The sequence below is a fragment of the Acinetobacter sp. Ac8 genome (genome assembly GCF_055392545.1).
In genome coordinates this window covers 1,899,012-1,956,682 of sequence record NZ_AP043689.1, presented here as the reverse complement: position 1 = coordinate 1,956,682, position 57,671 = coordinate 1,899,012, and the positions used below count along the sequence as shown (strand labels likewise).

Here is a 57,671-nt window from a genome sequence, read left to right as displayed (position 1 = left end):
CCATAAATCAGGAATCCAACTGACCTGAACACCCGTTGTAAATTGGTTGTTTGGCGTACTGTCCTTTGTTCCACTACGTTGTGCAGAACCATTTAACTTTAAACTTGGCAAACGGTTAGCGCGTTGCTGCTCAAGTAAGGCATTGGCTTGTTGATAGCGTGCTTCAGCTTGTTTCAGACTCAAATTTTCTTGATTCAATTGTTGCATCAATTGACTGAGAATAGGGTCTTGATAGATTTCCCACCAAGTGTTGGCATTGACGTCTAAGCTTGAGGTTTTTTTCCAATTTAAAACAGCATATTTATAATGTTCATCCGTTTGAAGGACTGGCACTTTATATTCAGTCGGATGCAACACAACAGTAGAATTGCATGCAGTCAATATCAATAACACACTAAGGCACATGACATTTTTAACGATTAAACTCTGCATTATATTTTCCTATTTACCTCAATGAAGTGCGTATTTATTTTTTAATTTCAAACAAGATTCAGCACATTTTTCCAACACCAAATACAAGACAGGCGTTGTACACAATGTCAATAATTGACCCAAGGCTAAACCACCTACAATGACCACCCCCAAAGGCTGACGTAGCTCAGCCCCTTCTCCCCAGCTAAGTGCCAGTGGAATTGCACCCAGTAACGCGGCAGTATTGGTCATCAGAATTGGACGGAAACGAAGTGCTGCGGCAGATAAAATAGCCTGATATGCAGTCTTGCCTGCTCTTCTTTCTAATAAAGTAAAATCAATTAAAAGAATGGCATTTTTTACAACAATTCCGATCAATAAAAACATGCCCAAGAGTGCAATTAAGGTGAATTGGAAATTAAATAACCATAAGGTCAACAAAGCCCCCAAAGCCACTGCGGGTACTGTCGATAAAATTGTCAATGGATGAAGTAGACTTTCATAGGTAACCCCGAGAACGATATAAATAAGTAAGATCACCACACAGACAAGTAACGGCGTCGATAAACCAGCCTGTAAACTTTCTGCCTCGACATCTTTATCTGTCATGATAAAAATTCCATTGGGTAACATCACTTCGGGCAAGACACTACGAATAGCTGCATCCGCTTGTTCATAGCTATAGCCTTGTTTAACCACATAACCAATCCCCATTGCGGCATATTGGTTGCGTCGATAAACCCGATCATTGGTAATACCATAAGACCATGTGGCAAAATTACTAAGTGGTACAGCAATGCCTTGTTGGTTTGGAATGCGTACATTTGCCAGCGCTTCAGGGTGTTCAGTAAAGTGTTTATCGACTTCCATCACCACATAAAACTGTTGGGTTTGATCATAAATAGTCGAAATTTGGCGCTGCGAAAATGAGTTATTGAGTACACTTGAAATATTGTCTATATCCACACCCAAACGACGTGCTGCTTCACGGTCAATGTCTAAAGTCACATGCTGAGCACCTTCATCGCCCATGGTTTCAACTTCTTCTAACTCTGGAAGCTTCTGCATTGCCTGAGCAACTTTAGGTACCCACTGACGTAGCAACGCAACATCATCAGATTGCAGTAACAACAAATAATCTTGCCCACTTCCACTTGAAAATGGATCATCCAATTCTAGTTCCTGTTTGACTTGTGCAGAAAAAATCGCACCTGCCAGCCATGGGGCATTTTTTTTAATTCTATCTACAATTTCATGTGAAGATTTGCCATCTCGCTCTGCTTTGGGTTTTAAACTCACCATTAAAAAAGAATTGGTGATTCCGCCAGCACCACCAGACGTACCAATCACATCTTTGACTGCAGGATCCTTTAATACACTTTCGCTAAAGGTGGCGATTTTAGGTTGCATAATTTGAAAGGAGAAGCCGTCATCCCCCCGAATAAAAGCTTCAACCCGTCCAGTATCTTGCTCAGGTAATACCCGTTTGGGTAATGTTTGATAGACATATACAGAAGCAGCGATTGCACCGCCCCATAGCAAAATGACCAAATAACCATGTTTAATCATCCATTTCAGTGAATGCAAATAGAGTTGACTCAAACCCTGCATCAAGCGATGGCTATAGCGATATAAAGCCTGGTGTTGATAACGCTCCAATGGTTTTAAACAGCGTGCAGATAAGCTTGGCGTAAGGACTAGGGAGACAAATACAGATAAAATAATGATAAAAATCAGTGTTAAAGAAAACTCCCTAAATAATCGTTCGATCACACCACCCATAAATAGCACTGAAATAAAGATCACCACCAAAGCCAAATTCATTGCCAGCAAGGTCAGACCAACTTCTCGAATACCATTTAAGGCAGCTTGTATAGGCTGTTCACCTTGTTCTATATGACGTTCTATGTTTTCCAAAACCACAATTGCATCATCAACCACAAGTCCAATCGCAACAATCACCGCCATAATCGACAAGTTATTCAATGAAAATCCAGCGAGATAAACCAGACTGCATGCGCCAATCAAAGTCACCAGCAAAGCAATACTTGGAACAAGAGCACTTTGCAGACGACCTAACATCAGTGCGACCACAATAATCACCAAAAGCATGGAAAATAATAAAGTATCTCTTGCTTCATTTAAGCCTGCTCGAATAATTTCCGATCCATCCATCACTGTGGTCAGTTGTGAATCTGCTGGAATTAATCTGCTTAACTCTGGTAGTTTTTCTTTGATCTTTTCAATTGTGGCAACGGTATTTGCATTGGGCTGTCGGCTGATTTTGATAATGACCGCGGGTTTACCATTGTGAAAACCACTTACATAACGGTTTTCGACCGAATCCTGTACCTCAGCCACATCTTTTAAACGAACAACGGTCTGGCCATTTTGATGTACGATCAAATTGGCAAAATCACCCGCTTTTTTTAAATGACTTGGAAGCTCAACTTGCCAACGCAACTGTTCAGTTTCAATTACCCCTAATGCTTGTACTGTATTACTTTTTACAATCGCTTCACGAACTTGCTCCAAAGATACCCCTTGTGAAATCAAGGCATTTGGATTGAGTTGAATTCGCACAGCAGGCATAGATGCCCCGTCAATGACAACTTCCCCAACCCCATTAATTTGCGCAAGATTTGGCTGCAGCTGATTGCTGGCAATTTCATAGAGTTTGCCCGCAGAAAGATGTTCTGAACTCAAAGCCAAATAAAAAATTGGACTCTGGCTTGGATTGATCTTGAAATATTCAGGAGGGCTTGGCATTCCAGAAGGCAGCTGTGACATCGCAGCATTGATTGCAGCTTGGACCTCTCTGGCGGCTTCATTGATGTCAGTGTTTAAATCAAAATGCAAAACCACTTGGGTTGCGCTTTGATTACTTGAAGAATTAATCGCTTTTACCCCTGAAACGCCCATCATGGCACGCTCTAACGGCGTCGCCACGGTGGCAGACATACTTTCAGGACTTGCACCCGGTAAACTTGCTCGCACCACAATCGTTGGAATATCTGCCTGTGGTAAAGCGGCTACAGGTAAGCGAAAATAGGCCAATATACCCAATAATACAATTGCGATTCCGAGTAAAATACTGGCAACAGGTCGGTGAATAAAGGTCGAGAGAAAGGTCAAAACTCTCTCCTTGTCGTATCATGCTCTGCGGGTAAATCATCTACAGATAAATCTGAATTGGTGTGTTGCAATGAATATTGCAGTTGATCAAAAAATAAATAAACCACTGGTGTCGTAAATAACGTCAGGACTTGGCTTAAAATCAAACCACCGACCATAACGATCCCGAGAGGCTGACGTAATTCAGCCCCTGAACCCGATGCAAGCATCAATGGAATTGCCCCAACCAGTGCCGCAAGTGTGGTCATTAAAATTGGGCGAAAACGCATTAGTGCAGCTTGATAAATCGCTTGCTGTGCTGATAATCCGTCATGACGTTGTGCAGCCAAAGCAAAATCCACCATCATGATGCCATTTTTCTTGACCAGACCAATCAATAAAATGATTCCAATCAAGGCAATCATATCCAATGGTCGATTGACCATAAACAATGCCAACAAAGCACCAATTGCAGCAGAGGGCAAGGTAGAAAGAATGGTTATCGGGTGAATAAAACTTTCGTACAGAATGCCTAACACAATGTACATGGTCACTATTGCTGCAATCACCAACCAGAACGTATGTTGTTGCGAGTTATCATAGGCAGCGGCTGCACCTTGCAGTTTTACTTTGACTTCTGGTGGTAAATTTAGACGCTGTTGTACGCGATCAATCGCTTTGATCGCATCCCCGAGCGCGATCCCTGATGCAAGATTAAAAGATACCCCATTGGCTGGAAATTGTGATTGCTGTTGCAGAATAATAGGCACGCGTTTTTGCACAATATTGGCAACGGAACTGAGTAATATCGGTTCTCCTTGCTTATTGTGAATATAGGTTTGTCCTAAAGCATCTATACCTTGAGTGAATGTTGGGTCAAGTTCTAAAACAATACGATATTGATTAGATTGCGTGTATAAAGTTGCAATCTGGCGCTGCGCAAATAAATTTTGTAAAGCTAAACTGATATCTTCAATGTTTAAACCCAAACGTGCTGCGGCATCTCGATTGACATCAATAAATGCTTGTAAGCCTTGTCCGCCCTCTTCACTGGTGACTTGGGCAAATTCAGGTTGTTGTCGTAAAGCATCAACAAATATAGGGGTCCATTCGGCTAAATCTGTCGTTTTAGCAGCGCTTATACTCAGTTGATATTGAGTACGACTAATTTTATCTTCAATACTCAGCTCTTGTACTGGTTGCATCCAGCCTTGAATCCCATCAACTTGAGCAAACTGTCCTCTAAGTCGTGCCATAATTTGATCTACAGGATCTCTTTCAGCATGCGGCTTTAGATTAATTAAAATACGTCCATTACTCAGTTTTGGATTATTGGCATCTATACCAATAAATGAAGACAAACTTTCCACAGCAGGATCTTTTAAGATCTGCCCCGCGAGTGCTTGTTGACGCTCACTCATGGCTTGGAATGAAATATCATCAGGCGCTTCTGTCACCACCTGTATGACCCCACTGTCCTGTACAGGGAAAAAGCCTTTGGGAATCATCCAATACAGCAGACCCGCTAAAATGACGCTACTCAACATCACCGCAAGAGTCAGTACTTGATGCCGAAAAACCCACTGTAAAGCTTTACCGTATTGCTGAATAATTCGGTCTAGACTCCAGCGACTGTTTGAACTGGAATGCTTGGCATTTTTTAATAAATATGCGCACATCATTGGCGTCAATGTAAGTGACACCACCAATGAAATTGCAATTGCTGTTGCTAAAGTGACAGCAAATTCATGGAACAGTCGCCCAACCACATCCCCCATAAACAGTAATGGGATTAATACTGCGATTAGGGAAATCGTCAGGGAAATTAAGGTAAAGCCGATTTCTTTAGACCCTTTAAGTGCGGCTTGTAATAAGCTTTCCCCTGCCTCTCGATGTCGTGCAATATTTTCCAACATCACAATTGCATCATCGACTACAAAACCTGTCGCAATGGTGAGTGCCATTAAAGTCAGGTTATTGACAGAGAATCCTAAAAAATACATGACGACAAAAGTACCAATAATCGACAGTGGTACGGCAATGCTGGGAATAATCGTAGCGGATAAATTTCTTAAAAATAAAAAAGTCACCATCACCACCAAGCACACGGCAAAAACCAATTCTTTTTGCACATCATCAATGGAGCTGCGAATACTCTCAGTTCGATCGGTTAACACTCGAATTTTGACATTTTCAGGCAGATTCTTTTCTAGCTCAGGCAATATTTGCTTAATCTGATCTGCAACTTGAATCACATTGGCATTCGGTTGGCGCTGTACATTGACCAAGATTGCAGCTTGACTGCCTGCCCAAGCCGCCATATAGCGATCTTCGCTCCCTTCTATGACTTTTGCCACATCTCTAAGACGTATCAGTGCGCCATTGTTCCAGCGTAAAATTAGATTTTCATAATCTGCAATCGAACGAATCTGATCATTGGCATCCAACATGGTGGTGCGATATGGTCCATCAAAGCTGCCTTTGGGTTGATTTGCATTGGCAGAATTAATTGCGGATCGCACATCTTCAGCACTCATTTTATAGGCAGCAAGTGCCGCAGCATTCATTTGCACGCGTATTGCTGGACGTTGCCCACCCGCAAGGCTAACCATTCCGACACCTGAAAGCTGAGAAAGCTTTTGTGCAACTCGGGTGTCCACCATGTCGTAGACTGTTGTTAAAGGTAAAGTTTCTGAGCTGATGGCAAGGGTAATCACAGGAACATCAGCAGGATTTACTTTACGGTAAATCGGTGGTGCTGGTAGATCATTGGGTAATTTACTGCTGGCGGTACTGAGTGCTGACTGTACTTCCTGTTCAACGACACCAAGCTCTGCGCTCAGTTCAAACTGCAAGGTAATAACAGATGCGCCCACTGAACTACTGGAAGACATTTGCTTTAAACCAGCAATTTTGCCCATTTCTCGTTCGAGTGGTGCGGTGATTGTGCGTTGTACCGTATCGGGATTGGCACCAGGTTGAAAAGTATAGACTTGAATAATTGGATAATCGACCTGTGGCAAGGCAGAAACAGGTAGCAATCGCCAAACCAAGAAACCACTCAACAGCAGTGCTAACATCAATAATGTGGTTGCGACTGGACGTAAAATAAAGAACCGTGAAATATTCATGATTTATCCAGCAGTTGGCTTGGCCGTAGAAATTGGCTGTTGATTTTCTGCAACAATTTGAACTTCTTTGCCTTCCGAAAGACGATCAATTCCTTCAAGTACTACTTTTTCGCTCCCCTTTAATCCGTCTAAAACTTCAATTTGACCATTTGAGGTCATCCCCAGTTTTAACATGCGAATTTCGGCTTTGTTTTGCGGATTGATAATATAAACATAGCTGCCTTTTGCACCATGTTGTACGGCATCACTTGGGATACTGATTGCATTTTGAATGGTTTGAGTCTTTAAACGCACATTGACAAACTGATTTGGAAATAAAGCATCATCCTGATTTGTAAAAATTGCTTTTATTTTTAAAGTTCCAGTACTGATATCAATCTGATTATCTATTGCTTGAACATGCCCTAGCGCAAGTTGTTTTTGTTCTGTTTTATCCCAAGCACTTGCCAACACTTTATCGCCATTTTTTAAGGATTGACGCAGATTTACTAAATGGTTTTCTGCCACTGCAAATTGCACAAAAATTGGATGCACTTGAGTGATACTGACTAAACCAGCACTTTCATTGGCTTGAATAAGGTTGCCAGCATCTTTCTGTCTAAATCCAACCCGCCCCTCAATAGGTGCATAAATTTTAGTATAAGACAGCTGTAGTTTTGCAGCATCTACTTGCGCCTTGTTCGCCTGTATCTGACCTTTAAGCTGGTTGACCAGCGCCAATTGCTGTTCTACTTGTTGTTTCGCAATCGAATCTTGTTTAAACAGCAATTGATAGCGCTGCAACTCTGTTTCAGCATTGTGCAACTGTGCTAAATTCTGCTGCCGTGTTCCTTCAGCCTGTGCAAGTGCAACCTGAAATGGCGCTGGATCAATTTGTGCAAGGAGCTGTCCTTTTTTTACGGTTTGCCCTTCTTTAAAATAAATCTGCTGTAAAACCCCAGCAACCTGACTTTGTACATTCACAGTATGCGTAGGAATGACTGTACCAATTGCTTTGATTTCAACCTGTAAATCTTGTCGTTGTACTGGCACAGTTCGCACGGGTACAGGTTTACTCCATTGGCTATATTCCTCTGCGGGTTTGGATGAGGTTTTTTTCCAATAGAAGCCTGCTAGTCCGAAAATCATCAGCAGCATAAATCCAATTAAATATTTAAACTTACGGCCAATAAAACTTTTTTTTGGGTTTACATTTACAGATGGCTTACTCATAAAAACTCTTATTCATACAGTCGCAGAACGATCAAAATTTACAATTGCGAAATAAATAAAGTGAAATTTTAAAGTTATTCATCATTTATCAATTAGATAATTAAAGTGAAATTTCACAAGTACTAACCACCCATCCCATTAATAATCAAGAATAAATAGTCTTTTAGCTCGCTAATTATCATGTTGCATTTTGTAATTCTTATTATTGCATTTAATAATCATTATCACTATCATTATTTTCAACACCTCCCTTTAACCAATAAAACTCCATGTTGTTGGCTTTTCAAACAGGCAACGCTTATGAATTTGAACGTACAAAAGCAGCAATGGTTTGATCATATTTATCAAGACCATCAAAATACTTTACTTTTGTGGTTCAAACATAAACTTCACAACCATCACCACTCTGAAGATCTTAGTCAGGAAGTTTTTTATCGTGCATTAAAAAGTAACTACTGTTTTGAAAATATTAAAGAACCCAAAGCATGGTTATTGGGAATTGCGAAACACGTGATTATTGATCATTGGCGCCACCAACAAGTTGAACACTTATATCTAGATGCACTAATACATACACCACAGGATGGCTATCCATCTGTAGAACATGAAATATGTATTCGAGAAAGTGTCTATCAAGTTCAACAAACGCTAGAAAAGCTACCCGAACGCGTCGCACAGGTTTTTTTATTATCACAAATGGAAGATATGACTTACCGCGCAATCGGTGAAAAACTTAATATTTCTGAAGCCACAGTAAAACGAGATATGAAACAAGCTTTTTTAGCCTGTTCTAGTATTTATACTACGACATTTAACTCATAATTTTTTTACTTATAAAACAAACGATTCAATAAAAATAAATAGATAAAGCCAATTAGACATATTTAAAAATCCATCTCGAACTTTCATGACATCGATCTATTGATCATACAAATAGTTAAAACCCTCTCCCCTATTCGCGCCTGCTCACTATTGTTGTTACATCCAACGATATCCCTCATTTAAATCATAAAAAAATGAGCTTTTTTTAAAATAAAAACGACTAAGTAGATGAATATGACTCATACGAGAATCTAATGAAGGAACATCAAAGCAAACATGCATTAGCAATTGCAATTCGAACTGCAATTTGGGGCGGATCTATTTGTTTAATACATGGATCTGTAGTTGCAGCACCGAACCCATCTGATGGCCAAGAACAAAACTCTACTCAGCTTCCTACCATCACTGTATCTGCCAATAATACCAATAGCCTTACAACCGAAGGCTCTGGTTTATATACCGCTAAAGCTACCACAGCATCAACAGGCTTGGCACTCAGCCTAAAAGAAACACCGCAATCAGTTAGTGTCATGACCCAGCAAAGAATGCAAGATCAAAACCTTACACAACTGACTGATGTTGCAAACCAAGCTGCTGGATTAACCGTTAGCCAGTCTGGAAATGTAGGTTCCGATACTTCACCAATTTATTCACGCGGTAAAAGTGTAGATAGCTATTTACTTGATGGTGTAAAACTTCTAAGTACCTACTCTTCTATTTTTCAAAGCCAAGACACTGCACTTTTCGATAGAATTGAAGTGGTACGAGGAGCGACAGGTTTAATGACTGGTGCAGGTTCCGCCAGCGCTAGTATTAATATGCTTCGGAAAAAACCATTACAAGATTTTAAAGCATCAATCAGTACAGATCTTAGCTCATGGGATTCATACCGTTTCGATGGCGATATCTCAACACCTCTTAATCAATCGGGTACGCTTCGTGGACGTGCTGTCGTTGCTTATCAGAACTCGGACTCATACATAGATCGCTTCAATGAAGAACGCAAAGTGGCCTATGCGGTTGTTGACACTGATTTGTCAGATAAGACTCAAGCAAGTCTAGGCTTAAGCTATCAACAAATTTATATTACTGGACAAGCTCGTGGTGGTTTGCCTGCTTTTTATAGTGATGGGACACGAACAAACTGGTCGCGATCAGATTCAGCAGCACCCAGCTGGTCTTACTCAGATCGAACAACCACTTCACTCTTTGCTGATATCAATCATCAATTTAATGATAACTGGAAATTAAAGGCTTCATTAGCACGTATCATTACGGACTCAGATGAATTAGTTGGCTATGCAAGTGGTGGAACACCCAACAAAGAAACTGGTAGTGGGGTTTCGATTTATTCTACTCACTGGGCTTATAAACCAATTCAAGACTTGTTTAATGTCAGCTTAAACGGCTCATTTGATTTATTTAACCAAACCCATGATGTGATCTTTGGTTCAACATTAACCAGAAGTGAAAATAGCCAGCCGTACTTTACCAATTGGTGGATTGAGGGTTGGAGTGGAAATATTGATAATATATATAAATGGGATGGGAATACACCGGCACGTCCAAATAACCCTGCCGTAGGATGGACCAAAGAAAATAATACAAGTTCATCATTTTATACCGCAGCTCGGTTTAAATTAAGTGATGATTTAGCACTGTTGTTGGGATCACGCTTAGAAAATTGGAAGTTAAAAAAAGAAGACAATAGCTATGAGAAAAACACAATTACAATAACCAATCGAAAAGAAGAAAATAAACTGATCCCTTATCTTGGCTTAGTTTATGATCTCACTCCCAATTGGTCTGCTTATGCAAGTTATACAAATATATTTTCTCCACAAGATCTAAAAACAAGAGCTGGGGATTATATAGACCCATTAGAGGGAAATAGTACAGAACTTGGAATCAAGGGTGCTTTTTTTGACAATCAACTTAATCTAAGTGCAGCACTCTATGAAAATAAAGAAGATAATTTTGCGGTCGCGATTCCTGAACAGCCAGATGGCTCGCATTTAGCACCTGACGGATCTCAAGCATATATAGCAGAATCTGGAACCAAGAGTCGCGGTATTGAATTAGAAGCCACAGGAAAACTCTCAGATACTTGGCAAATCTCCTCAAGCTTTGCCCGAAATTTAAGCCGAGACCGTAATGGCAAGCTATTAAACTCTAATATTCCAAGTAATACTGCCAAACTTTATACAACCTATAAACTTCCTTATCTTAATGAAGCACTAACCGTTGGCGGAGGTATTCGTTGGCAAAGTGAAATTCAATCAGCAGATCATAAATTTACCCAGAGTGAATACAGTGTTGTTGATTTAATGGCACGTTATAAAATAAACAATAAATTAACAGCCAATCTCAATATAAATAATCTTTTTGATAAAAAGTATTATTTAACAACAGGCAATAGCTACTACGGTGCACCAACTAATTTTAGAGTGGGGTTAAAATACGATTGGTAATTCTGAAGTCTATTTATAATTAGCTAAACATTAGACTTCTTTCATAAGCCCATTTTAAAACATAGATTGAGATAAAATCCCCCCTCATCCTAGCCTTCTCCCAGTGGGAGAAGGGACTTTCAATAGCAATATGATTTACGCCATATAATCATTTTTTGATTTATGAAAAATTTTTATTGATTTAGCTTTAAATAAACCAATGAGTTAGATGTAGAGAAAGTTAGCTTAAAGGTGATTTTCTCTACAAATTCAAATGTTATCAATATAACTAAAATTAACTCCTCTGCTGGTATACCTCATCTATTGTTCTTCTGTTGATTGTTAAACTACCTATATGGCAGTGAACCAGCAAAGATTCTGCAAGGTCACAATGTTTATTTTCTAAGCTGCCTATATGGTAGTGAACTTTGCACCAATCCCTGAGGACACAGTTGTAGATTTCTAAGCTGCCTATATGGCAGTGAACTAGATGGTGTTATTTCTGTATCTTCTAGTGTTTTTCTAAGCTGCCTATATGGCAGTGAACAGGTACCAGATTCAATGATAAACGCTTTGATTTTTCTAAGCTGCCTATATGGCAGTGAACTTCCAGCAGGAGCAAGTTATCTTGTAGACACTTTTCTAAGCTGCCTATATGGCAGTGAACATTCCATATCCGAGTGGATTAAGTCGCATTTGTTTCTAAGCTGCCTATATGGCAGTGAACGGGCAACAGCTTCTACTTTGCTCTATGAGAAATTTCTAAGCTGCCTATATGGCAGTGAACATTATAAAATATCAGATTTAGGCGATATAACATTTCTAAGCTGCCTATATGGCAGTGAACCATACCCAAATCTTTCATATATGGTTTTTAGGTTTCTAAGCTGCCTATATGGCAGTGAACAGTGCCAAGCAATTGCTTCACCCTCTCTATCATTTCTAAGCTGCCTATATGGCAGTGAACTTATACAAAAAGAAAATGCCATTTTCTGGTCGTTTCTAAGCTGCCTATATGGCAGTGAACGATGCCTTGGCAATCAAGAAAATATTGTCTATTTTCTAAGCTGCCTATATGGCAGTGAACCACAGGTAAATCAACACTGATTCAATTTTTATTTTCTAAGCTGCCTATATGGCAGTGAACGTCCTATTCGGACTGTATCGACTTCCGTTATTTTTCTAAGCTGCCTATATGGCAGTGAACTTTAAAAACACGGTTTATTTCGGCTCTGAACGTTTTCTAAGCTGCCTATATGGCAGTGAACTTATAAACCCAATCAGGGAAATTTTGATAAATCTTTCTAAGCTGCCTATATGGCAGTGAACTATAATTTTAAATCAAAAAACATTCTGATAACAGCAAGTTAAATATAAAAACCATAAAATACCCAAAGTTTTTTAAAACATATATAACCTACTGATTTTATTAAACTATAAAATTATCAAAAAAATATTGGGGGAAGTTTTTGATGCGAACAAAAAATTCCTAAATTCTGAAGATCACTGCTTTACTATTTTATATACAGCACTTGATTCATCGAAATAAAATCACTTCCTAATAAAAATACATAACATAAAAACCATCCGAAGATGGTTTTTCTAACGCATGACTTATTAATTGAAGTGAAGTCAATCTTCATTTCAATATAATTGATTAAAATTTAAAGGTTGCACCTACAAATACTTTTTGACGCTCAACGAAGTATGCATCTGCACCATTTGACAATTTTTTATCAAGTAAATTAGTAAAACCACCACGTACAGTGAGCTTATCATTGACTTGATAATTGCTTGCTAGATTTACAATCGTATGCGGTTTTTGCATCGTAGGAGTAGCGCTTTTATCAGTTAAATATTGCTTACCTAAATATTGCGCAGACAATTCTACATTGAGTGGATCTATCGGTTGCCAATTTAGGGCTGAATTTACCGTTAATTTTGAAGTGGTCAGTAAGGTTGCACCAGTATCTTCATTTTTTGCTTTTAAGAAATACGTTGCATTATTATTCCATTTTAGATTGTCTAAAACTGGGAAATTTACAACCATTTCTAGACCACGCGTTACTGCATTTTGAATATTTTCATTTCGAGTAAACCAAATACCACCTTCGTGACCTAACGGCGAATAAGTGATTTTATTTTTAAAATCTGTATGGAAGAATGTCAAACCTAAATCTGTACCAAAACCAGTATAATTTACACCAATTTCATAGTTTGTGCTTTCCTCAGGCTTAAGGTTTGGATTACCTGTCATAAAGCAGCTACCACCCGTATAGGTATCTGGCTTTTGCTTACTGTCATACCAAATTTTACCTCTTAACCCATTGCAACCATTCCCACCAGATTCAGTTGCCCCACCAGGAGATGATTCTTTCACAGTTGGTGCACGGAAACCTTTTGCAATCCCCCCTTTAATCACAAGATCATCCATTGGACTATAAACTAAATAACCGCGTGGACTATGGTGATCACCATATTTATCATCATGATCTAAACGATTCCCTACTGTTAATGTCAAATTATCGAGCAGTGAAATATTGTCTTCAAGAAATAATGCCCAATTTTTATTATCCACCTTAGGGTCGGTATAGCTTTTCCCATCCCAACTGCCACCAGGTAGAGTACCAATTGTGTCAGTATTGGTTAATTCTTGTTTTTTCCATTGACCGCCAACAGTTAAGACTTGCTTAAACATTAGCTCAAATGGCATGGTTAAGCTACCTTCAACAATCAATTCATTTGATTTAGTCTTAGAACCAAGCACACTTGAATCATAGTCATTGTAGTATGCACTTAACTTAGATTTACCAATTGCCCACTCACCATCATGCGATACGCTATATGAATTATGTTCTAATTTTTTAGCTCCCCAACTGGTCTCCTGTTCTGCACCTGTTTTGGGGTTAATTTGAGAACCTTTTTCATTCTTTTGAATACTGTGCCCTGCTTCAAAACTGAATGACTGTTTATCTGTTGGCTGATAGTGCAACATCGCATTGTAGTTTTGATCTTGAGAACCTGTGGTTCCGTTACCTGCTGAATATTTCTTATCTGCCTCTCGTTCAGTCATCCCTGCAGTCAAGCGCAAACCTAAGCTATCAGTTAATGGACCTGCAGCCATGACACCTGTTTGTAAAGAAGTGCCTAAATCAGACGAAGTTGTTGGCTGAGTATAATTTAAAGTGACATTACCGCCCCAAGTATTGGGAATCTTCTTAGTAATAATATTAATTACACCTCCCATGGCATCTGAACCATATAAGGAAGACATTGGACCACGAACGACTTCAATTCTTTCAATCATATCGGGTGTAATCCAGTTTAAATCCTGACGACCTAAATCTGGACGATAACTTACATCTCTTGAAGACCCGATGCGTTTACCATCAACCAAAATCAGTGTGTAATTGTCTGGTAAACCACGCAATTTAATCTTAGAACCTTCCTTCGAAGGACTAATTCCACCTGTTACCCCAGGAACTTTACTTAATAACTCTCCAAGACTACCCACAGGTTGTTTTTCGATATCTTCGCTTGTAATAACACTAATACTTGCTGGTGCTTCTTTAACATCTACTGCCTGACTACTCGCAGTCACTACAATTGTTTTTAACTTTGTCGCATCTTCAGAAGTATCTTTTGCATATACTGAAATTGACATTGCGGTGAGTATAGAAATTGACAGTGTTTGAAATCTTAATTGTTTATTCATGTTAATACGCAACTTAAATTAAGGAGGAATTGTGAAAGAATTGTTGCGCATTGTATTTGAGCAAAACCTCAAATGCAATTGCTAATAATAATAATTATCATTTATTAAATTTTAATTTATGGTCAATTAACAGAAAAATACTTAATCATAATCATATGAAAAACAACGCTATAAAGGTCAAAACTAAGCTAAAGTTTTGTCAAAAAAGAATTCAAAAAATCTATTTATCGTATTGTTTCTAGTCTTTATTTTCAAAAAAGAGCTTACAAGCCATAAAACGGCCTGTAAGCTCTCTTTTGCTTATTTACTCAATATCATCAAGCTCAAATTGGTCAGCTTTACAGAATCAAATATATTAAAAATTTATAAATATCAAAATCATCAATAATTAGTACAACATTTTTGATCAATCTTACTCAGTTTTCTCTGATTCAATATAAATAAGACCCGCATTTCCCCCTAAAAAGCACAGTCCTATTTTTTGATAAAATTGATAATTTAAATATTACTTTTTCGGTAAAGTCGGTTTAGTCGCGTAATCGACACCATGCTTTTCTAAATACTCACGAATCAGTTGGCGAACCACTTGTGAAGGCTTTAGATCCTGACGGTTGCACAATTCTTCAAAAGCTTCCTTTTTATTCGGGTCTATCAAAATAGTTAATCTTGCTGTTTTATTTTCCATATCCCCAATCTCTTAATTTATTTAGAAATAGAATTCTAATAACATTTATGAGATTTTCAATGATATTTTTTTATTTTATGGTATTCATATTTATAACTTTACATTCATAGACTTAAGTCGACTATTTCACTCAAGATTTAACATCTTTATATGACCTATATTCGGGCTGTATTTATATGCTAAATATGCATTCTATTTTCTTAGTATTGATGATTTAAAATGGCTATTACATCGTATCCAATATAATAGCCAATTGCTGCTTTTAAGAAAAATCTAACTCTTTTTCAAAAATTCGAAGTTCATGTCTTGCCATCGCTAAGTTCGATTTTTGGCGATCCAATACTAGATATAAAAATAAATCGCTATTCTTTTCAAGTGGACGTAATAAATGGTACTGCTTCCCGAGTGTGATCAAAACATCATCAATCGTATCTTTCAAATCTAGTGCTTTTGCTGTTTTAATTTTTGCTCTTAAAACTTCCGTATTTCCAGCAGCAGCAAGCTCTAAATCGATCCCCGTTCCTTGAGCGGCAAGTGATAATCCGCTTGTATAGTCGACAAGTGCTGCTGCTGTGAAACCATCAATTTCAGCCAATGGATTTAAGTCAATTTTAGCCATTATTTTTTACCCCTTTTATTCAATATAAGATGATTTATATAGATTTATAACGCTATATAACAACATAAAAATATCATAAAATGATAATAAAATATTATATTATTATAATAATATGTGATTTTTTTAATATTTTTCAGCACCTTGACACAAAAAAGCCCTCCAATGAGGGCTCTATCAAACTTTTGTACTTTTTAACTCAGTGCTTACATCCTTATAGTAGAATTAGATCTTGCTCTTTTAGCGACTTTGATAATTTTTGTTTGTTTTATTTTTCTTAGGCAAATAGTAAATAAGAAATCAGAGAAAATAATTACAGACCCAAAATATCCAATTAATTTTTAAATCCAACACCATGATTGCATAGCATTTTTTGACAATAAAAAACAGCCAAAAGTACTCTTACTCAAAACCACAAAATTAGTCGTCATTCTGCTTGAATGATATTTTCATTTGTTTAAAAACCAAGCCCGATGCGATAAAACCAAGGCATCCAATAACGATAAACTCAACAATAGCTTCCGTTAAACCGAGAACAAAAAAAACTATGGATAAGACTACCGATACAGTAAAAACGATCTTCCCAAACATTAGAATTAAGCCACTTTAAAGATCAATGTTAATTTAACTATAAAATCATAGTATATAAGTTTTATGAAATTAAATAAGTAACTATAAATTTCTGTGTAATCGTTACTGAACTGAGCTCAATGATTGTCTATGTTTTGGATTTGTAGTCTTGCTTTAATCCGCTTTATTTTTATAGCGTTAGATGAAAATCCTATTTTTAGAAAAAATCTGAATAAATTATCAATCTATTAAATTTAACTGCCCATCCGTTATTTTTAAATTAAATGAAGTTAAGAATTTAGTAGTTCTGTTCTTTTGAAGATGAATCCTTGGGTTTATATCTATCAACTTCAATACAAACATTATGCACAATCTGAAAATACGCCAAAGTTAAAATACGATATCGGCAATAGCTGCAGAATCATGATAAAAACACTTTTTTATCTCAAATTTTAGATGCACTTTTCATGTAAATCCGTATTGATGATCAGGAAATTATTGACCTTGTCATGATAAAATCATTTTTTAAAAGCAATTCAAAAATCGTTTGGAAGAATTTTTCATGAAACTTATAGTAATTTTATCTACTTTTACGGTTTTACTTTCCGGTTGTGCTGCAATGAGTGTTGAACAATGTAAAACTGCAAATTGGTTTAACGTTGGTGAAAAAGATGGCGCTGTTGGAAATAAATCCCACATAGATAAATACTATTCCTCTTGTAAAAAAGCCAATATTATTCCTAGTCAAAATCTTTATGAAATGGGTTACCTAAAAGGTTTAGGGGCTTACTGTCAACCTGAAAATATCTTTTATGAAGCTTTAGAAGGTCGCGGTAATTTTAGAGTTTGCCCTGCAGAGAAACGTGAATCCTTACGTCATTATTATCAAGTGGCCAGTAACTTTTATCATGCGAATTCAGAATTTAATACTTCACAAAACAATCTAGATTACTATCTTGGAAAATTAGACAGCAAAGATCTATCTGCCAAAGATCGCGACGACTATAAAAAGAAATTATCTGATCTTCGTAGCAATAGCAGTCAAGTACGCTCACGTTATCAAGACGCACTTCGGAATCTGGAACGCTTTAAAGCTGAGCATGATCTCTATTAGTTTTAAACAAAGTCACAAACAACTACTCACGAGCGATTTCGAACACTGCTTTGGAATAAGTTATTCGAATAAAAAAGCCTCACATCACTGTGAGGCTTCCCCTTAATTTTGCGCTGATTAAGGATTATTGTATGTTTATTCACTATAATGAATTAACAATCACAGTTTTACTAAATAACGTGAAATGTGTCAATTTTAAATCATAGAATAAACATACTTTTTCAACTATTCACCATCATTCAATGATACAGACTTGTTTTCTTAAGGGACTATCTCCTGCAAGATCGTCATTAGATGAACCAATACCATGTGTAATGCCATTTTCATCATAAAATGACAAAAATGTATAAGTTCTATTTTTATCACAGTCTACATAATTGATCATTTTCATATATTTAAAAGAATTATCCTGCCTATCCTTAGCAACTCTCAGCATAACTGCTTTATATCTAGGCTGGTCCAATTTCGGCTCTCTTTTTACAAGAAAAAGCGACTTTTTTATTTTAGACGTATGTTTATCATCTAGCTCTTTTTTAAACTTTTCAATATCTAATTTTTCTTCAAGAAAAGTTGGTTTTATTGGATCAGCAAAGCTAAATTTCGAATTCAATATAAGAAATGCCAAGAGGATTTTTTTCATCATTGATTTAAATGTCATCTACAGTAAAGATCAGTCACATAAATTAAAGTCCCAACTTTCGATGGGTACATTTGCGAATTAATCTTAAAGACTTATATCAATATCGATGTTGTTGGCAATGTCAGAAACAATAACTTTACTTGTATTCACAATCAACCGACCTGTTTCCACGATCAGATCAACGGCATCCAAAGGATTGATCGAATTCACGATATCATTCATCACGCTAGAATCTTTTTGCTCTGGTTGAGATTGCTGTTCTAAATCTTGATTTTCTAAATTATTCACTTTGTTCTTCCATAAGCCTCGCATAAGAATTCCACAATGAATTCAGGGGCTATTCAGTTGACTACATCACGATAGCAGAACTATGCCATATTGCCTCTACGCGGCCAATAGCTGACATCTATTCACTGATTTGATCCTGCAAATGAAGAGTCTTAGATTGATCTTGTTGATATGTATCTTATTTTCAACATATAGTTCGACCCCATAATAAAACGAGACAGGCTATGGAAATGATTTTCATCGTTGGGACTGTCTTGATTGAAAAATTAAACCCTATTAAAAAGTAAAATTTGGTTCGTTTAGGTGATGGAATAAAGTTGTGGTTATTTCCTTCAGGAGACATTAAAACTTACAGTGTTTTAATTCCAAAAAACAGAAAATATTTTTTCTTTACCAGCATTTTTGATCCTCACCTTGTAGCCTGCTTTCTTAAATTCTTCACCCAGATTAACGATGTCATGTTGTGCGAAATCTGTAGTGATATATTCACTTACAAACAACTCTCCTTCATCGGCTTTTAATCTAATTTGTGTTTTCAAAAATCTTTTAAGCTGCTCAATTGAAAAATATGGCGCTTGATTGGAATCTGTTTTAGTCTCATTCATTTTAGGTATTGGCATTTAAAAACTCACACTCGCAAAGTAAAAAAATATTATGAACAGCTTAACTTTGAATTGAGTATAAAAATTGAAATATCATGTATTCCATGTCATTTCATTTACATGATTATTTTTTAACAACTTTTAGACAATGATGACACACCGCCAACTCTCCGTCTTTACAATAATGCGTATCAATCACCCGATGAAAGCCAAACATACATTTTAATAACTGGATCAAAATCAATCCCTCCATAAAGTAAAAAGCCCATCTCAAGATGAGCTTTTCCATTGAGCAGTTTTATTTTGGAAACCATACGCCAGTTGGCACATTTCCCAACAGGTGTACCAGTAAAGTTAAGGCAATAAATACGGAAAAGAAAAAAACGATGTTTATTGATTTGTCTATCATGATTTCACCCTCATTTTATTGTTGTTTCTTTTTTATACAATAAATTATGTAAAATATCAAACAATTTAAGCAACTTAAAATATATTTTTTACCATTTGTTAAAATAATTTATCAAATAATCAAAATGAAAAATTCATGGATAATCCAAAATGATCACCATTTCACTGTAACCCAAATGCAGCAAGGCAAAATGAAAAAATATAAAAAAAGACGCCTTAGCATCTTTTATTTATATGAAGTTTATTTAAACAATAATATTTAATTTTTTAAGTAAAAAATTTTTAATAATTTCATTCTCATCTAATAACATCAGTTCATCAGATACCCAAAAAATATAAAATACGTTTTTAAACTGAATCTTTCTTTTAAAATAGTTTGTTGTTGAATTGGGTAATTTGCCTTTTACTTTAAAAGACTTTTTATTATCATTTCCTAGCAACTTACTTCCATGCCAGGGACCGCCTATACAAATATTCATAAGAATTAATTTTAAAGATGTTGTTCTGAATTTACATCAAATCTATAAATAAACAACCCATACCTTCGTATAAATTTTAAGCAAAACAATAATAGGCCACATCATTGGATCAAATAGCGCATTATTTGAACTCCAATGATGTCAAGTTAGAAAGCAGAACATCCGTTTACAGTAGCTATTCCCAATATGAATTCATTCATATTTATTAAAAGTGTGCTTAAAATCACATTAAATCCTCAATATTCTTTCAATAAAGCTTAACTATTCAGCTTTCCATCGATACTAATATTCATTTTTCAAATCGTTTTATGCTTTTAGATAGAAGCCAGATACTTATCATTTATTGATTAGGCTAAAATTAATAAACCCACCTAAAAAATAGCTGGGTTTATTAAAGACTTAAATACCAAGTCAAAGTGAAAAGCACAACCTTCTTCACTGATTAAATTTTACACAATTCATATTAAGATTCAAGAAAATATTTTACCTTTTGGTAAAGCTTGATATATGTATCGTAAATTTTATGTAACAGACTGCTTAAATCCTCAGCAAATCGCCTAAGGATTGTCGGTCTAAGCGATCTAAAGCTTAAATTTTCATGGATTACAATAACCACGCGCTTGATTCAAATATGTCATATCACACATATAAAAACTGGATTCAACATATTGATTAAATATAATAATTTATAATTCAAAAACGTAGCCCGATAAATTTTCCAATCACCCCGTAAGTGAAAGTAAATATGAAATATTTAGAGTAATAAGCCTATTACTATAATACTCATACATAAAGTCATTCGCTTTTTAAAAATTTTTTAAGCTTTGGTTATTTATACTTATACGATCATTAATTGGGTTTTGACAAATGATTGACAATCTCACCTATTTTGCAAAAGTTATAAGAGCATATTTTGTCTCAGATAAGCAATATTTAACCAAACGTTTTATTAATAAACTTGGTTATATTCCCAATTTTGATCAGCCCAAAAGTTTTAATGAAAAAGTTACAGCAAGAATGATTTTTGAAAGAGATCCATTACATACCTTATTGGCTGATAAATTGGCTGTAAGAGAAGTGATCAGCAATAAAATTTGTTCTTCTCATCTGGTCCCATTGATCGGTGTATACCAATCTTTCAATGAAATTGACTTTAATCGACTGCCCGATAGATTTGTTTTGAAATGCAATCATGATAGCGGCAGCGCAATAGTCTGCAATGATAAGTGTCAATTTGATCAAAGAAATGCGGAAAACAAATTAACGCATCATTTAAAGCAAAATATGTATTTCAGGAAAAGAGAATGGCATTACAAAAATATTAAGCCATCAATTTTAGCTGAACAATATGTTGAATTATTGATTGACCAAGAAACTAAATTAACCATTACCACATGTAGAGTCCATTGCTTTGAAGGTCAACCCAAATTTATCGAAGTCGATGTACAAGATAGTCTCAAAAATGAATATTCAAATATTTACGATACATCGTGGACACTCCAACCATTTACAGTTGATTTAAAAAGCAATAGCCCTGCATATTTAAAAAAACCAGCTCGGCTAAGCATCTTAATTGAGTTATCACAAACGCTCTGCCTGAAATATGGTTATAGTCGAATAGATTTTTTGATATCAAAAAATAATATCTATTTCAGTGAAATAACCCTAACACCTAATGCTGGAAGAATGGTCATTGAACCCAAAGAGTGGGATATGAAACTTGGTAGTTATTGGCATTTATTTTAAAATAATGTAAAAAATACCCACAAAGAGCTGGACTTGTGGGTATATAAATCATAAAAAATGAGTAAAACACACACGAAGTTTAATTCAATGAAAATATAACTTATTGCATGTAGTCTATATATCGCTACACAATAAATTTAAACTCAAATTTTCCTTTATAATCAATAGTATCTAAATAATCTTTGATGTCATGTGCTATATTCTTAAAGGTTTCTAAAACATCACTTGGTGGATCAATAACGACTTCTATTTTATAATTTTCATCTTCTTTTTTTGTAGTATGTGTATATACGCCATCACAGCTCATTTTTAATTTTAGATAATCCTCTAGCGTTTTAGTTAAATGATTTGTTACCAGCTCAATTTTTGAAAATTTGTGCATATCCCCTCTTTCCTAAATCACTAGTCATAACCAGATAAAGAATTTCGTATCTCCCCAATCAAATACTCTTTAACTTATCAGAAAGACCAGTTATCCAAACGTTGGTGCTTAAGTTACGATTCACTATATCGTATTTTATAGATATACTAATTCAATCTTAGGTTGAAAATCAACTACTATTCTTTTGAAATTTCTACTATTTTGAGATTTAATGCCAATAAAAAAACCATTTTTAGTTATTTTCCCCTTCTATTCTTATATTTCCTAGTATATTTATACCCATGTAGTTCTTAAAAAAGATCTTTCATAAATCAAAAAAAGATCATGTTGAGTGAATCAGATTGATATTGAAAGTTTCTTCTCGCTTTGGGAGAAGGCTAGGATGAAGGGGATTTTATGTTGATCTATGGTCTTACAAAGGACTTATTCAGATGTCTAAAATATAAAACTTAAAGTCATATCTACAATGGTTGCAACCGTTCATATCATTTTACACAGCACTAATCCAAGAGCGAGACAGTCCATGTATGACCTAATCTAAGTACAACCTAATCTAAGTTTGATGAATAAAACACGAAAATATTTTATCTTCAAATGACAACAAAATCAAAAATGTTATTGATTTAAATGAATTAATATTTATAAAACTCAGGATAGTGATTTTAAAACCAATGACAATAAATCATTTATCATCATGCGTTCATCTATTTTCATACAAGACTCATTTAGAGACGATTATAACAATATCTTAAAATTCTTATAACCAATAGACACTTAAATAAAAATTACTGATTAAATTAAGAAACTGATAGACATTTTTAAAGTTTTTTAAAGTTTTTTAAAGTTTTTTAAAGTTTTTTAAAGTTTTTTAAAGTTTTTTAAAGTTTTTTAAAGTTTTTTAAATGAATACTTTTTGTTTCATAACATTTCCAGCATATAAGTCTATCTATAAAAGTGTTATAGTATAACAATTCAAAAAAGAGCTTTTCATGACAAATCCATATATCAATAGCAAGTTCTATATTTTAATTTTGGTCTTATTTATATCAATTATGACCACTAATGTAATCCACAATGACTTTTCAGACAGCTTATTAACCATAATTAACTGTTTTATCATCATAAAAATATTACATGTATTGTCCATTCAACTTTTAAACACAATCTTTAAAATTTGCAATCCTTAATTCATTTAAACTATATAGTTATATTTATTCAATATAGATAAATAAAATGACCTACAGCAATGACCAAAATATTTAAAATAAAAATACTTATAAGTACAAATAAGTTTAGGAAATGCTAAAATCGTCAATTTAATTTTTATAGAAAAAAACCCTCAAATGAGGGCTCTTATACACTTCTTCTTAGTATCCAACAGTAAAACGTTGATTAATATGGTTGTTATTTTCAATTTCATCAGATAATGCTATTGCAAAATCTTCAGCTGAAATTTTACTGCCGTCTTTACCAATTATAAGTTCATCTTTGCCTAAACGAAATTCTCCTGTACGTTTTCCTGGACCAAACTCTGCCGAAGGTGATATAAAAGTCCATTCAATATCATCGACTTGTTTAAGTTTTTCAAGGAAATTTACAGCAGCTTCTGCTTCAGGTTTATACGCAGCAGGAAAGTCATCTGTATCCAATAAGCGTACATTTTTGTTGGGAATAGTCAATCCACCAGCACCACCAACAACCAAATAACGCTTAACTTTAGAATCCCGAATTGTGTTAATCAATGCATTCGCATCTAAGCCATGAAAAGGAACAGCACTTATCACAACATCTTGCCCTTTTAGAGCTTCTACAAGCGCTTCATGATCATTTAAGTCCACATCTACGGATAAGACACGCTCTGTATCTGGTACTTTATGTGTATTACGTGCGATGGCTTTAACGTAATGACCACGTGAAACAAGCTCTTCTAAAATACGTGAACCCGCCATACCTGTTGCACCAATTAAAGCAATCTTCATAATCGTTCCTCACTTATTTAAGATAATTCAAAAATTTTAATCAAATAGTTTTATAAATCTTTAAATATAAAACTTATAATGTTTAAAATTTTATAAATAATTTACATATGAAATAATCAACAATTTATAGATTAAGATTGATAATCCATTATCACCTATATAACTCCATTTTGAATTATTAGTTAAGTTTACTTTCTGTCAAAATCATGTAAACAATGTCACTTTTTAATAGCTCTCATGTATAAGTATTTATTTTAAGAATAATGATTTTAGTAACTAGCTTTCACTTGAATAAAGTTTATGCCTTATTTTAAAATATACCTACTAAGATGGCTGAGTTGCATTAACTGCCCCCATTAAAGGTGGTCAAGAAACAGAAAAACGTTATGATTATTCACTTCGGGTAGCTAAACACGCAGCCCTAAATTTTCATGTTTAAAAACTGCTAAGAGTGTAGCATCGTATATTCAGGATGTAGTTTTGATTAGTTAAGTTACTCTATGAGGTAACTCTTAGTCACTTTAGACCGATTAAATTAAAGCTAAAATTATAAAAATGAATTGAGAAGCTTAGAATATTTGATTCAACTGCTTCTCATCATTTGTCGTTGCTGGCGAACTAATCCTAGCTGCATCTTTCTCTCAAGTATTTCTTCTTCAGAGAATGATAAAGAATCTTTTAATATTTCAATAGGTAATGAACTATTTTCAATCAAATAGCAGTCTTGATCAGTTGACCATTCTGAAATCAATGCTGCTTTTTTTCGCTTATGTCTATGATGCATATAAATACCCTTAATCAAAAAGCTTATAGATTTATTTGCCGATCTACCCATTCCAAAAAATTATTTTTATTATTTATTTCGGGTGCGTTGACTATTACTATATTTTTTTTACTGCCAAATTTACCCGAGATTTTGTTTGGTTTCTCAAAATTGAACTCATCATCTGTGCCCTCATTTAAAGCTCTAAAATATTCAGCGATCTTCTCAAAATTTGTTTTACTATTAAAGTCAGGTCTTAAAAGTAAAAAATTATAAATTTGTTCTAAAACAAAATCATAGTTAATATTTTTCATAATGTGCTCAGTTCAAATTTATTTAAATGATTTAAGTACTTTCAAATTAATTATATCTAACGATAGAATGATTAAATTCTATCGTTAGATGGTTTATAGTGACTATACCTTTCCACGAGAAATAAAACCAATCACTGTAAGAATAACAGCGACAACCAATAGAATAACTGCAAAATCTTTTGAAAGACCTGCTACACCACCAAATCCTAAAAGACTCGCTATAAGTGCTATTACAGCAAAGATAATCGCCCAACGAAACATACTATATTACTCCCTAAAATATATTTTGATTTAAAATAACACTATAAATTAATATTTTAATTCAAGTGTTATTTTATGTGATTAAAATGTTCTAGTTTATAATATTTACAACTCAAAACAACATTAACACTTAAATTCATCAAGTAAGATCAAATTTGAATAAAAAAATAAAAAGCAATCATTAAAACTCACTTTTTATATAATTTATTAAAAATAAAAAATCGATCGACACGTGTATCCTTTAATTTCGGCATAATCATTTTTATAATCAATAAAACAGAGCAAGAAATAAAAAGCATGACGATGACTTCAACAGAATAACTTATCATGAATAAAAGGCTATAGAATCCTAAGAAGTAAGATAGACTTAGGAATACCTTTTGCAAATAAATTGTGATGAATACCCCATACAGTAAAGCTGATAAAAACAAGTTGAGTTTTTTATTCATCCCCAATTGATCAAAAATAATAATAAGCAATGAAATGCTCAAAACAGAGACAATAAAAATAACAATATTTTTTAAAATTTGCATTTCATCCTCTCTCATTTCATATTTATAAAAATGCTCCCCCCTTAGTTGTCCGACTAAGGGGGAAGACTCCCCCAATACACAACACTTTTTATTCAACACATCATTTTTATAATGAATTATTTTAATTTAAGCGTTAGCGACAATCACCTTAAATTAATATTCAGATTTATAATAATGATGAGCACTTGTGGTGTATCTAGGCAGTATAAATAATATGAAATTTAGCGATATAATCCATGGCTTACATGATTGTGAGAAATTTCGTACATTTGTACGTTTTTTAACCACGCGAAATTAAAAATATATTTATTAAATCTTTTATTTTCAAATATTTAATTTTAACTATAGGCTAAATTTATTTTGTAAAGTAACAAAACACTCAAACAGTGTTAAAAAACTTTACATTTCCTGTTTCGACCCATTGGTACGATTTGTTAGCTTTTGATTAATTATCAATGTATTGTAGTCATCGTTACTAATCTTTCTATGTGAATACATAAAGCTTATTAATAAAATTAAAGCGTTAGCACTAGTTCGAAGTAATTATTTATCGTGGAAGCCTTCTAATGGAATTTGTAAGAGTTTTATATGCAAGTAAAGCTACGAGTACTCATCCAGATCTTAAGAATGATTTGATAGAAATTCTTAACACAGCTGTTGATTTCAACTCTCGCAATGAAATCACAGGTGTTCTTTACTATGGACATGGATATTTTGTTCAATGTCTTGAAGGGCATAAAAGTAAGGTTGATGATCTGTTTTATAATCAAATTTTAAAAGATCAACGTCATCAAAATTGTGAAATTTTATATTACGAAAAATGCGACATAGCTTTGTTTAAGCATTGGAATATGAAATTTGCCCCTGTCAATAAAAGACTTGGTGACTTTTTCCTAGAAAATCATCGTGATGATTTCAATCCATTTCTTCTTTCTAGTGAGACAATCCCTTCTTTTATCGACCTTTTAGCGGGTGAATACGCTATGGAACCATATAATTTTGATATCAATGAATAAGTTTTTTTATATGAATCTACGCGACTTGAGAGAAGATGTATGCTAATTCGATTGTGCTATGCGAGTACTCGAAATGAATTAGCCAATGACCTTATTGAAGATTTAAATGCTATCTTAAATACTGCGCGTGATTTTAATGGAAAAAATAAAATTTTTGGCGTTCTATATTATGCCAATAATCATTTTTTTCAATGTCTTGAAGGTGAAAAGTCTATAGTTCAAGCGTTATTTCAAAGTATAAAAAATGACGCTAGGCATAATAGCATTATTGAATTTGAAATCATGGATATTGACAAAATTAGTTTTAAAAACTGGTCAATGAAATACGTGCAAAAGTGCTCAAAAGTTGATTTATTTTTTAATCAGCTTGGCTATGACTCATTTATGCCAGCTGCCCTCAATAATGCTCATTTAAATAGCTTATTAAATGAGCTTTTGAAAGAAAAGCAAACTCGAGTGCGTAAAAAGGTCGGTTTAAATCAGCGAGGAATCTCCTCTTTTCTTTAAATATCAAAAGAGAGGGTTATAGACCCTCTCTTTTAAAGAATTTCAAAGTTTGACCGATTGACTCGCACCCAGTTGCTCTGATTCACCAGATATAGATGCTTTTACTAATTTAAAAAAGCGACAAGCTTCCCAGCGCCATTACAAACCGAGACTAATTAATGAATGGATTAATCTCTTGATGGCTGCTTGTTAAGTTTTCACTTTGAATTTCCTATACCTATAGAGATGTATTGTTACCATCCCTAAATAGATAAAATTAAATCGTTTTTTACATTAGGTTAATGTTTTAAATTATTATGAAAATTATTTATCTTTAATATAATTAAGTTTTATGAGTAATTCATTTTATTGTTATTATTAATACTAACTACTTTAAAGTTACAATTTTTATAATTAATATTTTCGTTTATTTTTGCATGATCAAGTTCATCCCATAATTCAAAGTAAAAAAATTCAGATGTATCTGAGTAAATCCAAAACCACAAAGTAGATTCATCTTTTTTGACTGGGTCATAAATACTATCTTTAACTTTGACAAGTTTATGTAAATGAAATTTATCATCTTGAAGTACTATTTCATGAATACTCAATAGTGTGATTCCTGCAATTTAAAATCATTTAGACTATAACTCATTTTTATTTCTTTTTTTTATTATGATTTTTTTAAAAATGTAATTTAATGATTAAATGTAAATATTTCTTTCTATATTTAAGATAAATTTAAGGTAGGTTTGAAGCACCTTAGTACTTAACTTAAATACGCCAAGCATTGCTACATGGTCTCGATATTTTTATTTTGTTACTAACTTATTGCAAATATGTTGAATATACCGCCATTTTCTGCAATTTTTCTAAATTCACGAATAATAGAGATGCAACAAAAGCAAAAAAAAAGACCTATAAGCTTTTGAATTGCTTATAAGTCTTTAAAAATCTTGGTAGGTATATCCAATACTTAACTCAAATATAAGTTACTGTATTTATTTAATTAAATTTTTAATAAAAATTATGATACATGATGTGATACAAAAAATATTACTGTCTTTAATATCATCAAATAAGATTTATTTTAGTAAAAAATATTTTTTCAGTAATACATCATTGATATACTTGAAACCACTAAATTTTAGTTCGATCTAACTAAGTAACTAAACAATTAAATTAATTTGTGAGTACTCAAAAGTGGAATTCAAAAAAATAGAACATATGCTATCGCTCCAAGATCAAGTAAACTCTTTGATTTCAAAATCTTGGAGAGAAAATAATAATCCTTGGTATAGAGCAATTTGGCTTGAGAGTGCTGAACTTCTAGAACATCTTTCATGGAAATGGTGGAGTAATAGTAAAAATAATATCGAACAAGCTCAATTAGAATTGATAGATATTTGGCACTTTGGTCTTAGTGACTTATTACAAAAACATGGTACATCTGAAAAAGTTATTGCTTTTCTCAAAAAAACTTATGTTTCATATGACTTAAAAATGGAAAATGAAACTGATATCTCCCTTTCAATTGAAGCGTTTGCTTTATCAACATTAAAAAATAAATCATTTGATATATCTCTATTCTTTAATTTATGTAAGATTTTAAATTTAGAATTCAATGAGTTATATAAAATCTATGTGGGCAAAAACGTCCTAAATGAATTTAGACAAAAAAATGGTTATAAAACAGGTGAATACAAAAAAATCTGGAACAATCATGAAGATAATTACTATTTGTTCAAAATTATTAAGGAGCTTGATATCAATAAAAATGAGTTTTGCAATCAAGTATACGAAAAACTAGAAAATCAATATCAAGAGTCTTTTAAATAATGATTAATGATGATATTGAGCGGCACCTACGTATTTCTAAAGATATGTGGTCCGATCTTGTAATGTTACAAAGTTGGCCACAGCAACGTTATTTTAATCCTCGAAGTTGGATTCAAAATTTCAGAAAAAGTGAAGTACCTTATGCTCTACGATTAATTGATAACATGACATACTACTCAGATGAAATGAGTAAAGCCCTTTTTAAGAGTGCATTTCACCGATTATGTAAAGTTATCTTACAACATGAGCCATGTGTTCATTACAATCAAGCATTAATAAATTGGCAATTATTTAAAAATTCAGCTTATATAATTCCCATAAGTGGTGAAACACCTAATCCAAGCGATAGTGGTTTTAGATACGCTCGTTATGCTAGAGATCTATGCAAGATTGATGAAACAAACATACTTTCTTTAGAGCAAGCAATTAGTACGGTCCAAAATGGAAATTCTGCCAAACTAATTTTTGTTGATGATTTTTTAGGGTCTGGAGAGCAATTTCTAAAAACATGGACTAAAAAATTTGATATTGGCGGAACTTTTAAATCCTTGGCCAACACTGTTGGTACCAATACTAGAGTTGAGGTATACATTTGTACAATAGTTAGTACTCATTATGCTATTGAAAGAATTTGTGAAGTTCTTCCAAATGCGATCATATCACCTGCTCATACATTAACCAATTACCATAGTGTTCTTAGTGATCACTCTTATATTTGGCGTGAAGATATGAGAACCGAAGGACCGCAGTTTATACAAGAAGTAAGTAGTAGAATTGGAATTCCAGATTTAGATGGAGAGTTAGGTGAAGATGGCGAAATATGTTGGCGTGGTTTTAAAAAATTAGGCTTGAGCATAGCTTTTCAGGATTCGGTACCTGATGCCTCAATTCCATTACTGAATTATAGTTCAGAAGAATGGCAACCACTAATTAGGATTGGTTAATGAATTTAACATATCAAGAACTTAAAGACGGGAATGAGAAATTAGGTCTCTATAAAGCAGAATGGTTGAGTGACAAAATTTTTGATTACTTCAGTGAACCTGGCTATTTTCATCAGCTTGTTAATAGTAGACCTTGTATTATTGTAGGTGGCCGTGGAACTGGTAAAACTACAGTTTTAAAAAGCCTATCTTATGAAGGACAAAGTAGTTTAAATTTAGAATCCTCGCCATCTGAATGGAATTTTTATGGTTTATACTGGAAAGTAAATCTAAATCGTATAACTAGTTTTGTGAATAGAGGGCTTTCTGATAATGAATGGCAACCATATTTCATACATTATTTAAATTTAATTTTATGTCATAAATTATGCCAATTTGCAGTTTGGTATGAAAAAACACAAAATAAAAAGTTAAATCTTAATGAAAAGCTATTACGTAAAACTGTAAAAACCTTAAATATACCACTAGAGTATGTACAGAATATTGAAGATTTAGAGGATGAAATTGATATTTTAATTGCAGAATTAGAGTCAAAATTAAATACAATTTCAAGCGATGACACAATATTTTTGACGATGTTGGGAGCTCCAATAGATAGAGTATCCGATCTTTTACTACAGACTCCAGAGTTAAATGGAAAACAATTCGTTTTTTTAATTGATGAATTTGAAAACTTTGAAGATTATCAACAATGTATTGTAAATACATTAATGAAGCAAATTAATCAATTATATACTTTTAAAATTGGTGTTAGAGAATTGGGGTGGAGAAATCGTTCAACTTTAAGAGAAAATGAAATTTTAAATTCCCCAGCAGATTATTATAAAATTGATATGAGAACAATTTTTCAAGAAAATAGTTTTTCAATTTTTGCAAAACAAGTAGTAGAAAGTCGTTTACCAGAATTAAAAAAAATTGGTGGTATTGAAAAGCTTCTTCCTTCATTAGCAGAAGAAGAAGAAGCTAATATTCTAATTGGTACAGACTTAGAATCGCAAATTAGAAGTAAGTTAGCTTCTTTAGTATCTAAAAAATATCTAAAACTTTTAGAGCAAAAATCTATTGGTCACATTTATTTTATTCATTATATATCTATATCGCGAGAAGAATCATTTATAGACAATTTAATCAACTGGTTAGAAAATGAAATTGAATGGAAAGATAGATTTAACAACTATTTCCATGCTTACCTTTTTAGCATAAGAAAAGGTAAGTCAGGCATTAGAAAATATTATACAGGTTGGGATACATTTATATTATTAGCTAATAATAACATTCGTTATCTTATTGAGCTTGTAAATAAATCGGTACAAATATATTTAGATAATCAGGATATACCCGAAATTCAAAATATTGACTATGAATCGCAAACTAAAGCAACACAATTAATCGCAAAGAAAAACTTTACAGAACTTGAAGGCATTAGTATTAACGGTGCAACATTAACTAAACTCTTATTAGGCTTAGGTCGTTTATTTGAAGTTTTAGCGTCTAATTCAGAAGGACATGCGCCAGAAGTAAATCAATTTTATTTAAATAAGACAAGTGAAGAAAATCAAATTGTAGACTCAATATTAACTCATGCTGTTATGCATCTAGCTCTTATACGTATTCCTGGAACGAAAATAGGTGATATAACTAGTACAAGAGATTTTGACTATATGATACACCCTATTTTTGCTCCTTTCTTCGTATTCTCACATAGAAAAAAAAGAAAATTAGCTATTGATTCAACAGACATTATTTCATTAATTGATGACCCCAAAAAAGCATTGAGGCATCTGATTCAAAAAAATAAGCGACCAATCGAAATATTGAAATCATCATTACCTGATCAATTGGACTTATTTGGGGAATACTTAAATGTTTCTAATTAACAGGCCTATTATTACTAAAACTTATGAAAATTTAGAAAGTATTGAAGTTGAAAACAATAGTGTCTATTTATACGGACAAAGCTTAGAGGACAGAGCAGATATTTCAACACTCATAAAAACTTCTCATACAAATGTAAAATATATTAAATTAAATATTAATACTGAAGAAACTTTACTTTCAGTTAATTTAGAGGATTTATTTACAATTAATTTAAACGATGAAAATAGCATTAATGTTTTTTTCTTAAAATTTCAAGAAAAAAATTTTTATTTAGACATTACAGGATTAACTCATTCAGCATGGGCTCCTATAATAAAATTTTTTTCAAAGCATAATGAACTTTCAATTAAAGTCATCTACATCGAACCAAGTAGTTATGCTAGAAAAAAAGCTCCATTAGATAATGAGTTCTATAATCTTAGTTCACATATTAAAGGGGTAGCACCAGTTAATGGTTTCCATACTTTGATCGACTCAGATAAGTTCACTTTTGTACCCCTACTTGGATTTGAGGGTGCACGATTTAATTTAATTAATAATACGCTGGAACCTACAAGTAAAGATTCTATTATTCCATTGGTTGGTCTACCTGGTTTTGAACCTTGGTATGTTTTTGAAACTATTCGTGGCAATCGGCAGATTTTAAAGATCACCGACTCTTATCAATGGATAGACTATGTGCCAGGCGATTGTACATTTAGTTGCTACTACAAGTTAGAAGAAATCTTAAAAATTAAGAAAAACTTAAAAGTAGCTCCGATTGGCACAAAACCGCATGCATTAGCTGCATTCATTTTGGCGTTAAATTATCCAAATAATGTTGAAATTGTATATGATCACCCCATTAGAACAACAAAAAGGACTGATGGAGCTTCCAAAGTTCATATTTATGATATAAAACATTTATTTATGCACCCACCATCTGTCAACATCAATCTTGATGATAGAAGACGTGAAAGACGAGAAAGACGAACTTAAATTGTGATAGACCAAATTTTTACACCAGATGCTCTTGCTCATGAACTAGTACAATTCTATTCATTATCCACCCCTCCTCTCCTAATTGCAGATTTTGCGGTAGGAGAAGGGAGTCTTATCCATGCAGCTCATAAATATTGGCCTGAAGCAAAATATATAGTGAATGATATTGATCAGAACGTATTAAGTAAAATTAGATTAAAGAATGAAGAAATTACTTATTATAATAATGATTTCTTAGCGACTAATTTTACAATTTTTTTTAAAAAAATTGATTTAATATTATTAAACCCTCCTTTTTCTCATGGAAATCGAAAAAAATATGCTTGGGGTATAAATGATATTTCAAGTGGAATTGCATTATTTTTTATTTATAAATCCTTAAATTATTTAACTGAAGATGGACAAATTCTAGCTATACTACCTAATGGTTGTTTTTCAACAGAGAGAGATGCTTTAGGTTTAAAATATATTCAAAATTCTTATAATTTTGAAAAGTTCGAAATAAAAAATACTAGAATTTTCCACAAGGCTCGTCCTAACACAAGTATAATACGTATTACAAAGCAAAAGAGTATTTTTAAAAAACTATCTAGCCCCCCTCCCTCTGTACATTCAGATCACTTAAAAACCTTTAAAATATTTAGAGGAAATATTCAACTGCATAAAAAAACAACCAGTGGTCTAACACCACTTTTACATACAACCTCTTTAAAAAACAAGAATTTAGAACCTATCAATTATATCTGTAGTCATCTCCCTACAATTAAAGGAAGAATGCTACTGATACCACGAGTGGGAAATTTCAATAAAAATCATATTATAAGTTATTATTCAAAAAATAACATTTATCTTTCAGATTGTTTATTTTCAATTGAATGTAAAAATTTAAAAGAATCAATTTTATTAAAAAAATATATCTTTAATAATTGGGAGTCTTTTACCGCCCTTTATAATGGCTCTGGTGCTAAATTTATCACCAAAAAAAAATTAGAAGTATTTTTACAGAATTTCAATTAACTTAAAAATTATTAATTGACTATACTCAAAAGATAACAAAATTAAATAATAGATACAATATCATTAGACTATTAAAATAAATCAAATAATAGTATTATCATAATACTTTAAAAAATATTGATAAATGATAAATGACTACTAGGATTTATGTACGTGCAAGTACCAAAGACCAAGATGCAGAAAGAGCTTTAGATGATTTACGAATATTTGCTAAATCCATTAAAAGTGAACTAAGAGAATATATAGAAAATGAATCAGGTACAAAGCTAGATAGACCTGTTTTAAATCAACTATTAGATGAGTCAAAGATCGGCGATACGTTACTAGTTGAGAGCGTCGATCGCCTATCTAGGCTTTCTCAAGCTGACTTTGATGTTTTGAAAGGACGTATAAAAGAAAAGGGCTTAAAGCTCGTTGTTGCTGATCTACCGACTACACACATGCTAATTAGTTCAAACGATACCATTACAAGCTCTATTCTAAATCTAGTAAATAACATGCTTATAGATTTGTTGGCTACTATGGCTAGATTAGACAATGACAAACGCAGAGAACGTATTAAACAAGGCTTGGAAAGAAGTGGATACAAACCATCTGGCAAAAAAGCGAATATCGCAAAACATGCTAGAATTAAAGAGTTAGCTAATAAATCGCTTACAAAAGAAGAAATAGCAAAAGCTGTTGGTTGTGGTGTTGCTACTGTATATAGAGTATTGAAAGATGTTAAATAAAAATTTTGATTTAGCTACAACGCTGATAATTATTTACTTAGCTTTACTTAGCATATCTATAGCTCTATATGCTCTTATACAGATTTATGTAGACGATAAAGGTACAGCAACAAATCTAATGATATGGTCAGCTACACTATTTCCAACAATAGCATTACTATATACATTTAATACATGGAGAAAACAAAAAGGTAGTGAGGTTTTATCTAAATTATCAGAAATTCTTTTTTTTGAAATAAAAGATTTTTTTGATATTAGTGAAAAAATTATGGAAGAACATAGGGATGATATATTAAATAAAGTGCTAAATAATATAGAGATACCAAAGTCTAAGTCGGAAACTGAATTGACAAATAATTTAGATTTACAATTTAATAATATAATTCATAAGGTGTACTTAATTTATAAATATACAAATAATGATGATATAAAAAAATATGTTAATGAATTTAATGTTTCATATATAGAATATACAACTTTTAGAAAAAACATATATTTTGGAATGAAAATTATTGAACGAACTGAAACAACACTTAGATCGATTGCAATAGATAAAAACAATAAAGATGACTATCTTAATCATAGAGATGAACTTTCTAAACTATATGTAAATTTAAATAAATCTGCATCTAATTTATCAGAAGAAATATTTAAATATATATTTCATATTGACGATAAAAGTGTATAAGCACACCGAAGCTTATAAATTATTTTGTTTAAGCTCGATTTTTTATCGCTTACCGAACTAAATCATAAATCACCGCTAATGTTGATGAAATCTTAACTCTTAAAGGCGAATCCAACATTATTGAAAATACTATTATTTGCTTAAAATTAAGCCCTAATAATGCTGACATTACTTCAATTTCCAAAGGTAAATGTTAGTAATACTTATAAAAAACGAAAAAGCAAGATTTCATCAATCTTGCCTTTTCGCACAGTGACTTTTATAATACTATTTTCGAATATATTCAGGAAACGCCTTTAATAAATCAGTACAAATTACAGATTTACCTCTTTCAGACTCATTTCGAGCAAACTCCGCCATACCAAATTTTAATGCTTCTAAACCTCTCTCTTGACCTAATTCATGTTCAAAACATTTCTTCGAATCATCAATGAGTTCTTGATTGTATTGACTATATCCACATTGAAACTGTGCTCTGCTTAATAAGCCATGCAGAGAAACAACTTGTTCACAATATGTTGGTTGTTTACCATTTGCAGGCTTTAATGCTTCCTTTGCGAAAACAGTACTACCTAAAAAAAGAAAACTGAGAATTACTAAAATAATTTTTTTCAATTAATTACACTCCATATAAAAAACAGGTAATTAGTTCATCTTTATGCTTAATTTTGAGGACCAAACATATAACTGCCAAAATTTGTCTTTACTTCTATTTCTTGAACCATTTGAGCATCACAACCACCTATTGATAATGCTATATATTCACCAAATTTTAAGCTTGATGGAAGTTGCTTTTGCCGTGCATAGCTAGAAAGACCACATTGATTTCCTCTGTTTAAAATGACATCGTATACAACAACTTCCTCGTCAGATCGACCTTGAACTACAATGTCGTATGCGACTTTATCGTAAAGTGATGTATTAAATTCATTGACACCAAATCTTACAGCGATTGGTTGACCTTCACCCTTTTGATTAACTATATTAACATCACTTTCTTCACTCATCCCTTCATCTCTAAAATCTACGCTATTTTCCCATTCCGAACCTTTTTCATCAATTTTCCCTGAAAAACTACTTACGGGATTCTCATTCAAAACATTTTCAGATTTCTCGCTATTTTCTATTATATTTGTAAGGTCATACTTATTTAAAAACTTTCCGCCAACAATCATTATAAAAACAATCGTTGATAAAATTGTAAACCATGAATTAAAACTTCTACTTAATTCATTCCTAACATATCCGGTATTGAGAAATCTTTTCATATCTTCACTGAACAATAATATGAGTATATAAAAATCAATTAATATCGAATACAAATATAAAAGAAATTTAAATGTAGAGTAACTATCAATGAATAAAGATAATCCATATGAAACTATTCCAATAACAATTAAAAATATTAATATAATTCTTGCTATTTTTTTTCGCTTTGATAGAAAGTAAATTAATATTATGAATAACACACTAATGAAAATTTCTGCTATTAGTATGACAAATATTGATTGACCTTTAACTAAATTATCTCCGTCAACAACATCGAGAAAAGAAATAAGAAACGAAAAAAATATTGATACAAAAGTCAGCGTTAAAATTTTCTGAATGGATAATGGACTATTCTTAAACATTTCACCCTCATAATTTAGATAAATACAATATTTAATTCAACTTGATGATTTTTATGAACAAAAAGCTATTGTAACAATATTTTAAAGAATAAAAATTATCAATAAAACTTAACTAAAGTTTAAATCTTTACGTAACTTATATCAATAGTTACGTGGCTTTCAACTAAATTTACTATTTTGGAGTGATGAAAAATGATGATGAAAGAACCTTATTTGCAAAACGCTTAGCACTGGCTATGCAATCTAAAGGTTATGAAGCTAAAGCCTCTATATTAGAAAGAGAGTTTAATTTGAACTACTCTGGTAAACCCATGACCTTACACGGCGTTCGTAAATGGCTGATTGGTGAAGCAATTCCTTCAGGTGATAAATTACTTACATTAGCAAAATGGTTAGAAATACCACCAGAGGAGTTTATTCTCAATAAAAATATTCAAATTGCTATTCAACAACGTGATGCTAGATGGAAACAAGAACTTGGCTATAAAGATAAAGAAGTATTTGATGCTTACACCCAACTTTCATCATCTCATAAGAAGATTATAAGAGATATGATAATCGCTTTATTAGATAAAAAATAATATATAAATATTTACAACTCATACAAAAGAAGCAAGATTTTCTTGATCTTACTTCTTCAGGTATAAGTATGAAAACTACTTATTAATAATTACAATCTTTTTTCGAATTCTCAATTTTATTTCTCCACCAAAGCTCTATCTCACTTACATCAAAATATACAGCTGCTTGTCTAGTCGTGCCGTCTTTTATCGGTCTTGGAAATGTTTCATCTTCAATCATTATTTTTCTTAATTTATCAGCTTTTATTGATAATAAAAAACATACTTCTTTTTTTGTTATTCTAATTTTTTTCATATTATTATTCTCACAAATTATTAATATCAATATTATAACTATCTAAAAAATGTTTCCTTTTTCTACATATAGTTGATTTAGAGTATGTATTTATGTCGCCGTTAATCAAACAATTATAAAATTTTCTATCACTTTTATTAGTTATATTACTTTTTGCGTCTTTAAAAATAATTTCTGGAATATAAATTTTATCAAGCTTTTTACTAAAAAATTTATCAATATAATTTGAATCAAGCCAATGATGACCGAAGATTAAATCCCATGTGTGTAATTGCTTTGAGCAAATTCTTATCTCTTGGCGTATCATAAGATCAGCTAATGCTTTCAACTCTAAGCTTGTCTTAGATCTTTTTGACTTGTCCCTAATTTCTTGACCTTTGTAATAATTACATATAGACCAACGCTTAGAAGTAAATCCAAAATAGATTCCATTCTCAAATATTGTTTTTTTCTGATTTGGATAAGTCGATAGAGCTTTAAGGGTAGACAAATATTGAATAGCATTTTGCTTACTTTCAAAAATAATATCTCTTTTTATGTCAACATTATAAATTCTAAAATGACCGAGACGGATAGTTTCTAATTCTTCATCTGTTGGATCTACTAATTCTAGTTTTTTTAATTTATCAATAACTAATAAAACTAAATCAATTAAACTTTCACAACCTGTCACATTTTGTCCGTACAGCCATTTATAAAAATTACCTGTAATTTTTAGTTTAGATTTATTATCTTTTAATGATAATGATTGTAATTTAATAACACTATCAAATTCAGAAATTATTTTCTTTGGTCTGTACTTTAATAAAGATTCATCAAAACTATAGCTTTCATTACTAACCAATTGATAACAAGATGATACTTTTTCAGGTTCATGATTAATATCAATTACAATTTCAATATAATCTATTTCTGTTTTATTTTTTTTCATGATTTATTCTCACTATTAAATGTAAAAAAATAGTGATAGGGATTTTAATTTATTTAAAATTTTAAAAAATAAGGTAAGGTATCATAATGACACAATTGTACTATTAATATAATTATAATTAGTTATTTATAAACCAAAATTTATTTTATATACGCTCAATATTCTTAATACTTTAATTTAACTCACTATCACTTCGATGTAGCATATAATAAATTAAAAATAAAATTTTGTCAAATTTCATAAAAATAACAATGATTTAACAGCTCAATATTAAATTAAAAATTGTAAATTTAATAACAAAGTTAAGATACCCCCTTTCAAGATATCAACAAAGTTCATTTTAAGAACACAAATTTTAAAATTAACTTCAACAAGGCGTATGAAATTATTAATCAACAAAAATATCATGCTTTTCTCTCTTTTGTTAAAGTTACACCAATAATGTCCAACTACAATAGGAATATGACTTTCATATTGATCCCACCATTTCAAACGTTGGCCATTCTCCATTTACCGTCAGCAAAAAACCCATCATCTGCAAATACTTCTGTTCCAGAAGTAATAATTTTAATTGGACGATTCATCTGCTCAACAACATGTTTATGAGCAAGATTTTTTGAGAAACGGGATTTTTGAGTAAATACCCTTTAATTGCTACTCATAGTCTAATTCGTCTTCTTTAGCCCTTTGAGCAATGTCTGACTTTGTTATATGTTCTTCAATTCGTTTTGTGAAAAGATCATATGCTTCTTTTACTGATTTTGATTTATCATTCATTAATGAAGTAATGGATGTATTATCCCTACATGCATGAACTACCCTTATTTTTCAGACTCTAAAACAAGTGGTAAAGTACTTAAAAATTGAATTATCATTTCCCTGTCGGGTAAAGATGCTTTTTGAGAATTAATTTTTTGTCATCATCTTCATGCGGTGAACCAAGAAATCAACCGTTTCCTTCACGTTTTGAATGAATTAGTATAATTAATTAATGATTCCCTAATACACATTGAGCATTATCATTGTCTATTAAATACTTAACTAACTTTATAACAGCAACACTATCAAGCCCTCTATCACATAAATCACCAACAAAAATTAATTTTCTACTTTCATTATGGCTCCCTTTTCTATCATAACCAAGTATTTGCATTAAATTTTGTAATGCATTTATTTCGCAGTGAATCTCAACAATAATATCTATAAGAGCATCATAGATTCTTTGTACAGATAGATTTTTCAGTTGTAATACTTATTCCAAATTTTGTGATTTACCAATCTAAAACATACGCACCATTAAATATAAGCACATAATATAATTCTTGATAGTCAATCATATTTAAAACAACTTTAGCAAGCCCTTCAATAAATTAGTAAATTCACTCTTATTATGTAATAAAAAGCTTAGGAAACTGATAAGAAAGTAATTTTTGATGAATTATTGTAGTATCAGTATAAAATAAACCATATGCAAACCAATTTTTTATCGCTTGTTCCTATACTACGGTATTTTCATCTATATGTTCTGCGATGATTAAATCCGGTTTAAAAGCTTCAATTATCTCGTCATAATCGTTGTCTAATTACACTTTACATCTTTTAAATCTTGACGGATTAAAATTCAATTCTAAAAATGATAGTAAGCTAATAAAAGTAGATCTCCTCTATTCAATTTTTAGTACAAGAGCATCAATATAATCTGCCCACCATTGCATCATTTCAACACGCTCTTCGAAATGAGAACCTTTATCATAGATACCTTTAACTCCCTTTTTCATGTGCGCTAAACATGCTTCAACAACCTGTTCTTTATCACTAAATTTATTATTTAGTGATGTACTCGCAATGTGCCTAAAACCATGCGGATTTTGACGACCTTTGTACCCCATACGATTCAAAGCCATATTAAATGTATTATCAGAGATAGGTTCACTTAGGCTATTTCTCCCAGCAAACAACAAATCTGATTCAGTTCTATGGTCTTTTAATTCCTCTAACAATGTAATTGCCTGTTTAGGCAAAGGTACACCATGAACGATTCCCTTTTTCATAATTTCAGCAGGTTTAACCCAAATTGCTTTATCAAAATCAAATTGATTCCAAGTTGCAAAACGTAACTCTACAGGGCGTGGAAATAATAAAGCCATTAACTCTAAACCAATCGCTAATTTACGTTGATGATGAGTACGAATATCTGTGATTAATCTTGGAAATTCATCTATTTCAACGAACTTCATATTACCGCCAACTTTTTTATCCAAATGCTTGGTCATGCCCTCGATTGGATTAAAATTTATTTTTGCTTGGAACTTCGCCCAGTCATAAGCATTACGGCAATAAGAAGTTAACTTCTCAACTTGAGTATGGATATTCAAGCCACGCTGTAGGCCTTGAAAAAAGTCAAACCACTCTTTAGGTGTAATTTCAGTAAAATCTCGTTCACCAAATTTGGGAATGATATGTCGATTAATCGACTTTTTCGCTTTATCAAATGTTTCCTCACCCCAAGATGTTTTTTTAGTGTCTAGCCACTCATTCATTAAAACATTAAACTTCCTTTGAGCAATTTCTTGTTGCTTATTCTTGACTTGTTTACGTGTTTCTAGAATCTCACCATTTGCTATTTTGATAGATTGTTCATTAGCTTTACGCCTTGCTGTCGCTCCACTCACACTTGGATATGCACCTAACCCTTTCCAAGACCACGTCCCTTTTTCATTTTTATATCGCAATTGCCAAGATTTTTTGCCAGTTTTTTGTACTAGGAAATAAAGTGGTCCTGTATCACGTTCTCTATAATCGTTTTGTTCTGGTTCGAGATTTGCCAGGACTGTATCTGATAATGGTCTTTTCTTGATTGCTGCTCTTTTCATTAAAAATATGTATCATGAGTTAGATTTATTTACATGATACATTAGATGATACAAATTCAGAAGCGCTATACGTATTCATATAACGTTATACAAAGCAATAAAAAAGCTCTAAATATATAATATTTAGAGCTTTTTAACTCATATATCGTAATACATCGACATACAAATTTAATATTTTGGTAGGTATATCCAGACTCGAACTGGAGACCTCTACGATGTCAACGTAGCGCTCTAACCAACTGAGCTATACACCTGAAGTGCTGAGAATATTATTCATTTTTTAATAAGATGACAAGCCTTATTTCTTTACTTTTAATGCATTCGCACACTCTTTAAGCAATTTCTTGATATTTTGAATATCCTGTTGATTTTCATTACCTAAATAGACAATTTTTTGAAAAATCTGATTCACTTGCTCAAACAGATGTTTTTGTTCAGTCCGCAAGGCTAAACGCTGCATCCATTGTTGAAAGGTTTCTGATTCAGCTTTTTGATCAACCTCAGATAATTGATGATTAAATTGAGCAATGATTCGCTCAAGCGCTGACATTTGACGAGTGCGCCAAAATTGCGTCACACCCCAATAGATCAACAGTAATCCAAGAATTCCAAAAATTAAAACCAAACCATAACTATAAGCCGATGTTAAGCCAAGCTTCTTCATCCAGCCGCTTTGCTTCTCTGCATCGTAACCGACAACCTTACTCTGCCATTGAAAACTAGCATAGTCACTCCAAACACGCAGCGTTCTAAGCAGCGATGAATGCTGAAAACGCAAATTTGAATAACCCGCATCACCAAAAATCGAACGATCGTCATTCATCACATTTTGCATACCACGATCAATACGCATCGGTGCAATGATGGCCGTTGGATCAATGCGTTGCCATTGCCCGTGTTGGTAAACCTCAGCCCAAGCATGTGCATCTAACTGGCGTACTTCCCAACTTTGACCATCAGGAGACAGCTCACCACCTTGGTAGCCAGTGACCACACGCGCTGGAATTCCAACATAACGCATCAGCAAGACAAAGCTTGAGGCATAATGTTCACAAAACCCCTGCCGAGATTGAAACAAGAACTCATCAACGCGGTTATTCCCCAACCTTCCTGGTGCAAGTGTATAAACAAACTTTTCTTTCTTGTACCAGTTCAATACATTCTGAATATAAGCTTCAGGATTAGACTGGCTCTGCTGATACAGATTTAAAGCAAACTGCTGGGCTTGTAGATCACTCTTTTTCGGATAACTGAGGTTATTTTTCAGCATCATCTGTTCAAAATGTGCATCCTGAATATCTCGAACCCGATTCCCCACCCACTGCAATTCAATTGGCTGGGTACGCTGTACCAGTCGTTTAGGTGTAATCGACCAGTCTTGGTGTAACTCAAAACGCTGTTCTATTGGAATCGACTTTTCCAAACCGGTAATCCATTGCTGACTTGGATCACTGGCCAGATATTGATAATGAAATCCATCAATCTGCCCTGCGATCTTGGAATAAGCTTTTACCTGTTTATTGGCGAACTCACTTGTCCACGTTGTACCATCATAATGATCAAGCACCATCGCTCGCCAATACAGCTCATTACGATTTGGCAATTGCTTCATATTGCCAATAATTCGAAATGCCAATGCACTTGACTGTGAAAGCTCAGCAATATCACCCGGTGACATGCGATCACTCAATCCCGTTACCGCTTTATTATTGGGAATGGGGATTTGCCAAAGTGGTGGCAAACGCGGGAAAAACATAAACAGTAAAACAAAGAATGGCAGCGCCAAAGCAATAAATTTAAGAATATGCAATGAATCACTTTTAAGTGACTGAAAAATCGGTTGCTCTATTTCAAAATTGGCGATTTGTACACGATACAGTCCAACCAAACAACTGATTAAACAGCACAAAACTAACAGTGCCATCCAAAAGGCTTGGCTGTGTAAAAACAAACTGGCACTGACGAACAAAGCAAAGTTAAACAGAATAATAAAGTCACGCTTTGATTTGGTTTCCAGTGCTTTCGCAAATAAAAATGTGGAAAGAACCGCTGTACCTGCTTCTACGCCTAAAAAAGTGCGGGAATCAAAGTAAATAATAAGTAAGGCTAAAAGTGCAAAAACTAATTTTGGGGTTTGTGCAAAGAATCGAGGCAGATTATAGACTTGATGTTTATTGGTTTTGTCATAATACAGTGCCAAAGCCACTATATTCATGAGGAATAAAATAGACAATGCCACAGGCATATAAGCCAGCTGTGCCAGCCAAATCAAACTCAGCACAACTAAAATTGAAATTTGTATTGATTTATTCATTGTTCATCCTCACGCTTGCGCCAATAAGGTTTTGATATGAATATAGTGCTGTTCTCCAATCCCGTTTTCAGTTTGTGCATGCGGTAAAATGATGCTGTACGGTGTTTCCGCTTGATGACATCGATCGACCAACTCCATCATAAAGCTTAACTTCTCTTCATGGTCTGCGCTTGGCATTTTGCTATATTCAATTTGCATCGCATGGGTATCAACCAAATCATCGAATTGCTTTACAAATAATCCTTGTCCACGCGCGGCCTGTTTCCAAGAAATGCTTTGCAATGAATCACCTGATTTAAAAGTCCTTAACTCTTTAAATTCATCTAAATCAGGTTCACCCGTATTGGAATAATTCTGTGATTGATGGGTTAAAGACTTCGCTTCAGGGGCAATCCAGTAACTGTTAGTTAAATAAATATAGGTCCATGCCCGTACTAAACCAAGCGGATATGTGGAGTAAATTTGAATTGGAGGAACTGAAAATTCACCACGTTGTTGTGGGATAAAATTCAATTCAAAACTTTGTTGTTTTTCTTCAAATAGAAAAGATTGTAATTGTTCATCAATTTTAAAGTTTAAAAACTTAGGCGTAGCATGATCTTGTTGTAGGTTAATTCTCACCTTAAAAGCTTCATTAACCTTACCCACCTCATCAACAACCACATCTAATGTAATCGCATGTAATTGTTTAAAACTGAGATAGAAACTAATACATAAAATCGCACTGATTAAAAAACAAAAACCAAGAATTAAATTGTTGGCATAATTAATCCCAGCGATAAAAGTAATCAGAATAAGGACCAGATACAGAAAACCTTGCTGGTACATAAACACCAACACTTGGTTTTGTTTCAGTGTACGGGTTCCTGTATAGCGAAACCGAAGATGCAGCCATTTAACAAATCGTTGACCTAACATAAGCGTTTCCAATTAGCCCTTTACAGGAACTTTTTGCATAAGTGCTCGTGTCTCAGACTCACCTAATCCTATACGATGTGACACCACAGCAACAAACACTGCTTGTACATCATCTGCAATTACAAATTGTCTTTTTTCAATCAAGGCATAGGCTTGTGCTGATTTTTTTAATGCCAATAACCCACGTGGAGATAAGCCATGACGACCTTTACGTGTTTCTTCTGCTAGATCAAGCATATATTCAAAAACAACATCACTTAATGTAATTTGATTTACCACACATTGTAATTGCAAAATTTCCTGATGTTGGAAAATCGCTTGCAACTTTTCAATCAAATCATAGCGCGAGCTTTGCTGCAATAATAGTTTTTCTGCTGCGCGTGATGGGTAGCCTAAAGACAGTCGCATCAAGAAACGGTCAAGTTGTGACTCAGGCAAACTATAGGTTCCACTTTGAAAAAGTGGGTTCTGCGTTGCAATCACCCAAAATGGTTGTGGTAAAGGGTAACGTGTCCCATCTATAGTGACATTGCCCTCCTCCATTGCTTCAAGCAAAGCACTTTGGGTTTTAGGGCTACAGCGGTTAATTTCATCTGCAAGCAGAATTTGGGTAAAGATTGGACCATGTTTAAACTCAAATTGATGCTCTTTTTGATTAAACATATTGATCCCAATCACATCACTTGCCAGCATATCATTGGTAAACTGAATCCGTTGAAAATCGAGACCTGCAAGACGAGACAAGCTGCTGGCTAAGGTGGTTTTTCCAAGTCCGGGTAAGTCTTCAAAAAGTAAATGTCCACCAGCCAATAGACTACAGAGTGCCAGTTTAGTCTGATGACTTTTATCTAAAATAATTTGGTTGATTTGACTTAAAAAGTCATCAATTTTTGGGTAAAACTGAGTGAGGTCTAAATTTGATACAGTGCTATGTTGTTCTGATACTTTTACTTGTGTTGTTCCCCAAATCACCTTTTATTTCCCCAATAAAATTATTGTAACTTCCTTAACATACACGGTTTTAAGGAATACTCAATCTTGACTGCGATAAATCCTTATTTTCATTTGCTGAATACACTTCAAAATTTATAGCATCCCCCCATCAACCAAAATTTTAAACTTTTAATTTTGCGGCATGTTCTAACTTTGTTTTTAAATCTTGCGCACCAATTGAAAATTCACTTTCTGAAATTTCAGCCTGTTTAATCAATTCGATTAAGGTTTTATTGATAGGCGCTTGTTTACCTAACTGTTGGGCGAGCTGAACAACTTCGCCATTGATCCAGTCCACTTCTGTTGTTCGCCCTGCCATCAAATCATCTTGCATAGATGAACGCGCCAAGGGATCGATTGCCAACATTTTACGGCTTAATATTTTAAAAATGAAATTGGGCAAACTGATTATTTTAGGCAATAGATGTGCCGAAATTGCTGTGAGTTTGGCTGGCTTAATTTGTGCTAAATCTAAGAGATATAACGTTTCTTGTTGCGCCATAGCAAGGCATTGTCGATATTGGTGATTAGACAATTGTTGTTTTAACGGTAACTTTGACAAAGTATTGATTGAATTATTTAAATTCAGCAAAATTTTTGCCCATTGCACTGCAAGCATATCCTGATCAAAAACAATTTCTAATTCAGCTTGTTTAAAAAGCTCGGCTAAATCCTGTTGCTGAGTATATGCTTTCACATGCAACGCACCAGATGTCCCTTGATGAAAATGCCCAACTGCTTGAACTGCAACATTAAAAGGCACCATGCCTTCTAAAATCGAATGATGTTTTAAAATCCGCTTTAAAATTGGAACATTACTCAACCCATTTTGAAAACTCACAATATAGGGGCTGTGTGCGCCCAAGTTGTCATAAAGTTCCTTGGCCACTTGCTCAGTCGCAGCAGATTTTACACATACAAAAATAATATCAGCATCTGTGACTATTTTAGGATCAACACTAAGCTGTAAATCATTTGCCGCGATTTTTATCGTTTTACCAGTGTAATCTGTCAGTTTAAAACCAGACGTCCTTAATTCTTCATATACACGAGGACGTGTAATAAAGCTCACATCAGCACCTACCGCTGCTAATCGACCGCCAATATAACATCCAATACTACCCGCACCATAAATACAGATTTTCATAGCAGTCTCCTTTTCATTTATATGTATTACATGATTCTAGCGGAGTTAGACTTTGCCAACTGTCAGTTATACGACAAGTCTCATCATGAAGTGTGCTGTTATTGCGTTAAACCGATAAATCACTTCGCTCATCTTCAATAAAAAACGGCACCCAAGTGCCGTTTCTATTTAAGCTTTAAATCAACTTATACCTTCCATCAACATGGACACTTCTTCATTGTTCCACCAGCCGTTGGATAGCGGGCATCTACACAATAGCGATGAAAAGTCTTTTCATCCATTGCATCCATATCGGGATGATGCTTTTTCATATGTTCCAGATAATTTTGATAATCTGGAACACCCACCATCAAACGGAAACTTTGCTGTAAGCGTGTCCATAATGTTGCAATTCTAGACCAATTTTTAGGATTAAAAATTAGCTCCTTTTGCGACATGATGGTCATCTTGATGATTTGATAAATCACCGTTTTACCACCTTGAGCAAATTTAAGCTTCATCACTCACCTCTCACTCTATCTGTAATATCAACTTAGTGTGATTTAGAAACAGACACCTCTTCAGGATCTGCATACACCGCTGGAGCTTCATTTACTGTTGGTGTAGGACTGGCCAATGCACGACGAATTGCGCCAATAGCAGCAAACAGCATCACAATCGCAACAATCATAAAGAATGCACACAGTGCAGCATTGATTTGATTGGACAATACAATGGTTTGCATTTCTTCAAGTGTTTTAGCTGGTTTTAAAATTTCACCATTGGCAATTGCTGTTGAGAATTTATCCGCCTGAGCCAAGAATCCAATCTTAGGATTGGTATGGAAGATTTTTTGCCAACCCGCAGTCATACAGGTAATGAATAAGAAAATTGTTGGGATAATGGTGACCCATACATATTTCTCTTTCTTCATTTTAAATAAAATCACTGTCCCTAAGATCAAAGCCATTGCCGCAAGCATTTGGTTACCGATACCAAACAGAGGCCATAGGCTGTTAATACCACCAAGTGGGTCGACTACACCTTGATAAACAAAGAAGCCCCATCCAGCGACAGCAACCGCTGTACCAATCATATTCCCCACAAAGTTGTGTGAGTTTTTAAGTGCTGGAACAACAATACCCACCGTATCCTGTACCATAAAACGACATGCGCGAGTTCCGGCATCGACAGCGGTTAAGATAAACAGCGCTTCAAATAAGATCGCAAAATGATACCAGAATGCCATCATTGAACGATTATTAAAAATATCCGTGATGATGTGAGCCATACCAATTGCAAATGTTGGCGCACCACCAGTACGTGAAAGAATCGTACTTTCACCCACTTCTTTTGCCAGCAAGCTCAATGTCTCAGGTGTAACCACAAAACCAAGTGTACGTACTGCTTCTGCTGCGCTCTCTACTGTAGTACCCAATACTGCCGCTGGCGCATTAATCGCAAAGTAAACACCAGGTTCAAGCACTGTTGCACAAATCATTGCCATGATTGCAACGAATGATTCCATCAACATACCACCATAACCAATGACGCGAATATTGACTTCGTTATCAATCAGTTTAGGTGTAGTTCCAGACGAGACTAAAGCATGGAAACCAGAAATCGCACCACAAGCAATGGTAATAAATAAGAATGGGAACATGGATCCAGCAAATACAGGACCAGTACCATCAACAAAATGCGTAACAGCTGGCATTTTTAACATTGGCATTGCAACAATAATACCCACTGCTAAACCCGCAATTACACCAATTTTCAAGAATGTTGATAAATAATCACGCGGTGCTAATAACAGCCAAACAGGTAGAACCGAAGCCACGAATCCATAAATGATGAGTGCCCAAGTAAGTTGTGTTCCAGTTAATGTGAAAAATGGTCCCCAATAAGGATCAGCAGCAACATTTCCACCATAAACAATTGCAGCCATCATCAACACAAAACCAATGATAGAAACTTCTGCAATCTTGCCCGGACGGATATAGCGCATATAGATGCCCATAAATAAGGCAATCGGTATCGTCGCTGCAATACTAAACACGCCCCATGGACTATGTGCCAGTGCTTTCACCACCACCAATGCCAATACGGCAAGAATGATAATCATCACACCTAATGCACCAAGCATCACCACCACACCAGCAAATGAACCCAGCTCTTGCTTTGCCATTTCACCAAGTGAGCGCCCATCTCGTCGTGTAGAGATAAATAAAACCAAGAAATCCTGAACTGCACCAGCAAGAACAACCCCGACCAAAAGCCAAATTGTTCCTGGTAGATAACCCATTTGGGCGGCAAGAATAGGCCCAACCAATGGCCCCGCTCCTGCAATAGCAGCAAAATGGTGACCAAAAAGTACATATTTATTGGTCGGGACATAATCCAAGCCATCTGCTAAACGATGTGCTGGTGTTAATCGCCGAGGATTCAGTTCAAAAACTTTGGTCGCAATAAATAAACTATAAAAACGATAAGCGATGCTATAGACACATATCGCTGCAAGCACTAGCCAAACCGCATTGACATGCTCACCCTTGCTGACTGCAAGTATTCCAAAAGATACTGCACCAATTATGGCGACAATCACCCAGATCAATTTTGATAAGGGTGATGATTTTGTTTGAATATTTTCCATTAAAACCTCACATCTTGATTACAAAAAGCAGTTCCATTGTTTTTATAAAGCGTAATGCATTTCCGTGACTCATTCCTTGGTGACTCTACTCCTCATTTTTTTGTTTTCATCTAAGACTTTGGCATTAAAACTGGTCTGAATATGTACTATTAGCATGACATCACAGTGACTTAAATCGCGACTTTGTTATTTTTATCATCAATGTAATCATCCGACTCTCTGACTCTACTATTAATTATAGGCTGTCGATCTACGACTTTAGTCGAAAATTTAGCCGATACTCTCTATTTTTATAAAGGCTTGTACTTTTAAAAAGCCATATACCAACTCAATTTATGCGCAATAAAAAAGGGATGATTTTCATCATCCCTCAGCGTCATCATTTTTCAATAAAATGATTAAGCACGCTCTAAGTAATCACCAGTACGGGTGTCTACACGAACGCTTTCTTCTTGCTGTACAAATAATGGAACACGTACAACCGCACCTGTTTCAAGTTTAGCTGGTTTACCACCACCACCTGAAGTATCACCACGTACACCTGGATCAGTTTCAACGATTTTCAATACAACGAAGTTTGGTGCACTAACGTTTAATGGAATACCATTAAATAACATAATTGTGCATTTTTCGTTTGAATCGTCTTTTAACCATTTTGCAGCATCGCCCATTGCAACTTTATCAGCAGCAATTTGTTCGAAAGATACTGGATCCATGAAGTTCCACAATTCGCCATCGTTGTAGAGATAATCCATTTCTACTTCTACAATATCAGCTGCTTCTAAAGATTCACCTGATTTAAAAGTTTTTTCTAATACTTTGCCAGATCTTAGGTTACGTAGTTTTACACGGTTAAACGCTTGACCTTTACCTGGTTTTACATATTCGTTTTCCATGATTGAACATGGGTTACCATCAAGCATAACCTTTAGGCCAGCTTTGAAATCATTTGTAGAATAATAGGCCATGAAAGGCACACTCCGAACTTACTAATTTAAATCTCTACTGCGATGCTATCAGCAAATCACCCGATTTGTGACAGTGATCATTCCAAACAGCAAAGAATGTATTTTACATTTTTCGTATTCTAAATGAGCAATACATCGTGAAGCAATGAAAAATTACCCATGTTCGGTCAGATTGAGGGTAAAATCTTCGATTCATTGGTGATTCACAGCTGTTCAATACAAATCAGCTCTACTGAAAGCATTTTTCCAATGAAACATTTCAAATTGAGCCTGACAGATTCAATCTGAACAAGCAATACCATCCGCTTTCCCCTATCTTCAACTATTTATCGCACGTGGCATGTTAAATTACTTATATCAAGAGCAAAATTGGCAATCTCAACTCAGTGATTTAATTACTGATCCATTAGAACTGTTAGAAATACTCGAACTTTCTAAAGCACAGTTATTGTCTGGTGCAATCCTTGCGTCTGGACAATTTAAACTACGTGTGCCCCGTGCATTTGTCAGAAAGATGGAAGTTGGCAATCCCCTAGATCCACTTTTATTGCAAGTTTTACCACATCATCTGGAAATGGAAGAACACGAAGGCTTTGTCACAGATCCACTTGATGAAGAACAAGCCAATCAAATTCCTGGGGTTTTACATAAGTATAAATCACGTTTTTTACTGACCCTCACCGGTGCATGTGCCGTGCACTGCCGTTATTGCTTCCGTCGTCATTTTCCATACCAAGAAAATTTACCTAAAAATGAAGACTGGTTGAACATTAAAGGTTATTTAGAAGCTCATCCTGAAATCAATGAAGTGATTTTAAGTGGTGGCGATCCATTAACTTTATCTAACCGAAAATTAGCCACTTGGATAGAACGTCTAGAATCTCTCAGTCAGATTAAGATCTTGAGAATTCATTCACGCGTTCCAATTGTAATTCCAGAAAGAATCGATGAAGAGCTAGTTTCTTTATTGAAAAACAGTAGGCTACGTGTAATTCTAGTGGTACACTCGAACCATCCTGCAGAATTAGATAATTTGACTTGTGCAAAGTTATCTCATTTAGCAAAACAAAATATTCTTGTGTTGAATCAAGCCGTTTTACTTAAAGGTGTGAATGATTCTGCACAAACTCTCGTTAATTTAAGTCAACGACTTTTTGAAGCACAAATTTTACCGTATTATCTTCATGTTTTAGATAAAGTAAAAGGTGCGCATCATTTCGATTTAGGGGCGGAAAAAATTGATCAGATTTATAAGGATGTATTGGCCAGTTTACCGGGTTATCTAGTTCCTAAATTGGTTCGAGAAGTCGCGGGAGAAAATAATAAAACGCCGCTGTTTGGAGTCACAACCTTTTAAGAGTTGAAATGCTCATGATAAATAAAGAAATTTCAGAAATTTTTCAAAATATCACGGTTCTACAACGAGAAAGTCTAAGTTTTGCAGAAAATTCGGTGGCATCTGTCAATGCATGGGTCGCCACACTGTCTATTATGCAACTTGGCGATACCTCAGAGTCGGTCTTAAAAGCCATTTGTGAAATCAGCGAACTGGATTGTAGCGAAATGCTACGCTTTGATTTAATTCAAGTTTTACACCCAATTACCGAAAGCATTTTATCAAGCCTTGAAAAAAACATCTTAAATCAAGGTCTTTCTCAAAATGCGCGTATTGAACATATTATTGATTTATCCTCTAGAATTCGCACCTATTTTGCCAACGTCTATATCAATATTGTGCGAAGAAGTCATCAGACACTGGTTTCAAATAAATTCTCATTTTTTAATTTTAAACAAAAACGAAATTTACAAACAGCGCGTACACTTGCAACCTTTTATGCTTTAGAACAACTTGGTTTATTGTTGGTTCAACAGCAAATGCTCTACAGTGGTCCATTGACCCATCAATGGCTCACCACACATCATCTTTATGAGCTTGCAGTTAAAAACCAAGAATTTAATATCAATATCAACCAATTACAAGGTACACATTTTACCATTCAAAATATCCAGCAAGCCTATGCACAAGTGCTGCTTTTGGATATTTTTAATACGCACCAAATTCGCCCTTCAGAAACACAAGCACTTTATCAATGTACTTTTGATTGGGTCAAACTGATCCAAATTTTACCAAGAGAAACCAGCTTATCGCGTTATGTGATTGATGGCTCTAAAGATGTTCCACCAATTTATAATCGCAAACAACATGCGAATTTCCGTACTTCTTTGTATATTTCTACACAGAATCTGCTCGAACATATTAATTCAACGATTCATAAAGACGAATATCTGTCTAAAAATGAACAGATCTATTTATCTGCTGCGTTAAAATTTCATGTGCAAAATGTCTTGGGTACCACAACTGAACGTCAACATGAGCGTTATGAATACTCTGCACAACTTCAAATTTGTTTTAGCTTACAAACCGCACACTTCTATTTATCCAAAGCTAAGAATTTTTATGAAACACTTAATTTAAATAATAATTATGCATTTCAGTCTGAGTCCAATATTCATTCATCGATTTCAACAGGTTCAAGCACAGCATCGAACTTAGGGCAAATTAAAACTTTAGACCGTGAAGCAAAACAGATCTATCAGACCCAAGTACTGGATATTAGTGTAAACGGTTATCGTATTCGCTGGTCAGATGAAACTCCACGAAATTTACGCACGGGTGAATTTATCTTGGTCAATGAAAGCCTCAATGACAAATGGAAAGGTGCGATCATTCGTTGGATCAAACAATCTGTTAAAAAAACCTATGAAGTGGGTTTAGAGGTTTTAGCTCAAGACATCTACCCATGTGCGGTAAAAGTTCCAGCGGATCGTTCGACGATTAACTACCACCCTTGCCTTATGGTTCAAGTGCAAAATTTAAATGAATCCAATGTTTCTATTATTTTGCCAAATTTACCGTTCTTCAAAGAACAGCAAGCAATTTATCTACGTTTAGACACTGAAGAAATTAAGGTGTATTTAACAAAAACATTGTTAATTACCCAGAGCTTTATTCAGTACGAATTTGAATTGATCAATGATGAAGAAAATGACCGCATTGATCAGTTCATTCAACACCAATCTGCCAATTTGAATAATCAAGATGTATGGGAAGCTTTAAAGTGAGAAATTTATTATTATCGAAAAAATTAAAACTCTCTGAAACTAGATTACTCATTATTGATGATAACCAGATTCGTTATAATCAAATTATTGATCTTTTTCAAAGTAAGAATCATCAAGTACAAGCGCTTTTATTGGATGATTTAAAAAGTTTTGAAAAACAACTCAATACCTCATGGGACTTGATTATTTTTGGTCGTGCTTATGACATCAAAATTGAGCAAGCCATTACCTTAATTCAAGCCTCTGCTGATATTGATCTGCCTGTTTTGTTCTTAAAACCTGAAGATTATCAAACCAACCAATATCAATCCTATATTCAAAAAGGCATCTATGATGTTGTTAATTTAGAATATACCGATCGTTTTTATATTAGCCTAATCCGTGCGTTGTCTTATAGCCGTACCTTACAAGCGAAAAAGCACCTTTTAAACGATCTTGAAAGTGCAAAAAATCAAGCTCAAGCCTTGGTTGAAGAACAACATAAAGCGATTGCCTTAATTCAGGAAGGTATCCATACCCAAGCCAATGCTGAATATTTAAAATTGTTTGGTCTAAAAGATGAAGCAGAAATTATTGGATTACCTGTATTAGATATTTTAAAACCAAAGAATATCAATGATTTTAAACAACGTTTTAAAAAGATTTCTCAAGGTAATTTTGATTTAGCACGTTTTGAAATTGATACACTGAATAGCAATGCTAAATCTGAAAATCCATTAAAAATTGAATTTCTGCCTTCAGATGAAGAAGACTGTATTCAAATCACCATTGAGATCAATTCTGCAAGTCAAAAACCGCAAGCACAATCATCCGACTCGAATAAGAAAAGCATCAGTGCTGTCGCAACTAGTCTGCAAAAAATTCAGTACGCTTTAATCAACCAACCTGCCAAATCGAATGCATTGGTACTGTTTAGCTTTGCCGCTTGTCCTGAGAATATTTTAACTTCTCCTTGGAAAACAGCCGTTCAATACTTAGAAGGCTTTAAAAACTTTATTCAAGAACAAACCAATACCACGGTATATCAAATTGATATGTTGTTGTATGCAGTGATTTTACAAGCTGAGTCTGACACCATTTTAGAATCTCGTGTTCATGGGCTGCATGCTTTAGAAAAACCTCAATTATTGGAAATTGATGGTTATACCTACCCACTGAATATTAAGATTGGCTATTCAAACATACAGCAAAACAGCTTTACAGAAGCAAGTTTTAACGACGTTTTAGAACAAGCTTATAATCATCGTCTGGCAAAAAAAGACTCTGTATCCGAGCAACAATTAACGGCGACTTTACAAGACACTAAAATTGAATTGTCATTGCTTGAACCCAAATTAGATCAAGCAGAACCGCTGCAAATACAAAGTAACTCCATTGAATTTGCCCCGAAACCTCAAGTTGAAAATACAGCTGTAGAGAAACCAGTTCAAATTCAAGAAACGCCAGCGCCACATATCTTTAAAACCTCCGCGATTCTTGGTCAAATTGCCCAATCGCTTGAAAAAGGTGAGATTCAGCTAAAATACCAACAGCTTTATGACAAACAAGATAGCAATTTAAATACCTATGAAGTCAGTAGCGGTTTTATTTTTGAAAATCAGTGGAAAAAAGTAAGTAATTTAATTGATTTAGATGATGATATTGAGCTTTCAATTAAATTAGATCGCTGGATTTTAGTCGAAGCATGTAAGCAATTACATAACTTTATCACTCAATATCCAGAAGCAAAATTAATCGTCAATTTAAATCGTCATGTGTTGTTCCATGACAAACAGTTCCCTGAGCTTATTTCTAAACTATTGACCATTGTTGGAAGCCGCCAATCTCATCCACTGATTTTACAATTTGATGAGGAAGATATTGCAAAAAATATCTTAGAAACTCAAAAGCAAATTGGTGTTTTACGTGATCATGGTGCCGAAATCTCAATTCGACGTTTTGGTTCGAGCATTTCAAGTGAAGCCATCTTAAAACAATTGGATGTGAGCTTAGTAACGCTAGATGAGAAGTTTACAAAGCAGCTTAATAGTGATGCGACTATGACGCAATTCCAGCATACTCTTGAAAAATATCATGCAATCAAGCCAATTGAATTGCTACTGAAAAATCTAAATGATATGAACTCTTTTGCAAATGCGTGGAATGTAGATGTCAGATTCTTGCAAGGTGAATATTTCCAGAAGAAACTGGATCACTTGACTGATGTTCAAGATCAATAAAGTCTAATACTAAAAAGGTTGAGCGTTTAAAATGCTCAACCTTTTTTTAAATCTATCACTTTGTCTAATCCTGAAATAGATCAACACGAGATAAAATTCAGCAACAAAAAAACGGGCTAAAGCCCGTTTTTTATGTTTTGTCGTATTAACGCTTAACAGAACGTGACATACCAGCAAAACGTTGTTTGAATTTATCGATACGGCCGCCAGTATCAACATTCTTCTGTTTACCAGTATAGAATGGGTGGCAAGCTGAACATACGTCTAGATAAAGTGTTTCTTTACCTAAAGCTGAACGAGTTTCGATAACGTTACCACATGAACAAGTAGCAACTAATTTTTCGTATTTTGGGTGAATATCGGCACGCATGGTCGATTCTCCTAAGTTAAGAAAGGTTTAGCTGTCATCGCAATTAACCACTCTCAAAATCTAATAAAACTTTGAGGAAAGCAGATTTAAATTAAAAACCAGCAGGTTAACACCACAACAGACCATTTCTTTTGGCCCACCGAGACTATAAGCGTCAGAGCTAAGCACAACAAGTGGGCAAGATTATACTCGAAATATTTATAAATTGCGAGCAAATCGATACTAATTTATTCGTCAGAATGTTTTTGCTTTGACCAGTAGTTTGCAATCACCCCACAAACCATTAACTGGATTTGATGGAAAATCATAATCGGTAACACAATCATACCTAAAGGCTGCCCAATAAATAAAATCTGCGCCATAGGCACACCACTGGCAAGGGTTTTCTTCGATCCACAGAAGAAGATTGAAATCTGATCTGCCTTGCTAAATCCAAGCCATTTTGGAACATACAACGCCAATAGCATAATCACCGTGAGTAGAATCGAACATGCCAAGGTGAGATAAATCAATGTAGATAAGCTGACCTGATGCCATAAACCTGCCACCACTGCCCCACTAAATGCACCATAAACCACCATCAATATCGAGCCTTGATCAAAAACTTTGACGATCTTTGGCATTTTCTGCATCAATGGAAATACATAAGGGCGTAATACTTGCCCTAGAACAAATGGAACCAACAACAACAAGGTGATTTCGATAATAGACGAGGTTGGATCGTAATTATGCTTAGATTGACCGAATATAAATATGCTCACCAAAATCGGAGTAATAAACATACCGATCAGGTTTGAAAATGAGGCACTGCATACAGCCGCTGCCACGTTCCCTTTTGCAACTGAGGTAAATGCAATTGAC

Annotated in this window: 49 protein-coding genes, 1 tRNA gene and 1 CRISPR repeat array (2 of these 51 cut by a window edge); of the genes, 17 read left to right on the top strand and 33 right to left on the bottom strand. The window is 34.0% G+C overall.

The features are described from left to right. The 4 genes in view from ACZ5QH_RS09100 to ACZ5QH_RS09085 are tightly spaced (at most 18 nt apart) and all read right to left on the bottom strand, a layout consistent with a single transcriptional unit that may run on beyond the window. Positions 1 to 432, bottom strand: partial view of an efflux transporter outer membrane subunit gene (locus ACZ5QH_RS09100; protein WP_303577043.1) — the 5' portion only. The gene continues 966 nt to the left of window position 1, outside the view; only the first 432 of its 1,398 coding nucleotides appear in the window; its start codon is at positions 430 to 432; its stop codon lies beyond the left edge, outside the window. A gap of 18 nt (positions 433 to 450) precedes the next feature. After that, on the bottom strand, positions 451 to 3,546 hold the full coding sequence (locus ACZ5QH_RS09095) for an efflux RND transporter permease subunit (protein WP_464016794.1): 3,096 nt from the start codon (positions 3,544 to 3,546) through the stop codon (positions 451 to 453). After that, the gene (locus ACZ5QH_RS09090) at positions 3,543 to 6,656 is read right to left on the bottom strand and encodes a multidrug efflux RND transporter permease subunit (RefSeq protein WP_303577041.1); all 3,114 of its coding nucleotides are present in this window, start codon (positions 6,654 to 6,656) and stop codon (positions 3,543 to 3,545) included. Before ACZ5QH_RS09090 ends, ACZ5QH_RS09095 begins: the two co-directional genes overlap by 4 nt. A gap of 3 nt (positions 6,657 to 6,659) precedes the next feature. Further along, a complete protein-coding gene (locus tag ACZ5QH_RS09085) occupies positions 6,660 to 7,868 on the bottom strand; it encodes an efflux RND transporter periplasmic adaptor subunit (protein ID WP_303577040.1) in 1,209 nt (402 codons plus the stop codon). Positions 7,869 to 8,168: 300 nt separating this feature from the next. Here ACZ5QH_RS09085 and ACZ5QH_RS09080 point away from each other — a divergent pair, with 300 nt between their 5' ends. Then, on the top strand, positions 8,169 to 8,690 hold the full coding sequence (locus tag ACZ5QH_RS09080) for an RNA polymerase sigma factor (protein ID WP_004820783.1): 522 nt from the start codon (positions 8,169 to 8,171) through the stop codon (positions 8,688 to 8,690). A 254-nt stretch (positions 8,691 to 8,944) separates the two neighbouring features. Beyond that, complete coding sequence (locus ACZ5QH_RS09075) at positions 8,945 to 11,161, top strand: TonB-dependent siderophore receptor (RefSeq protein ID WP_303577039.1); 2,217 nt, start codon at positions 8,945 to 8,947, stop codon at positions 11,159 to 11,161. A gap of 318 nt (positions 11,162 to 11,479) precedes the next feature. Beyond that, a CRISPR array of direct repeats spans positions 11,480 to 12,469; the repeat unit is 28 nt; unit sequence TTTCTAAGCTGCCTATATGGCAGTGAAC. 328 nt (positions 12,470 to 12,797) lie between these two features. On the opposite strand, the gene ACZ5QH_RS09070 is transcribed toward ACZ5QH_RS09075, so the two are convergent. The 3 genes from ACZ5QH_RS09070 to ACZ5QH_RS09060 all read right to left on the bottom strand — a co-directional run bounded on the left by ACZ5QH_RS09070 (position 12,798) and on the right by ACZ5QH_RS09060 (position 16,159). After that, complete coding sequence (locus ACZ5QH_RS09070) at positions 12,798 to 14,855, bottom strand: TonB-dependent receptor domain-containing protein (protein ID WP_303577038.1); 2,058 nt, start codon at positions 14,853 to 14,855, stop codon at positions 12,798 to 12,800. Positions 14,856 to 15,360: 505 nt separating this feature from the next. After that, complete coding sequence (locus tag ACZ5QH_RS09065) at positions 15,361 to 15,540, bottom strand: ribbon-helix-helix protein, CopG family (protein ID WP_004721206.1); 180 nt, start codon at positions 15,538 to 15,540, stop codon at positions 15,361 to 15,363. 262 nt (positions 15,541 to 15,802) lie between these two features. Then, complete coding sequence (locus tag ACZ5QH_RS09060) at positions 15,803 to 16,159, bottom strand: hypothetical protein (RefSeq protein ID WP_004721210.1); 357 nt, start codon at positions 16,157 to 16,159, stop codon at positions 15,803 to 15,805. A 1,129-nt stretch (positions 16,160 to 17,288) separates the two neighbouring features. Between ACZ5QH_RS09060 and ACZ5QH_RS09055 the strand changes: the two genes are divergently transcribed. Continuing rightward, on the top strand, positions 17,289 to 17,840 hold the full coding sequence (locus ACZ5QH_RS09055; protein WP_244015726.1) for a DUF2799 domain-containing protein: 552 nt from the start codon (positions 17,289 to 17,291) through the stop codon (positions 17,838 to 17,840). Between the two features lie 235 nt (positions 17,841 to 18,075). On the opposite strand, the gene ACZ5QH_RS09050 is transcribed toward ACZ5QH_RS09055, so the two are convergent. From ACZ5QH_RS09050 to ACZ5QH_RS09040, 3 genes are all read right to left on the bottom strand, one after another. Next, a complete protein-coding gene (locus ACZ5QH_RS09050) occupies positions 18,076 to 18,483 on the bottom strand; it encodes a hypothetical protein (RefSeq protein WP_303577037.1) in 408 nt (135 codons plus the stop codon). A gap of 81 nt (positions 18,484 to 18,564) precedes the next feature. Further along, complete coding sequence (locus ACZ5QH_RS09045; protein WP_303577036.1) at positions 18,565 to 18,768, bottom strand: hypothetical protein; 204 nt, start codon at positions 18,766 to 18,768, stop codon at positions 18,565 to 18,567. Positions 18,769 to 19,127: 359 nt separating this feature from the next. Next, positions 19,128 to 19,388, bottom strand: a complete 261-nt coding sequence (locus ACZ5QH_RS09040) for a hypothetical protein (RefSeq protein ID WP_224965320.1) — start codon at positions 19,386 to 19,388, stop codon at positions 19,128 to 19,130. Positions 19,389 to 21,124: 1,736 nt separating this feature from the next. Between ACZ5QH_RS09040 and ACZ5QH_RS09035 the strand changes: the two genes are divergently transcribed. Then, complete coding sequence (locus tag ACZ5QH_RS09035; RefSeq protein ID WP_303577035.1) at positions 21,125 to 22,003, top strand: ATP-grasp fold amidoligase family protein; 879 nt, start codon at positions 21,125 to 21,127, stop codon at positions 22,001 to 22,003. Between the two features lie 124 nt (positions 22,004 to 22,127). Here the strand turns inward: ACZ5QH_RS09035 and ACZ5QH_RS09030 are convergent, their stop codons facing one another. The 6 genes from ACZ5QH_RS09030 to ACZ5QH_RS09005 form a co-directional block, all read right to left on the bottom strand. Next, a complete protein-coding gene (locus ACZ5QH_RS09030) occupies positions 22,128 to 22,385 on the bottom strand; it encodes a hypothetical protein (RefSeq protein ID WP_004820762.1) in 258 nt (85 codons plus the stop codon). A 1,367-nt stretch (positions 22,386 to 23,752) separates the two neighbouring features. Further along, the gene (locus ACZ5QH_RS09025) at positions 23,753 to 24,364 is read right to left on the bottom strand and encodes an NAD(P)-dependent oxidoreductase (RefSeq protein ID WP_004820758.1); all 612 of its coding nucleotides are present in this window, start codon (positions 24,362 to 24,364) and stop codon (positions 23,753 to 23,755) included. A gap of 583 nt (positions 24,365 to 24,947) precedes the next feature. After that, positions 24,948 to 25,148 carry a hypothetical protein gene (locus tag ACZ5QH_RS09020; protein WP_004820756.1) on the bottom strand — a complete coding sequence of 67 codons (201 nt, stop codon included), beginning with the start codon at positions 25,146 to 25,148 and terminating at the stop codon, positions 24,948 to 24,950. Between the two features lie 23 nt (positions 25,149 to 25,171). Beyond that, positions 25,172 to 25,441, bottom strand: coding sequence for a hypothetical protein (locus ACZ5QH_RS09015; RefSeq protein WP_034611914.1), 270 nt, complete (start codon positions 25,439 to 25,441; stop codon positions 25,172 to 25,174). A gap of 102 nt (positions 25,442 to 25,543) precedes the next feature. Continuing rightward, a complete protein-coding gene (locus ACZ5QH_RS09010) occupies positions 25,544 to 25,702 on the bottom strand; it encodes a DUF1328 domain-containing protein (protein WP_004721227.1) in 159 nt (52 codons plus the stop codon). 188 nt (positions 25,703 to 25,890) lie between these two features. Beyond that, positions 25,891 to 26,235, bottom strand: coding sequence for a hypothetical protein (locus tag ACZ5QH_RS09005; RefSeq protein ID WP_034611911.1), 345 nt, complete (start codon positions 26,233 to 26,235; stop codon positions 25,891 to 25,893). 566 nt (positions 26,236 to 26,801) lie between these two features. On the opposite strand from ACZ5QH_RS09005, the gene ACZ5QH_RS09000 reads away from it, so the two are divergent. Continuing rightward, complete coding sequence (locus ACZ5QH_RS09000) at positions 26,802 to 27,251, top strand: BLUF domain-containing protein (RefSeq protein WP_034611909.1); 450 nt, start codon at positions 26,802 to 26,804, stop codon at positions 27,249 to 27,251. 39 nt (positions 27,252 to 27,290) lie between these two features. Further along, entirely contained in the window at positions 27,291 to 27,758 is a 468-nt protein-coding gene (locus ACZ5QH_RS08995) for a BLUF domain-containing protein (RefSeq protein ID WP_034611907.1), read from the top strand. Between the two features lie 329 nt (positions 27,759 to 28,087). Here the strand turns inward: ACZ5QH_RS08995 and ACZ5QH_RS08990 are convergent, their stop codons facing one another. After that, positions 28,088 to 28,348: a hypothetical protein gene (locus tag ACZ5QH_RS08990; protein ID WP_034611905.1), complete on the bottom strand. Its 261-nt coding sequence runs from the start codon at positions 28,346 to 28,348 to the stop codon at positions 28,088 to 28,090. 592 nt (positions 28,349 to 28,940) lie between these two features. On the opposite strand from ACZ5QH_RS08990, the gene ACZ5QH_RS08985 reads away from it, so the two are divergent. The 7 genes from ACZ5QH_RS08985 to ACZ5QH_RS08955 all read left to right on the top strand — a co-directional run bounded on the left by ACZ5QH_RS08985 (position 28,941) and on the right by ACZ5QH_RS08955 (position 35,815). After that, the gene (locus ACZ5QH_RS08985) at positions 28,941 to 29,576 is read left to right on the top strand and encodes a dUTP diphosphatase (protein WP_252513038.1); all 636 of its coding nucleotides are present in this window, start codon (positions 28,941 to 28,943) and stop codon (positions 29,574 to 29,576) included. Next, on the top strand, positions 29,576 to 30,520 hold the full coding sequence (locus ACZ5QH_RS08980) for a phosphoribosyltransferase-like protein (protein WP_252513039.1): 945 nt from the start codon (positions 29,576 to 29,578) through the stop codon (positions 30,518 to 30,520). Before ACZ5QH_RS08985 ends, ACZ5QH_RS08980 begins: the two co-directional genes overlap by 1 nt. Beyond that, on the top strand, positions 30,520 to 32,397 hold the full coding sequence (locus ACZ5QH_RS08975; RefSeq protein ID WP_303577033.1) for an ORC-CDC6 family AAA ATPase: 1,878 nt from the start codon (positions 30,520 to 30,522) through the stop codon (positions 32,395 to 32,397). Before ACZ5QH_RS08980 ends, ACZ5QH_RS08975 begins: the two co-directional genes overlap by 1 nt. Beyond that, positions 32,384 to 33,376 (top strand): hypothetical protein, encoded by a 993-nt coding sequence (locus tag ACZ5QH_RS08970; protein ID WP_303577032.1) that lies wholly within the window; start codon positions 32,384 to 32,386, stop codon positions 33,374 to 33,376. Before ACZ5QH_RS08975 ends, ACZ5QH_RS08970 begins: the two co-directional genes overlap by 14 nt. 3 nt (positions 33,377 to 33,379) lie before the next feature. Then, a complete protein-coding gene (locus ACZ5QH_RS08965; protein WP_303577031.1) occupies positions 33,380 to 34,396 on the top strand; it encodes a methyltransferase in 1,017 nt (338 codons plus the stop codon). A 131-nt stretch (positions 34,397 to 34,527) separates the two neighbouring features. After that, entirely contained in the window at positions 34,528 to 35,127 is a 600-nt protein-coding gene (locus ACZ5QH_RS08960) for a recombinase family protein (protein ID WP_151781782.1), read from the top strand. Continuing rightward, the gene (locus ACZ5QH_RS08955) at positions 35,117 to 35,815 is read left to right on the top strand and encodes a hypothetical protein (RefSeq protein ID WP_303577030.1); all 699 of its coding nucleotides are present in this window, start codon (positions 35,117 to 35,119) and stop codon (positions 35,813 to 35,815) included. The genes ACZ5QH_RS08960 and ACZ5QH_RS08955 overlap by 11 nt, the downstream gene beginning before the upstream one ends. 267 nt (positions 35,816 to 36,082) lie before the next feature. On the opposite strand, the gene ACZ5QH_RS08950 is transcribed toward ACZ5QH_RS08955, so the two are convergent. Both ACZ5QH_RS08950 and ACZ5QH_RS08945 read right to left on the bottom strand, forming a co-directional pair. After that, positions 36,083 to 36,430, bottom strand: coding sequence for a hypothetical protein (locus ACZ5QH_RS08950; RefSeq protein WP_151781785.1), 348 nt, complete (start codon positions 36,428 to 36,430; stop codon positions 36,083 to 36,085). Positions 36,431 to 36,477: 47 nt separating this feature from the next. Next, a complete protein-coding gene (locus ACZ5QH_RS08945) occupies positions 36,478 to 37,446 on the bottom strand; it encodes a hypothetical protein (protein ID WP_303577029.1) in 969 nt (322 codons plus the stop codon). 185 nt (positions 37,447 to 37,631) lie between these two features. Between ACZ5QH_RS08945 and ACZ5QH_RS08940 the strand changes: the two genes are divergently transcribed. Continuing rightward, positions 37,632 to 38,027: an XRE family transcriptional regulator gene (locus ACZ5QH_RS08940; RefSeq protein ID WP_151781788.1), complete on the top strand. Its 396-nt coding sequence runs from the start codon at positions 37,632 to 37,634 to the stop codon at positions 38,025 to 38,027. A gap of 82 nt (positions 38,028 to 38,109) precedes the next feature. On the opposite strand, the gene ACZ5QH_RS08935 is transcribed toward ACZ5QH_RS08940, so the two are convergent. The 12 genes from ACZ5QH_RS08935 to efp all read right to left on the bottom strand — a co-directional run bounded on the left by ACZ5QH_RS08935 (position 38,110) and on the right by efp (position 51,098). Then, positions 38,110 to 38,322 carry a helix-turn-helix transcriptional regulator gene (locus tag ACZ5QH_RS08935; RefSeq protein WP_303577028.1) on the bottom strand — a complete coding sequence of 71 codons (213 nt, stop codon included), beginning with the start codon at positions 38,320 to 38,322 and terminating at the stop codon, positions 38,110 to 38,112. 10 nt (positions 38,323 to 38,332) lie between these two features. After that, complete coding sequence (locus tag ACZ5QH_RS08930) at positions 38,333 to 39,253, bottom strand: phage/plasmid replication protein, II/X family (RefSeq protein ID WP_303577027.1); 921 nt, start codon at positions 39,251 to 39,253, stop codon at positions 38,333 to 38,335. 988 nt (positions 39,254 to 40,241) lie between these two features. Continuing rightward, on the bottom strand, positions 40,242 to 40,427 hold the full coding sequence (locus tag ACZ5QH_RS08925) for a metallophosphoesterase (RefSeq protein WP_419761925.1): 186 nt from the start codon (positions 40,425 to 40,427) through the stop codon (positions 40,242 to 40,244). Positions 40,428 to 40,917: 490 nt separating this feature from the next. Then, entirely contained in the window at positions 40,918 to 42,126 is a 1,209-nt protein-coding gene (locus ACZ5QH_RS08920) for a tyrosine-type recombinase/integrase (protein ID WP_151781081.1), read from the bottom strand. Positions 42,127 to 42,303: 177 nt separating this feature from the next. Then, positions 42,304 to 42,380 (bottom strand) — tRNA-Val (locus ACZ5QH_RS08915). A 44-nt stretch (positions 42,381 to 42,424) separates the two neighbouring features. Beyond that, the gene (locus tag ACZ5QH_RS08910; protein ID WP_303577026.1) at positions 42,425 to 44,440 is read right to left on the bottom strand and encodes a transglutaminase TgpA family protein; all 2,016 of its coding nucleotides are present in this window, start codon (positions 44,438 to 44,440) and stop codon (positions 42,425 to 42,427) included. Positions 44,441 to 44,449: 9 nt separating this feature from the next. Next, positions 44,450 to 45,358, bottom strand: a complete 909-nt coding sequence (locus ACZ5QH_RS08905; protein WP_303577025.1) for a DUF58 domain-containing protein — start codon at positions 45,356 to 45,358, stop codon at positions 44,450 to 44,452. A 12-nt stretch (positions 45,359 to 45,370) separates the two neighbouring features. Beyond that, positions 45,371 to 46,330: an AAA family ATPase gene (locus ACZ5QH_RS08900; protein WP_303577024.1), complete on the bottom strand. Its 960-nt coding sequence runs from the start codon at positions 46,328 to 46,330 to the stop codon at positions 45,371 to 45,373. A gap of 142 nt (positions 46,331 to 46,472) precedes the next feature. Then, complete coding sequence (locus ACZ5QH_RS08895; protein WP_303577023.1) at positions 46,473 to 47,498, bottom strand: 2-dehydropantoate 2-reductase; 1,026 nt, start codon at positions 47,496 to 47,498, stop codon at positions 46,473 to 46,475. A 197-nt stretch (positions 47,499 to 47,695) separates the two neighbouring features. Then, on the bottom strand, positions 47,696 to 47,998 hold the full coding sequence (locus ACZ5QH_RS08890) for a YbdD/YjiX family protein (RefSeq protein WP_303577022.1): 303 nt from the start codon (positions 47,996 to 47,998) through the stop codon (positions 47,696 to 47,698). Positions 47,999 to 48,030: 32 nt separating this feature from the next. Beyond that, a complete protein-coding gene (locus ACZ5QH_RS08885; protein WP_004820734.1) occupies positions 48,031 to 50,130 on the bottom strand; it encodes a carbon starvation CstA family protein in 2,100 nt (699 codons plus the stop codon). A gap of 398 nt (positions 50,131 to 50,528) precedes the next feature. Beyond that, on the bottom strand, positions 50,529 to 51,098 hold the full coding sequence (efp, locus tag ACZ5QH_RS08880) for an elongation factor P (RefSeq protein WP_004721246.1): 570 nt from the start codon (positions 51,096 to 51,098) through the stop codon (positions 50,529 to 50,531). Between the two features lie 340 nt (positions 51,099 to 51,438). Between efp and epmB the strand changes: the two genes are divergently transcribed. Genes epmB through ACZ5QH_RS08865 form a run of 3 tightly spaced genes read left to right on the top strand, consistent with a single transcriptional unit; the run spans position 51,439 to position 56,440 of the window. Beyond that, a complete protein-coding gene (gene epmB, locus ACZ5QH_RS08875) occupies positions 51,439 to 52,455 on the top strand; it encodes an EF-P beta-lysylation protein EpmB (RefSeq protein WP_034611889.1) in 1,017 nt (338 codons plus the stop codon). A gap of 14 nt (positions 52,456 to 52,469) precedes the next feature. Further along, on the top strand, positions 52,470 to 54,221 hold the full coding sequence (locus ACZ5QH_RS08870) for a hypothetical protein (RefSeq protein ID WP_034612070.1): 1,752 nt from the start codon (positions 52,470 to 52,472) through the stop codon (positions 54,219 to 54,221). After that, complete coding sequence (locus ACZ5QH_RS08865) at positions 54,203 to 56,440, top strand: EAL domain-containing protein (RefSeq protein WP_303577021.1); 2,238 nt, start codon at positions 54,203 to 54,205, stop codon at positions 56,438 to 56,440. The genes ACZ5QH_RS08870 and ACZ5QH_RS08865 overlap by 19 nt, the downstream gene beginning before the upstream one ends. 145 nt (positions 56,441 to 56,585) lie before the next feature. Here ACZ5QH_RS08865 and rpmE read toward each other — a convergent pair whose 3' ends face one another. Continuing rightward, positions 56,586 to 56,810 carry a 50S ribosomal protein L31 gene (rpmE, locus tag ACZ5QH_RS08860; protein ID WP_004721254.1) on the bottom strand — a complete coding sequence of 75 codons (225 nt, stop codon included), beginning with the start codon at positions 56,808 to 56,810 and terminating at the stop codon, positions 56,586 to 56,588. A gap of 227 nt (positions 56,811 to 57,037) precedes the next feature. Beyond that, positions 57,038 to 57,671, bottom strand: partial view of a bile acid:sodium symporter family protein gene (locus ACZ5QH_RS08855; protein WP_303577020.1) — the 3' portion only. The gene runs 347 nt beyond the window's last position; the window shows 634 of its 981 coding nt (coding positions 348–981); its start codon lies off the right edge, out of view — the gene reads right to left on this strand; it ends in the stop codon at positions 57,038 to 57,040.

Bases quoted from the DNA above. Each gene is read 5' to 3' on its own strand.
- ACZ5QH_RS09090 (WP_303577041.1), bottom strand. From the start codon at position 6,656: ATGAATATTTCACGGTTCTTTATTTTACGTCCAGTCGCAACCACATTA.
- ACZ5QH_RS09085 (WP_303577040.1), bottom strand. From the start codon at position 7,868: ATGAGTAAGCCATCTGTAAATGTAAACCCAAAAAAAAGTTTTATTGGC.
- ACZ5QH_RS09080 (WP_004820783.1), top strand. From the start codon at position 8,169: ATGAATTTGAACGTACAAAAGCAGCAATGGTTTGATCATATTTATCAA.
- ACZ5QH_RS09075 (WP_303577039.1), top strand. From the start codon at position 8,945: ATGAAGGAACATCAAAGCAAACATGCATTAGCAATTGCAATTCGAACT.
- ACZ5QH_RS09070 (WP_303577038.1), bottom strand. From the start codon at position 14,855: ATGAATAAACAATTAAGATTTCAAACACTGTCAATTTCTATACTCACC.
- ACZ5QH_RS09065 (WP_004721206.1), bottom strand. From the start codon at position 15,540: ATGGAAAATAAAACAGCAAGATTAACTATTTTGATAGACCCGAATAAA.
- ACZ5QH_RS09060 (WP_004721210.1), bottom strand. From the start codon at position 16,159: ATGGCTAAAATTGACTTAAATCCATTGGCTGAAATTGATGGTTTCACA.
- ACZ5QH_RS09055 (WP_244015726.1), top strand. From the start codon at position 17,289: ATGAAACTTATAGTAATTTTATCTACTTTTACGGTTTTACTTTCCGGT.
- ACZ5QH_RS09050 (WP_303577037.1), bottom strand. From the start codon at position 18,483: ATGATGAAAAAAATCCTCTTGGCATTTCTTATATTGAATTCGAAATTT.
- ACZ5QH_RS09040 (WP_224965320.1), bottom strand. From the start codon at position 19,388: ATGCCAATACCTAAAATGAATGAGACTAAAACAGATTCCAATCAAGCG.
- ACZ5QH_RS09035 (WP_303577035.1), top strand. From the start codon at position 21,125: ATGATTGACAATCTCACCTATTTTGCAAAAGTTATAAGAGCATATTTT.
- ACZ5QH_RS09030 (WP_004820762.1), bottom strand. From the start codon at position 22,385: ATGCACAAATTTTCAAAAATTGAGCTGGTAACAAATCATTTAACTAAA.
- ACZ5QH_RS09025 (WP_004820758.1), bottom strand. From the start codon at position 24,364: ATGAAGATTGCTTTAATTGGTGCAACAGGTATGGCGGGTTCACGTATT.
- ACZ5QH_RS09020 (WP_004820756.1), bottom strand. From the start codon at position 25,148: ATGCATCATAGACATAAGCGAAAAAAAGCAGCATTGATTTCAGAATGG.
- ACZ5QH_RS09015 (WP_034611914.1), bottom strand. From the start codon at position 25,441: ATGAAAAATATTAACTATGATTTTGTTTTAGAACAAATTTATAATTTT.
- ACZ5QH_RS09010 (WP_004721227.1), bottom strand. From the start codon at position 25,702: ATGTTTCGTTGGGCGATTATCTTTGCTGTAATAGCACTTATAGCGAGT.
- ACZ5QH_RS09005 (WP_034611911.1), bottom strand. From the start codon at position 26,235: ATGCAAATTTTAAAAAATATTGTTATTTTTATTGTCTCTGTTTTGAGC.
- ACZ5QH_RS09000 (WP_034611909.1), top strand. From the start codon at position 26,802: ATGGAATTTGTAAGAGTTTTATATGCAAGTAAAGCTACGAGTACTCAT.
- ACZ5QH_RS08995 (WP_034611907.1), top strand. From the start codon at position 27,291: ATGCTAATTCGATTGTGCTATGCGAGTACTCGAAATGAATTAGCCAAT.
- ACZ5QH_RS08980 (WP_252513039.1), top strand. From the start codon at position 29,576: ATGATTAATGATGATATTGAGCGGCACCTACGTATTTCTAAAGATATG.
- ACZ5QH_RS08975 (WP_303577033.1), top strand. From the start codon at position 30,520: ATGAATTTAACATATCAAGAACTTAAAGACGGGAATGAGAAATTAGGT.
- ACZ5QH_RS08970 (WP_303577032.1), top strand. From the start codon at position 32,384: ATGTTTCTAATTAACAGGCCTATTATTACTAAAACTTATGAAAATTTA.
- ACZ5QH_RS08960 (WP_151781782.1), top strand. From the start codon at position 34,528: ATGACTACTAGGATTTATGTACGTGCAAGTACCAAAGACCAAGATGCA.
- ACZ5QH_RS08955 (WP_303577030.1), top strand. From the start codon at position 35,117: ATGTTAAATAAAAATTTTGATTTAGCTACAACGCTGATAATTATTTAC.
- ACZ5QH_RS08945 (WP_303577029.1), bottom strand. From the start codon at position 37,446: ATGTTTAAGAATAGTCCATTATCCATTCAGAAAATTTTAACGCTGACT.
- ACZ5QH_RS08940 (WP_151781788.1), top strand. From the start codon at position 37,632: ATGAAAAATGATGATGAAAGAACCTTATTTGCAAAACGCTTAGCACTG.
- ACZ5QH_RS08935 (WP_303577028.1), bottom strand. From the start codon at position 38,322: ATGAAAAAAATTAGAATAACAAAAAAAGAAGTATGTTTTTTATTATCA.
- ACZ5QH_RS08930 (WP_303577027.1), bottom strand. From the start codon at position 39,253: ATGAAAAAAAATAAAACAGAAATAGATTATATTGAAATTGTAATTGAT.
- ACZ5QH_RS08920 (WP_151781081.1), bottom strand. From the start codon at position 42,126: ATGAAAAGAGCAGCAATCAAGAAAAGACCATTATCAGATACAGTCCTG.
- ACZ5QH_RS08910 (WP_303577026.1), bottom strand. From the start codon at position 44,440: ATGAATAAATCAATACAAATTTCAATTTTAGTTGTGCTGAGTTTGATT.
- ACZ5QH_RS08905 (WP_303577025.1), bottom strand. From the start codon at position 45,358: ATGTTAGGTCAACGATTTGTTAAATGGCTGCATCTTCGGTTTCGCTAT.
- ACZ5QH_RS08895 (WP_303577023.1), bottom strand. From the start codon at position 47,498: ATGAAAATCTGTATTTATGGTGCGGGTAGTATTGGATGTTATATTGGC.
- ACZ5QH_RS08890 (WP_303577022.1), bottom strand. From the start codon at position 47,998: ATGAAGCTTAAATTTGCTCAAGGTGGTAAAACGGTGATTTATCAAATC.
- ACZ5QH_RS08885 (WP_004820734.1), bottom strand. From the start codon at position 50,130: ATGGAAAATATTCAAACAAAATCATCACCCTTATCAAAATTGATCTGG.
- efp (WP_004721246.1), bottom strand. From the start codon at position 51,098: ATGGCCTATTATTCTACAAATGATTTCAAAGCTGGCCTAAAGGTTATG.
- epmB (WP_034611889.1), top strand. From the start codon at position 51,439: ATGTTAAATTACTTATATCAAGAGCAAAATTGGCAATCTCAACTCAGT.
- ACZ5QH_RS08870 (WP_034612070.1), top strand. From the start codon at position 52,470: ATGATAAATAAAGAAATTTCAGAAATTTTTCAAAATATCACGGTTCTA.
- ACZ5QH_RS08865 (WP_303577021.1), top strand. From the start codon at position 54,203: ATGGGAAGCTTTAAAGTGAGAAATTTATTATTATCGAAAAAATTAAAA.
- rpmE (WP_004721254.1), bottom strand. From the start codon at position 56,810: ATGCGTGCCGATATTCACCCAAAATACGAAAAATTAGTTGCTACTTGT.